The sequence below is a fragment of the Pseudomonas kuykendallii genome (genome assembly GCF_900106975.1).
Classification (GTDB): Bacteria; Pseudomonadota; Gammaproteobacteria; order Pseudomonadales; family Pseudomonadaceae; genus Pseudomonas_O; species Pseudomonas_O kuykendallii.
Genome location: NZ_FNNU01000003.1, coordinates 390468 through 445009, shown reverse-complemented (window position 1 = coordinate 445009; position 54542 = coordinate 390468). Strand labels below are relative to the sequence as shown.

The window sequence follows — 54542 nt, the reverse complement described above, 5'->3', positions numbered from 1 at the left end:
TCGAACTTGACCTGGACGATGGCGAACGCCGACTCGATGGTTTCCAGGATCGTCCGGAAGCGCTCCTCGCTTTCGCGCAGCGCCGCCTCGGCGGTGCGCAGGCGGGTCAGGTCGAGCATCGCGCCGATCATGCGCACGGCCAGGCCTTCTTCGTTGCGGATCACGTGGCCGCGGTCGAGGATCTCGGCATAGCTGCCGTCATGGCGGCGGAAACGGTATTCGGCGCTCCAGCTTGTGGGGCCGCCCTCGATCACGGCGTGGATCGAGCCGTCGATGCGTGCGCGGTCGTCGGGGTGGATCTGCGCTATCCACCAGTCGCCGGTCATGTCCTGCGGCGTCAGGCGGTGGCCGTAGGCGTCTTCCAGCGCATCGTTCCAGAGCACGTGGTTGGCGATCAGGTCCCAGTCCCAGATCGCGTCGTTGGTGGCCTTGGCCACCAGGCGATAGCGCTCCTGGGTTTCTTCCATGGCGAGCCCGGCGAGGTGCTCGCGGGTGCGGTCGCGGAGGATCTTGACGAAGCCCAGGTGAACCTCGCCCGCGCCATAGAGCGGCATCATCTCGCCCGATGCCCAGAAACGCTGGCCATCCTTGCGCAGGTGCCAGCGCTCGTCGGAGGCGCGGCCCTTCACCAGCGCGTGCCGCATCTCGAGTTCTATGCGGCCGCTGGCGCGGTCCTCGGGGGTGAAGAAACGCGCGACATCCGCGCCGCGCATTTCCTCGGCGCTCCAGCCCAGCAGGTGCGTGGCGCCCCGATTCCAGTCGGTGATCACGCCGGCCGGGTCGGACACGATCATCGCGAAGTCGATCGAGCTTTCGAAGATGGCGCGCTGGCGAGCCTCGCTGCCGCAGGGCCCCGGGGAGGCTTCCTGTTCCGCGGCGACGCGGGTCGGCTGGTCTCCCTTCACTTGCTCCAGCTCCGCGCGCAAACGCAGGACCTCGGCTTCGAGCGCTTCGCGGCTCAGGTCTTTCAGGATGTTCCCACTCACGCAACGTCACTCATTATGGCGGGCTTGCATCCGCGACCTGTTATGGCGGCAATCAGACCAGAAACCCCCAGGCTTTGCACCCGCCGACAACCGGTCGTTTCGGGGCGCCGCGGCGGCGTTGCGCGAGGTGGGCTGGCTAGTCCTCGAAGCGACCGCTGCCCTCGCGATCCTTCGCGTAGTGCCGCGTGAGCGGAAACGGCGGCAGCCAGGACTCGCGGCGGACGACCCAGCTTTCGTAGGTGGGCGTGAACTGGTCGGTGGCATCCAGGGAGCCGACGTTCACCTCGATTTCATCGGCGCTGCGCGAGAACACCGACGAGCCGCAGCGCGGGCAGAATACGCGCCCCTGGTAGTCCCGCGTCTCGCCCTCGACGCTCACGGCCGCCTCGGGAAAGATCGCCGACACGTGGAAGAGCGCGCCGTGGTACTTGCGGCAGTCGAGGCAATGGCAAAGGCCGACGCGGTAGGGGCGTCCCGAAGCCACGAGTCTGACGTTGCCGCACAGGCAACCTCCGGTGAATCGATCCATGCTGCGTTTCCTCTCGCTGTGAAGGTTTGAGAGTGGCCGATCGGCCCGCCGGCCTGGATAGGCTGGCGAGCGGATCGGCGGATAGCCGATACGCCATATCGACCACGCGGGCACGGGTTTGCGCGCCCGATTCTCCCATCCCTCATGAAAAGGACTTCACCTGCAAAGGCGCAGCGGGTTACTTCATTGAAACTCCCACCTCACGCCGACCCAGGCAGTGCGGGGCGCGCCGGGGGCGACGAAGGTTTCGCCGACGCTGGCGCTGCGCCGGCCGTTGACCGCGCCACTGCTCGACTGGCCGTCGGTGCGCAGGGTGCCGCCCGCGTCGAAGGGGTTGGCGCCGAGCATGCCGGCGGTGGCGTATTCGCGGTCGAAGAGGTTGTTGACGCGGGCGAACAGCAGCCACTGCGGGTCGATCCGGTAGTCGGTGGTGAGGTTGAACAGGGTGTAGCCGCCGATCTTGCCGCCGCCCTGATAGAGGCCACCGCGCTGGTGGTCGTTGTTCTCGTTGCCGCGCACGTAGCTGCCGGAGAGGGCGATGGCATCGCCGCCGACGTTCAGGCGTTCGCTGAGCGCGTAGCGGGCCGACAGCTTGAAGAGGTGCCGGGGGATCAGCGGAATGCGGTCGCCGGGCTTCACGCTGAGGGTGCCGTCGTCGGCGCTGCTGTTGGCTTCGCCGAGGAAGGTCTCGCTGGAGCGGTAGGTGGCGTCGAGGAAGGTGTAGTTGGCGCCCAGCGTCCAGTCGTTCCAGTCGCCGGCGAAGCCGGCCTCGATGCCGCGACGGCGGGTCTTGCCGAAATTGTCGAAGTAGCCGCTGCCGCTGGTGCTGGAGGAGACGAACATGATGTCGTCGACGTTGATCGAGCTGAACACCCCGGCGTTCCACTGCAGGTGTTCGCCCAGCGTGCCGCGCAGCCCGGCTTCCCAGGTCCTGGTCACCACCTGCTCCAGCGGCGGGTCGCCGGCCATCGAGTTGGGCAGGCGGCAGGGCGCTTCCGGGTTGGCGCAGCCCAGTTCGATGGTGGTCGGCGCGCGGCTGCCTTCGCTGTAGCCGAGGTAGCCGGTCACGCGCGGGGTGAGGGCGTAGGTCAGGCCGATGGCGGGATTGAGGCGGCTGAAACGGTGGGTGCCGCTGAGCGAGGCGTTCTCGTCGATCTCGTCGCCCAGCGCGTCGCCGTCCAGTTCGTAGTGGGTCTGGCGGTCGTGGTTGCGCACCGAGACATGGTTGTAGCGCGCCGAGGCGGTCAGGTTCAGCCCCTCGGTGAGGGTCAGGGTATCGCTGCCGTAGAGGCTCCAGGTGCGGGTGTTGCCGTCGAGGTCGACGCTGCGGTCGTCGAGGTCGCCGTCGAGGTTGAAGGCGTTGCCGGGCTCGGCATACACGCCGCTGCCGAGGATGCCGCGGTCGGCGGTCAGCGCACCGAACTCGGCGGACTGCCGGAAGCGCACCTGGCTGTAGTCGAAGCCGCCGCCCACGGCGAAGGTGTTGGCCCGGTCGAACAGCCGGTTGCGGAACGACGCCTGGGCGAACAGCCCGGCATTGCTTTGCCGGGTGTCGGTGCGGTTGATCACGCCGGTGCATTTCTCGCCGGGTTCGCCGCCCGGTTCCAGTTCCGCGAGGCAGGCGGCGAGGTTGCCGGCGGTGGTGTAGGCGCCGGGCGTTAGCAGGATGTTCTGGCCGGCTTCGCCGACGCCTTCGGGCAGCGCTTCGTCGTTGATGTCGCCGTTGAAGGTGTCGGTGCGGATGTGCCGGTAATAGGCGTTTCCCGACAGGCTCAGGTCGTCGCTTACGTCGTGGTTCCACTGCAGGTTGAGGAAGCTGGCGGTGTTCTGCGTGTTGTCCGGGTGGGTGTAGACGCTGTCGTAGTCGCGGCCCAGGAAGCTCCTGGGGACCATGCCGTTACCGTTGAGGTCGGTATCGGCGAAGCTGTAGGTCAGCTTCAGGTCGGTGGTTTCGCCCTGCCAGCCGAGCTTGCCGAACAGGTTCTGCGCATCCGAGGCGGAGTGGTCGCGCCAGCCGTCCTCCTCGAACCAGGTGCCGGCGACGAACCAGTCCCAGGCGCCCTGGCTGCCGCCGTATTCCCCTTCACCGATCCGCCGCCCGTATGAACCGAGCGTGGCCTGCAGGGCGCCGCCGGGATAGGCGCGGCCGTCCTTGGTCTGCACCGCGAGCGCGCCGCCCAGGGTGTTGAGGCCGAACAGCGGGTTGCTGCCGGGCATCAGCTGCGCGCTGGCGATGGCGTTCTCGGGGATCAGGTCCCAGCTGACCACGTCGCCGAACGGCTGGTTCATGCGCACCCCGTCGAGGTACAGCGACAGGCCCTGCGGCGTGCCGAGCAGCGGCGAGGCGGTGAAGCCGCGGTAATTGATGTCCGGCTGCAGTGGGTTGTTCTGGATCTCGTTGAGGTAGACGCCGGCCACCTGCCGGTCGAGGAAGTCGGCCAGCCCCAGCGATTGGCTGCTGGCGAGGTCCTCGGCATCGAATGTCTGCAGCGGCGCGGCGACGCTGTCCGAGGTGCCGAAGGACGGCAGGGGCAGGGTGCCGATCACTTCCATGGGTTCGAGGGCGAAGGGCGCGGGGGCGTCCGCGGCGATGGCGACCGGCAGCACGCAGGCGTTGCCCATGACCAGGGCGAGGGTGATCGAGGTGCGCATGGCGGCTCCGGTGTTTTTATAGGAATGGCGGATGCGTGCCATTAGAGCGGGCGCCGGATCGGGAAAAAATCCTTCGTTGGTTCCGGCGCGGCTGTACCTAGGTACTGGTGGCGATCGACAGCCGTGCCCGGCGGGGCCGGCAGGGCGCGGGGGTGTACCATGCGCGCTCCGCCCGTTCCGAGTGAGCCTCGATGAGTTGTACCGACCGCAGGATCGACCAGCTGCGCCAGCGCATTCCGCGCTTCGACTGCGTGCCCGGTTGTCACGATTGCTGCGGGCCGGTCACCGCGTCGTCCGAGGAAATGGCGCGCCTGCCGGTGCGCAGCGACGCCGACCACGATGCCGCGCTGGCCGAGTTCAACTGCGTGCACCTTGGCCCACAGGGCTGCCAGGTGTACGATCAGCGGCCGCTGATCTGCCGGCTGTTCGGCACCACCGCGAGCCTGCCGTGCCCGCGCGGGCGTGGCCCGGAAACCCCCACCGAGGCGCATGTCGAGCGCCAGGTGCACCGGCTGATCGCGACCACCCGGCAGGTGCTGGTCTAGCTGCCTCGGCGCGGGCTAGAAACGCGCCGCCAGTTGCGTCAGTGCGTGCAGCACCAGGCCCACCAGTCCGCCCACCAGGGTGCCGTTGATGCGGATGAACTGCAGGTCCTTGCCGACGCTCTGCTCCATTTGCGCCACCAGTTCGCGGCTTTCCCACTGCTCCACGCGGTCGGCGATGTAGTCGCCGATCTGCCCGCGGTGGCGCTCCAGCAGCTCCGGCGCGGCGGCCATGGCCTGCTGGTTGATCCAGGCGCGCATGGCGGCGTCGGCGGCCAGCGATTCGCCGAGGCCCTGGGTCAGGCGGACGATGCGCCGGCCGATGCGCGAGTCGTCGCTGTCCAGGTCGTCCTGCAGCCACTGCACCAGTGCCTGCCAGAGCTGCTGCAGGTAGGCGGTGGTGGCCGGGTGTTCGAGCAACTGGGCGAGGAGGCGCTCCACCTCCAGGCGATACTGCGGGTCGTGCTTGAGGCGCTCGACATACAGCGCGACGTGCTCGTCGAAGCGTTTGCGCAGCAGGTGCTGCGGGTCGTTGGCGACCTCGGCGATCAGCGAGGAGATGCCGTCCACCAGCTTGTTCGCCGACCAGTTGCCGACGCTCTTGCCGAGCCCCAGGTAGCGCAGCGTGCGCACTTCCGAGGTGATGGTGCGGGCGATCAGCGCGCGGGTGTCGTCGTCGCGCAGAAGCCTGTGCAGGCGGACCAGGCCCTCGTCGAGCACGGCCTGGTGGCGACCCTGGGCGGTGAGCAGCTCGAGCAGCCTGCCGCACGCCGGCGCCAGGTCGGCGGCGCGCAGGCGGTCGATCAGCTTGCGCTGGACGAAGTCGCGCACCGGTTCGTCGCGCAGCGCGGTGACGCCGAAGCGCGCCACGCCGATCAGTTGGCGACCGACCATCCCGGCGTTGTCCGGATGACGCAGCCAGTCGGCGAGACGGCCGCCGAGGTCGAGCTGTTGCAGCTTGGCCAGCACCATCGGGGTGGCGAGGAAGTGCGTGGTGATGAAGTCCGACAGCTTGCGGCCGATGCGCGCCTTGCTGCGCGGGATGATCGCGGTGTGCGGAATCGGCAGCCCGAGCGGGCGGCGGAACAGCGCGGTGACCGCGAACCAGTCGGCGATGGCGCCGACCATCGCCGCCTCGGCGAAGGAAGCCAGATAGCCCCAGGCCGGGTGTCGCGCCTGCATCGCGGTGGCCAGCGCATAGAGCGCGGCGGCGAGCAGCAGGAGAAGCCCCGCCAGCAGCTTCATGCGGGCGACCGGGGATTGCCAGGTGTGCAGCAGACGGCTCATGGATGTCCTCGCTCGAAGGAGGGTTAGGGAGAGGGGAGGGTCGCCGCGTGTCGCGGTGTTTCCGGCCCTCTCCCCCAGCCCCTCTCCCATCAATGGGAGAGGGGAGCAGTGCGGACGACCGTGTGGACCGCATTACGGTGGTCGGCAGCTTGCCTGATAAAAGAGTGCCGCGACCTGCCCTGCGTTCGCCGAGCGGTGTGCGCAGGGTAATTTCCTTCAATACCCCGCGGGGGGCGATCCCTAGCCTGCAGCACTGGTTTCCCTGCTGCAGAGATCGCGATGACTCCCTACCTGTCCATGGCCGCCTTCGCGCTGGCCTCTTCCATCACCCCCGGCCCGGTCAATCTGGTGGCCCTGAACTGCGGCGCCCGGCACGGTTTCGCCGCCAGCCTGCGGCACGTGACCGGCGCCACGGTCGGCTTCACCCTGCTGTTGCTGCTGATCGGCCTCGGGCTCTACCAGGTACTGCAGCGCGCGCCGCTGCTGATGGTCGGCATCCAGTGGGGCGGCGTGGCCTTCCTGCTGTACATGGCCTGGCGGCTGGCGCGCGACGATGGCCAGCTCGGCATGGAACGGCCGGCGACGCAGCCGTCGCTGTGGACCGGGGCGCTGATGCAGTGGGTGAATCCCAAGGCTTGGCTGGCGTCGGTGGCGGGCATGGGGCTGTTCGCGGCGGACGGCGAGCTGACGCGGGTCTGGCTGTTCGCCGCGCTGTACTTCGTCATCTGCTATCTCTCGCTCGGCGCCTGGGGCCTGGCCGGCAGCCTGCTGCACCAGCACCTGCAGCATCCGGCGCGGGTGCGCCTGCTCAACCGGACGATGGCGCTGCTGCTGGCGGGCAGCGCCCTGTATCTGCTGGAGGGCTGAGGGCGCTTCGGGGCACCTCAAAAACCACCTGCGTTGTCGTCACGTCGTTCGTGAACGGCGCCTTTCGCCTGTTTTTGCCGGGCGCTGACGGCCTCGCCTGCGTTCTTGGCGATCCCTTTTAGTCGCGGTACTGGCCGGGTGTCGCCGCGAGGTGGCGCTTGAACGAGCGCTGGAAGTGCGCCTGGTCGGCGAAGCCGGCGTCCAGCGCCACCTCGGCCAGGCCGCGGCCCTGGCGCAACCACTGCTGGCTGCGCTGGATACGACGGTTGAGCAGGTAAGCGTGGGGCGTCATGCCGTAGCGGCGCTTGAAGCGGCGGATCAGGTAGGACGGCGACAGCCCGGCCGCCGCGCAGATGGCTTCCAGGGTCAGCGCCTCGGTGCAGTGGGCGTCGATGAACTGCGCGGCGCGCTCCAGTTGCGCGGGTTCCTCGTCCATGGCAGCCGGGCGCGGTGCCAGCGTGCACTGCAACAGTCCGAAGCATTCGACGATCGCGCCCTGCTTGTGCGACGTGTCGGCCTGCTCGTCGAGCAGCGTGGCGTGCAGCGCGGTCAGGGCGGCGAACAGCGCGGGATCGCGGCTGAGGATCGGCGCGAACGGCGCGAAGGCGCCCTCGGCGCTGGCGCCCAGCTCGCCCTGCAACGCGCCGAGCCAGGCGGCGTCCACGTAGAACATCAGGTACGACCAGGGTTGCCCGTCGATGGGGTTGCAGGCGTGCACCGCCTGCGGATTCATCAGCACCACGCAGCCGGCCTCGATGGGCTCGCGGGCGTTGCCGTTGAAATAGGTGCAGCTCCCGGCGGTGACCGCGCCGATGGAGAAAAAGGCGTGCGAGTGCGCCGCGTAGCAGACCTTGCGGCCGTCCTCGACCGAGCGGGCTTCGATGAAGGGCAGTGCATCATCGCGCCAGAAGCGCGGCTGATCGCTAGGAAGGAGGGTGGTCATTGGGGGCACCTGCGCGGCGGTTGCCGGGCAGGCACTTTATCAGTGGCGAGAGCGTCGTGCTCCAGCCGTAGCGTGCGCGGTGCGCACCGATGGATGCCCGTCCGGCCGCTCGCGGTGCGCATGGCGCACCCTACGGATCAGGCGGCGTCGCTGTCGCGAGCGGCGCCGGCGCGGAGGCTTTTACCGAGGCGGTGGCCGGGCAGACGCTTTATCAGTGGCGAGGGGGTTGTGCCCCTGCCGTAGGGTGCGCCGTGCGCACCGACGAATGCCCGTCAGGCCGCTCGCGGTGCGCATGGCGCACCCTACGTTCAGGCGGCGTCGCTGTCGCGAGTGGCGCCGGCGCGGAGGCTTTTACCGAGGCGGTTGCCGGGCAGGCGCTTTATCAGTGGCGAGAGGGTTGTGCTCGTGCCGTAGGGTGCGCCGTGCGCACCGACGGATGCCCGTCAGGCCGCTCGCGGTGCGCATGGTGTATCTTACGTTCAGGCGGCGTCGCTGTCGCGAGTGGCGCCGGCGCGGAGGCTTTTACCGAGGCGGTGGCCGGGCAGGCGCTTTATCAGTGGCGAGAGGGTTGTGCTCGTGCCGTAGGGTGCGCCGTGCGCACCGACGGATGCCCGTCCGGCCGCTCGCGGTGCGCTACGGATCAGGCGGCGTCGCTGTCGCGGGTCGCGAGCGATGCCGGCGCGGAGGATTCGACCGAGGCGGTTGCGAGATAGCGCTCGAGGTTGGCCTTTTCTTCCGGGAAGAAGGCCAGGCCGAGCTTGGTGCGGCGCCAGAGGATGTCGTCCACCTGGGTCGCCCACTCCTCGCGGCGCAGGTAATCCACCTCGCGGGTGAACAGCTCGCGGCCGAGGTCGGTGCCGAGGTCGGTCACGCTGCGCGCATCGCCGAGCATCTTCCACACGCGCTCGCCGTAGGTCTGCGACCAGCGTTGCGCCAGGGCCGGGGAGAGGCCGCTGATCTTGGCCTGCAGCTGCTTGGCCAGCGCTTGCGGGGTGCTCATGTTCTCGCCGCCGGGCAGCGTGGCACTGGCGGTCCAGCTTGGGCCCATGTTCGGGAAGTACGGCTTGAGCTGCGCCATCGCCGATTCGGCCAGCTTGCGGTAGGTGGTCAGCTTGCCGCCGAACACCGACAGCAGTGGCGCCTTGTGCGCCTCGGCAGCCAGCGACAGGGTGTAATCGCGGGTCACGGCGGACGGATTGTCCGACTCGTCGTCGCACAGCGGGCGCACGCCGGCGAAGGTGTGCAGCACGTCGGCCGGGGTCAGCTGCTTGCGGAAGTGCGCGTTGGCGACGCCGAGCACGTAGTCGATTTCCTCGTCGCTGATGCGCACCTTGGCCGGGTCGCCGGTGTATTCGCGGTCGGTGGTGCCGATCATCGTGTAGCGGCCCAGGTAGGGGATGGCGAAGACGATGCGGCGGTCCTCGTTCTGCATTATGAACGCCTGCTCGCCCTCGTAGAGCTTCGGCACGATCACGTGGCTGCCCTGGATCAGGCGGATGCCGTAGGGCGAACGCTGCTTGAGGTTCTCGCCGATGAACCTGGCGACCCACGGACCGGCGGCGTTGACCAGCGCGCGTGCGCAGATCGAGAAGCGGCTGCCGTCCTCGCGCTGCAACTCGACGTCCCACAGACCGTTGCTGCGCTGGGCGCTCAGGCACTGCGTGCGGGTATGGATGTGCGCGCCGTTCTCGCGGGCGGCGATGGCGTTGAGCACCACCAGGCGCGCGTCGTCCACCCAGCAATCGGAGTATTCGAAACCGCGCTTGATCTCCGGCTTCAGCGCGCTGTCCGCATCGAAACGCAGGCCGCGCGAGGCCGGCAGTTTTTCCCGCTTGCCAAGGTTGTCATAGAGGAACAGGCCGGCGCGGATCATCCAGGCCGGACGCAAGTGCGGGCGGTGCGGCAGGACGAAGCGCATCGGCTTGACGATGTGCGGCGCCTTGGCCAGCAGCACTTCGCGCTCGGCCAGGGCTTCGCGCACCAGGCGGAATTCGTAATGTTCGAGGTAGCGCAGCCCTCCGTGGATCAGCTTGCTGCTGGCCGAGGAAGTGTGGCTGGCGAGGTCGTCGCGTTCGCACAGGAAGACCGAGAGCCCACGGCCGGAGGCGTCGGCGGCGATGCCGACCCCATTGATACCGCCGCCGATCACGGCAACGTCATAAACCTCGGCGAGCGGGCGGGTGGAGTCGGTCATGGTCATCTCCTCGAAAACGAACGCGTATATTCGAATACGAACATCGTAGCGAAAAAGAATTCCATCTCATAGGGATGAAATGTTCATTTCGTCGATAAAAGAAAATAATCGAATCGATACGAACTTTTGAGTTGTGATGGGTTTTCGTTTCGAGAGACGCGGCGTGACGTAGGGTGGGTAGAGCGGCGCTCCGTTTTTGCGCCTGGCTCGAGGTTTATCCGCGCAACCCACCAGCGGTGTTCGGCGGCAGCGTGTCCGGTGGGTTACGGCGCGTGGCGGGCGGTGTCAGGCAGCGGCAGCGGTGGGCGCCTAACCCACCCTACGACGAGGTGAGCAGGGTCGCCCGGTGCTCAGGCGATTACTCGGCGATGACGACCTTGACCTTGTTCGCCGCCAGCAGTTGCGCGAACGGCTCTTCGGGGCGGGCTTCGGTGAACAGGCTGTCGATCTGTTCCAGCGAGCCGAGGCGGGTCATGGCGCTGCGGCCGAACTTGCTGGAATCGGCGGCGAGGTAGACCTTGCGCGCGTTGTCGATGATCGCCTGGGAGACGCGCACTTCCTGGAAGTCGAAGTCGAGCAGGGTGCCGTCCTCGTCGATGCCGCTGATGCCGATCAGCGCGTAGTCGACCTTGAACTGTTTCATGAAGTCCGCGGTGGCCTGGCCGACCACGCCACCGTCGCTGCGCACGGTGCCGCCGGCGATGAGCACGTCGAAGTCGTCCTTGGCGCTGAGGATGTTCGCCACGTGCAGGTTGTTGGTGATGATCTTCAGCCCGTGGTGATTGAGCAGGGCATGGGCGATGGCTTCGGTGGTGGTGCCGATGTTGATGAACAGCGACGCCTGGTCCGGCACGTGTGTGGCCATGGCTTCGGCGATGCGGCGTTTTTCGTCGCGCATCTGGCTGGCACGCATGCTGTAGGCGGTGTTCTCGACGCTGGAATCGTGCGCCGCGCCGCCGTGGTAGCGGCGCAGCAGGCCGACTTCGGCGAGCTGGTTGATGTCCCGGCGGATGGTCTGGGGGGTGACGGCGAAGTGTTGAGCCAGCTCCTCGATGCTGACGTAACCGCGCTCTCGTACCAATTCGAGAATGTTCTGCTGGCGGGGGGCCAAGCTCATTGCGACTTCCTTATTCTGGTGTGGCCCGAAGCATGCCGCAGTCCGCCGCGCGATTAAAGATTGTTCGAGGAAAACCGCCCTGGCGCCGATGGGAAGGCGCGCGCCACCGGTATGGACAGCAAATTCTCGACACCCATGAAAAAGCCCGGCGGGAAGGACTTCCGCGCCGGGCTTCTTCGTTGCGTTAGGCGATCATTCTTCGGCCCAGCCGCGGGTGCGATCCACGGCGCGCTTCCAGCCCTTGTAGAGGGCTTCGCGCTTGGCTTCGTCACAGGCCGGCTCGAACACGCGCTCGATGGTCGCCTTGCGCTTGAGCTCGTCCAGACCGCTCCAGAAACCGGTCGCCAGGCCGGCCAGGTAGGCGGCGCCGAGGGCGGTGGTTTCCTTCATTTCCGGGCGTTCCACCGGCGTGCCGAGCAGGTCGGCCTGGAACTGCATGAGGAAGTTGTTGGCCACCGCGCCGCCGTCCACGCGCAGCGAGCGCAGGCGTTCGCCGGCGTCCTGCTGCATCGCGTCGAGCACGTCGCGGGTCTGGTAGGCGATGGATTCCAGGGCCGCGCGGATCAGGTGGTCGACCTTCACGCCGCGGGTCAGGCCGAACAGCGCGCCGCGTGCATACGGGTCCCAGTACGGCGCGCCGAGACCGGTGAACGCCGGCACCAGGTAGACGCCGTTGCTGTCCTGCACCTTGGTGGCGAAGTATTCGGAGTCCAGCGAATCGTTGATCACCTTCAGCTCGTCGCGCAGCCACTGCACGGTGGAGCCACCGTTGAAGATCGCGCCTTCCAGCGCGTAGTTCACCTCGCCGCGCGGGCCGCAGGCTATGGTGGTGAGCAGGCCGTGCTGCGACTGCACGGCTTTCTCGCCGGTGTTCATCAGCAGGAAGCAGCCGGTGCCGTAGGTGTTCTTCGCCTGGCCCGGCTCGACGCACATCTGGCCGAACAGCGCCGCCTGCTGGTCGCCGGCGATCCCGGCGATGGGAATCCCGGTGCTCTGGCCGGAGCCCAGGTAGGCGTGGCCGTAGACCTCGGAAGACGAGCGCACCTCGGGGAGCATTTCGCGCGGGATGTCGAGGGCTTCGAGCATCACCGGGTCCCAGTCGCGCTTGTGGATGTCGAACAGCAGGGTACGCGAGGCGTTGGTGTAGTCGGTGACGTGAGCCTTGCCCTGGGTCATCTTCCAGATCAGCCAGGAATCCACGGTGCCGAACAGCAGTTCGCCACGCCGTGCGCGCTCGCGGCTGCCTTCGACGTGGTCGAGGATCCACTTGATCTTGGTGCCGGAGAAATAGGGGTCGATCACCAGGCCGGTGGTCTTGCGAATGTGATCGAGCATGCCGTCGCGCTTGAGCTGGTCGCAGATCGAGGTGCTCTGGCGGCTCTGCCAGACGATGGCGTTGTAGATCGGCCGGCCGGTGAGCTTGTCCCAGACGATGGTGGTTTCGCGCTGGTTGGTGATGCCGATCGCGGCGACCTGTTCGTTGCTGATGCCGGCCTGGGCCAGGGCTTCGACGAACACACCACTCTGCGTGGCCCAGATTTCCATCGGGTCATGCTCGACCCAGCTCGGCTGAGGATAGATCTGCGCGAACTCGCGCTGGGCAACGGTGATCACGTTGGCATTGCGGTCCAGCACGATGGCGCGCGAGCTGGTGGTGCCCTGGTCGAGGGCAACGATGTACTGCTTGTTCTGATCGCTCATGGCAAGTCTTCCTTAGCGGGCTTCGGATGCCCGGGCATCTTTCTGGTTGTTTTCGCCGGTTTCCCAGGTGGCCTCTTCGACTGTGTTGCAGGCACCCGTACCTACGGGCAGGTGCTTGCAGATCAGCGCCTTGTAGGCGGCGGCGCCCAGGCAGGCGCCGAGTATCGGGGCGAAGATCGGGACCAGGAAGTAGGGGATGTCGCGGTTGCCGGTGAAGGCCACGGAGCCCCAGCCGGCGAAGTAGGTCATCAGCTTGGGTCCGAAATCGCGCGCGGGGTTCATCGCGAAGCCGGTCAGCGGCCCCATCGAGGCACCGATCACGGCGATGAGCAGGCCGATCAGCAGCGGCGCCAGCGGGCCACGGGGCAGGCCGTTGCCGTCATCGGTGAGCGCCATGATCATCGCCAGGAGGATCGCAGTGATCACCATCTCGACGAGGAATGCCTGGCCGACCGACAGCGAGGGGTGCGGGTAGGTGGAGAACACCGAGGCCAGCTGCAAGCTGTCGACGCTGCCGCGAACCATGTTGTGGGCCTGTTCGAAATCGAAAAACAGGCTGCTGTACAGGCCATAGACCAGCGCCGCGCCGCAGAACGCGCCGGCGACCTGGGCGACGATGTACGCCGGCACCTTGTGCCGCTCGAAACCGCCGAACAGCCAGAGCGCGATGGACACCGCCGGGCTCAGGTGCGCGCCGGAAACACCGGCGGTGAGGTACACTGCCATGCTCACGCCGACGCCCCAGATGATGCTGATTTCCCACAGGCCAAGGCTCGCGCCGCCCAGTTTGAGCGCGGCTACGCAGCCGGTGCCGAAGAAGATGAAGAGGGCGGTGCCGAGGAATTCGGCGATGCATTGACCCTTGAGGGTCGGAAGCGGAACGGTTGGAGTACTCATGCGAGGGAGCCTCTGACGATTGTTGTAGTTGTTTTTCCGACCGCAAACAGGGTTCGGAGTTTTTCGTAAATGAAACTTAATTTTAAACCTTTGGCCTGTCAAAGCGAAGAAATCGAACACTCCATAATTGAATACGAACATTGACGCCGCAGGGTTGAACAAGTTTCAACCGCGGTTTTCGCAGGCGGGCTCCAGGTCGGGGTGAGGTGTTCGGATCGGTTTGCGGGCGCCGCGACGCGCAGGTACACCGGTGACCGGGCCGCCGGTCGCTTGAGTGCCGGTCGCCGGATCGCCGGATCGCCGGATCGCCGATCCGACCACCGGTTGGGAAGGGATTCAATCGCGAGGCGCGTCGGCCTCGGGCAGGCGCGAGGGCGGCGCCTCGGTTTCTCGCGGAGTCACTGGCGCTCGGCGATGGCCCGCTGGTTCGAGCTGGGGATGTCGCCGGGCTCCAGGGCCGTGCCGTTTTCCAGCGCTTCCAGCCATTGCGCCGTGCTCGCCACGGCGGCGAAGCTGCTGTGCATCACCACCGTCATCACCCGGTGAATCTCCTCGGCGCTGACGCTGCCGCAGGCGTTGCTGTAGGGCAGCGAGCCGCTGGCGTCATGCAGCAGCTCGACGTTCCAGCCCAGGTGGTGGGCTTCCAGCGTGGTCGCCAGGTCGCAGTTGTGGGTCATGTAGCCGACCACCGTCAGCGTGTCGATCTGCCGGTCGCGCAGCCAGGCGGCGAGGTCGGTGCCGGCCAGGGCGCTGGCCTGGTTCTTTTCCACGTGATGGTCGCGGGGGCGGCGGGCGATGTCCGGATGCAGCTCGGCCATCTCGCCGCCGCGGGCGAACAGCGGCGAGTCCGGCGCTTCGAGATGCTGGATCACCACCACGGGGATGCCGGCGGTCCGGGCGGCGTCCATGGCGCGGGCGATGTTCGGCAGCGACAGCCCGACATCGGGGTATTCGATGCGCAGGTTGCCGGTGATGTATTCGTTCTGGACGTCGATGACGATCAGCGCGCGTTTCGGTGATGCGCTCATGCGGGGCACTCCTCTGTGTGTGAGGGCGCCAGTGTCGTCGGCGCGGAAGGCCTGTCGTGAGTGGCCCGGGCGACGACTTTCGATAGAATCGGGCCAAATTCCCCGCGCAGGGTTCCTGCATGCAGCCGCACCGCATCGTGGTGGTCGCGTTCGACCAGATCAGCCCGTTCCACCTGTCCGTTCCCTGCCTGGTGTTCGGTGAAACGCCTCCGGCGGACGGCGCCTACGAGCTGCTCGTCTGCGCCGCGGAAGGCGGCCGGCTGAGCACCACCGCCGGCTTCGACATCGCTGTCGCCCATGGCCTGGAAGCGCTGGCCGAGGCGCGGACGATCATCGTGCCGAGTTGGCGCGACCCGGACGAGCGGCCGCCGCAGGCGCTGCTGGACGCGTTGATCGCCGCCCACCGGCGTGGCGCGCTGATCGTCGGTCTGTGCCTGGGCGCCTATGTGCTCGCTGCCGCCGGCCTGCTCGACGGGCGTCGCGCTACGACGCACTGGGGGTGGGTCGAGGATTTCGCCGCGCGTTTCCCGGCGGTGAAGGTGGAGGCCGAGAAGCTCTACCTGGAGGACGGCGATCTGCTGACCTCGGCCGGCACCGCCGCAGGTCTCGATTGCTGCCTGCACCTGCTGCGCAAGGACTGGGGCGCGGAGGTGGCCAACCGGGTGGCGCGGCGTCTGGTGGTGGCGCCGCATCGCCAGGGCGGCCAGGCGCAGTTCGTCGAACAGCCGTTGCCGGCCACCTCGCGGGACAACCGCCTGGGCGGCCTGCTCGACGACGTGCGCACCTGCCTGCATCGGCCGCACACGCTGGACAGCCTCGCCGAGCAGGCCGCGATGAGCCGGCGCAGCTTCAGCCGGCATTTCCGCCAGCTCACCGGCAGCACCCTGGGCGACTGGCTGCTGGCCGAACGCCTGGCGCTCAGCCAGCGCCTGCTCGAGGGCACCGAACACTCCGTGGAGGCGATCGCCGGGCTGGCCGGCTTCGGCTCCGCGGTATCCCTGCGCCAGCAGTTCGGCCGCGCGTTCGGCGTATCGCCCAGCGCCTACCGGCAGACCTTCCAGGGCCGCGGCTAGACGACTCAGCCGGCCGCGTGCGCGGCGCCGACTCCGCTGGTGGTCTGCCGGCGGCCTTCGAGACGGCGTTTCACCGCGTGGCGATTCATCTGCAGCTCGCCGCCGTTCTTGGCCGCGGCGCGCGCCCAGTCTTCCAGCAGCTCCATGCAGGCGTGGTCGATGTACGGCAGGTGGCTCAGCGGCACGTGGAGGCGGGTGTCTGGCGCGATGCCTTCGAGCACCTTGGCCAGCTTCGGCACCTTGAGGAAGGTGGCGCTGCCGACCAGGCGCAGCTCGGCGTCGCGTTCGCCGTGGCGGATCAGGCTGATCTTCAGCCGCGAGCTGCGCCAGGCCTGCTTGGCCAGCGTCAGGCCGAAGCCGACCAGCACCCCGGTGAGCAGGTCGGTGAAGACGATGGTCAGCGCCGTGGCGAGGTAGATCAGCACCGGCATGCGGCCGTAACGGCCGAGGCTGCGCACCGCCTTGAGATCGACCAGCTTGAACCCGGTGTAGACCAGCACGCCGGCCAGGCTGGCGATCGGGATGCTCTGCAACACGCCCGGCAGCAGCAGGACGAACGCCAGCAGCCAGGCGCCGTGCAGGATCGCCGAGCGGCGGCTGACGGCGCCGGCCTGCACATTGGCCGAGCTGCGCACGATCACGCCGGTCATCGGCAGCGCGCCGACGATGCCGCAGAGCAGGTTGCCGACGCCCTGCGCCGACAGCTCGCGGTCGAAGTCCGAGCGCGCGCCGTTGTGCATGCGGTCCACCGCGGCGGCCGAGAGCAGCGTCTCGGCGCTGGCGATGAAGGCCAGGGCGAGCGCGGCGACCAGCAGGGTCGGATCGGCCAGCTGCATGAGGCTCTCCGGGGTGATCCAGTCGATCGCGTCGCCGAGGTTGGCCGGCACGTCGACGCGTTTCACCTCGAGCGCGAACCACAGGCTCACCGCCGTCATCAGCGTCACGCCGATCAGCGCGCCCGGCAGGAAGCGCAGCGCCTGCGGGCGCAGTTTCTCCCAGCCGAACATCGCCGCCATGGTGCCGAGGCCGAGCAGCGCGGCGTCCAGGCCGAAGCCGGCGCCGAGCACCGGCAGGGCTTCGCCCAGCGCGCCGGGGAAGGCCGTGAGGTTGTCCAGGCCGGAGGCCTTGGGCGTCGCGTCGAGCATCACATGGACCTGCGACAGGACGATGAGGATGCCGATGCCGGCGAGCATCCCGTAGACCACCGCCGGCGCCGTGACGCGGAACCAGCAGCCCAGGCGCAGGCGCCCGGCGAGCAGCTGGATCGCCCCGGCGAGCACCAGCACCGGGCCGAGCGCGGCCAGGCCGTGGGTGCGTACCAGTTCGAAGACCAGCACGGCGAGACCGGCCGCGGGGCCGCTGACCTGCAACGGCGAACCGGCGAGGAAACCGACCACCAGGCCACCGATGATCCCGGTGATCAGGCCCTTGGCCGGCTCCATGCCGGAGGCGATGGCGATGCCCATGCACAGCGGCAGGGCGACGAGGAACACCACTACCGACGCCAGGGCGTCGCGGGGCAGGGAGGACTTGATTGAGTCGAGCATGCACTTTCTCCACATTCTTCGGAGTTCACCCGCGATCCGTTGTGCGTATGCCCTGCGCAGAGGGAAGTCGCCCAGGCAGGCATGTACGACGGGTACATGCGCTTGTTGGGCGGCTTCCGCCTTGCCTGACGTCGGCTCGCGAGAGCGTGGGCGGACTCCTTGGCGCGAACGGATTCGGATACCGGTTTTCACGGGCATCGGCGGCAATCAGGGGGTGTGGGGACGTGTTGTCCGGCCAGTCGTTACGGCTGCTGGCGTTAGGGTTTCGGCGCCCCGCCGGGGCAGGGCGCCGAAAGGGGAGTGCCCGTCAGGACGGGCGATATCGCGGTTTGGGCGTGGCCATCGGCAGCGGATGGTCGGCATCTATCGGCAGGTAGGCGCCCTGCTCGGCATCGTACGCGCGGATCGCGCTGGTCTCGATGTCGTAGACCCAGCCATGGATGAACAACTGGCCGCTGGCCAGGCGCGAGGCGACGGAAGGGTGGGTGCCCAGGTGCTGCAACTGGGCGACCACGTTTTCCTCGGTGAGCACGCCGAGGGAATCCTGGCCGGCGCAATGCGGGCAGTTGTCCTCGACCACCGTCTTCGCCACTTCGGCGTGGCGCAGCCAGGCCTTTACGGTGGGCATCTTTTCCAGCGATTGCGGGTTGAGCACCGCCTTCATCGCGCCGCAGTCCGAATGCCCGCAGATGATGATGTGCTTCACCCCCAGCGCCAGCACCGCGTACTCGATGGCGGTGGAGACGCCGCCGTTCATCTGCCCGTACGGTGGCACCACGTTGCCGACGTTGCGGGTAACGAAGAGGTCGCCGGGCGAGCTCTGGGTGATCAGCTCGGGAACGATGCGCGAGTCGGCGCAGGTGATGAACATGGCGCGCGGCTGCTGGGCGCCGGCGAGCTTCTTGAACAGCGCTTCCTGTTCGGGGAACACCTCGTTTCGGAAACGCAGGAAGCCATCGACGATGTGCTTGAGCGATTCATCCGCGGTTTCCTGCGGCATCGCAGCCAGGGCTTCTGGGGTGGGGCGGTTACCGGGCATAGGGACCTCGTAGATGTTCTATCGGCCGGGCGGCTGGCACATCTGCAGACGCTCGGCGGTGGTTGGGGTTCCGTAGCAGTCGGACTGCGCGAAAGACGAAAGCGACTCTAAGCGATCAAACTTAAATGAACCTTAAAAGCCGCCTGGCGAAGCGCCAGCACGCCTGCGCGCAGCGCTGACCCGAAGCGTAGACGTCGGCAGGCGGCCGGCGAATCACGTGTCATTTCAGATCGCGCCGGGCAGCGCTTCTGTAGGGTGCGCCGCGCGCGCCGAACGGGCGCATGACGGCTCACTCGCCCTCGGCGAAGGTACGCAGGGTGTCGCCTTCCATGCGGTAGCGAATCCACTCGCCCTGCGCGCTGGCGCCGATGGATTCGTAGAAGCGGATGGCCGGCTCGTTCCAGTCCAGCACGCTCCACTCCAGGCGCCCGCAGTCGTGGGCACAGGCCTCGCGGGCCAGGTGACGCAGCAACTGCTTGCCGGCGCCGCTGCCGCGTTGCTGCGGGGTGACGTAGAGGTCTTCGAGGTAGATGCCGTTGCGCCCGAGCCAGGTCGAGTAGCTGAAGAAGTACACCGCGTAACCGATCGGCTCGCCGTCGCGCAGGCAGATCAGCGCGCGCGCCGGCGCGCCGTCGGCGAACAGGCTGCGCTGGATATCTTCCAGGCTCGCCACCACTTCGTGACGGGCGCGCTCGTACTCGGCCAGTTCGACGATGAAGGCAAGGATCTGCGCGGCATCGGCGGGCTGCGCGGGGCGGATTTCCAGGGTCATGGCGGTCTCGATGAATTGAGGGGCGCCCATGCTAGCGGCTGGGAGGAAGGCCCGGAAGCCTTGCGCGCGCCCTGTTCGGCGCCAGTGGAATGTCCAGTCGTAGGGTGGGCTTCAGCCCACGCGATGCGCTGATGCGTGGGTTGGCTGAGGTGGGCTGAAGCCCACCCTACGGAGCCGGTGCGCGGAGGGGCGTTCAGCCGCGGTGGGGGATGTCCAGGCCGCGTGCCACCGCCGGGCGTTCGAGGAAGGTTTGCAACACGCGGGCGACGTTGGCGAAGTGCTCGAACTCCACCAGCTCGCCAGCGCCGTAGAAGCCGATCAGATTGCGTATCCAGGGGAACGTGGCGATGTCGGCGATGCCGTACGCCTCGCCCATGATCCACTGGCGACCTTCCAGGTGCTTGTCGAGAACGCCGAGCAGGCGCCGGGATTCGGCGACGTAGCGGTCGCGCGGGCGCTTGTCCTCGATGTCCTTGCCGGCGAACTTGGTGAAGAAACCGAGCTGGCCGAACATCGGGCCGATGCCGCCCATCTGGAACATCAGCCACTGGATCGCCTGGTAGCGTTCGGCCGGGTCGGCGGGCAGCAGCTGGCCGGTCTTCTCGGCCAGGTAGATGAGGATGGCGCCGGATTCGAACAGCGCCAGCGGCTTGCCGTCGGGGCCGTCGGGATCGAGGATCGCCGGGATCTTGTTGTTCGGGCTGAGGGAAAGGAACTCCGGCGTCATCTGGTCGTTCTTCTCGAAGCTGACCAGATGTACCTCGTAGGGCAGGCCGATCTCTTCGAGCATGATCGATACCTTGACCCCGTTGGGCGTGGGCAGCGAGTAAAGCTGCAGGCGGTCCGGCCGGGTCGCCGGCCATTTGCGGGTGATCGGGAACGCGGAAAGATCGGGCATGGGAGCCTCCATGGGCAGGGTGTGCGTTCTACCTTAGCAAGGCCCGCCCGCCGCGCGCACCGCCCTGCGGTTTGCCGGCGGCCGAGGCGGGCGGTAGCCTCTGCGGATTCCATCCTGCCAGGAGCACCCCATGAGCCTTTACGGCGACTACGATCCGCAGAACATCTTCGCCAGGATCATTCGAGGCGAGGCGCCCTGCCACAAGGTTTACGAGGACGACGACGTGCTGGCCTTCCTCGACGCCTTCCCGCAGTCGCGCGGGCATACGCTGGTGATTCCCAAACGGGCGACGGCGCGCAACCTGCTGGAGATCGACGCGGACACCTTGAGCAAGCTGATCCTGGTCGCCCAGCGCCTCACCGGCGTGCTGATCGACGAATTGCAGGCCGAGGGCGTGCAGGTCGCCCAGTTCAACGGCGCGCCCGCCGGGCAGACCGTCTACCACCTGCACTTCCACCTGATTCCGCGCTGGTCCGCCAGCAGCCTGGGCGCCCATGCCCAGAACAGGGCCGAGCCGGCGGAGCTCGCCGCACTCGCCGCGCGGCTGGTCGAGCGCCTGCAGGGCTGAACGCGCGCGGCTAATCCGAGCCGATGCGCACGGTGCGGGTCAGCTCCTCGAACAGCGTCTGCACCGAGCGCAGGGCGCGGCAATCCGGGCGGGTGAGCAGCCAGAGTTCGCAGTCGCATCCGCCCAGCGGCTCGCTCAGGCGCACCAGGCCGTCGAAATCCCCGGCGAGAAAATCCGATAGCGCCGCCACGCCCAGTCCTGCCTGGGTGAGTTGCGCCACCGAAAGCATGCTGCTGCAACGGTAGGCGGGCACTACGCCGGGATAGCGCTGGCGACGCCAGACCACGGTGGCGTGGTCCGGCATCGAGTCGTCCGGGGCGATCCAGGGCAACCGCGCCGGATCGCGCGAGGCCGGCTGGCGATACTCCTCGCGGCCGTAGACGGCATAGGACACGGTGCCCAGGCAGCGCCCGACCAGATGCTCCGGTGGCGAATTGGTCAGGCGCAGGGCGATGTCGGCGTCGCGCCGGCTGAGGTTGGCGAATTCGTTGGAGGTCGCCAGCTCCAGCGTCAGCGCCGGATAGTTCGGCATGAAGCGCGCCAGCGCCGGCAGCAGCAGGCTGTGCAGCACGGCATCGGTGCAGGTCAGGCGCACCGTCCCGCTGACCACCTGTTCACCCTGTTCCAGCGCCACCCGCGCGGCGTCCAGCGCCTGCTCGGCACGCTCGGCCTGTTCCGCCAGCGCCTGTGCGGCGCCGGTCGGCAGGTAGCCGCGGCGGCTCTTCTCGAACAGCGCGATGCCCAGGGCCGCCTCCAGGCGCCGCACCGAGCGGAACACCGTGGAGACGTCGACCTGGAGCATCTCCGAGGCCCGCGCCAGGGAGCGTCCGCGGACCAGCGCGAGGACCAGGGAGAGGTCGGAATGATCGAGTCGATATTGCATCGGTGCACACTTCGATTGTCTGGATGCCAATACTTGTTGCGTCAGCGCCATCTTATAGTGGCGCTCGGACGGCACGCCAGAGGACCTGGCCCAGACGAGGAGGCATGCGCATGTACAGCACCAACCACGTGAAGATCGCCCTGATCGGCGAGCGTAGCGACACCATCACCGCGCATCGTGCGATCCCGCTGGCGCTGCAACTGGCCGCCGAGGCGCTGCACATCCGCGTCGACCACGACTGGCTGTCCACCGACGGCATCGGCGATGGTCAGTGCCTGGGTGATTACGACGGCATCTGGTGCGTGCCCGGCAGCCCTTACGCCGATACCGAAGGCGCGCTGCGCGCGATCCGCTTTGCCCGTGAGAACAACGTGCCCTTCCTCGGCACCTGCGGCGGCTTCCAGCATGCGCTGCTGGAGTTCGCGCGCCACTCGCTGGGCTGGAACGCCGAACACGCCGAGCTTTCGCCGCAGGCCGAGCAGCCGCTGATCGCGCCGCTCAGCTGCGCGCTGCTGGACGCCTCGCGCCGGGTGCGGCTGGTGTCCGGCACGCAGATCGCCGAGCTTTACGGCGTGCTGGAGATCACCGAGGAATACCTCTGCCGCTACGGCCTCGACGCCGCCTTCCGCGAGCCGCTGCTGGCGCACAGCCTGCGTGCGTCCGGGCATGACGAAGGGGGCGAAGTGCGCGCCATCGAGCTGCAGGATCATCCGTTCTTCCTCGCCACCCTGTTCCAGCCCGAGCGCGCGGCGCTGGCCGGGCGCCTGCCGCCGGTGGTCGCCGGCCTGGTCGGTGCCTGCGCGGTGCAGGCCGCCCACGAGGCGAAGCTGGCCTCGTGATCGCCGCGACGCCCACGCCGCCGTACTACGCGGTGATCTTCACCTCGCAACGCCGCGACGGCGACCAGGGTTACGCCGAAACGGCCGCGCGGATGCTGGAGCGGGCGCAACGCCAGCCGGGTTTTCTCGGCGTCGAGTCGGCCCGCGAGGATGGCCTGGGGATCACCGTGTCCTATTGGGAAAGCGAGGCGGCGATTCGCGCCTGGCGCGAGGACCTGCAGCACAGCGCCGCCCGCGAGCGGGGCCGGGCCGACTGGTACGGCGCCTTCACCGCGCGCATCGCCAGGGTCGAGCGCGACTACGGTTTCACGCAGGCGGAAACATCCGGATCGGCAAATCCGCTGCGTTGATGGCACCGTCGATCGCAAAATGCTGTCATAACGTCCGTCAGCACTTCGCCCATGCCCGTGGAGGGAACCCATGCGATTGATCTACGCAGCACTGCCCCTGTTGTTTCTCGCCGGTTGTTCGTCCGTTCCCGCCGAAAACCCAACCGAAATCCCCAGCGACCGCGTGATGGCATTCCAGGAGCCGGTGCAGGGCGGCGGCACGCTCTACGTACACCGCGACTTCGGCAAGATCGGTGGCGGCTGCCACGTGGCGCTGTCGGTGGACCGCAAGCCCGCCGCGCGCATCCGCGTGGGCGAGATGGTCAGCTTCCAGCTGCGCCCGGGCCAGCACGTGGTCGGCATCGGCATCGACGAGCAGGACGGCGGCCTGTGCAGCATGGGTCGCCTGCTGCGCGAGGAGCTCGCCACCGTGAAGGCTGGCGAAACCGTCCGCTACCGCATCGTCAGCGAAGCCTCCAGCGGCTTCGATATCAAGCCCGACGACGACCGCTGAACCTTTTCGCCGGACAAGAAGAAGGCCGCTCGTGAGCGGCCTTTTTCGTCATTCGGATTTTTACTTGGCGATGGCCAGGTCGGATTCCTTCACCCCGGCCTTGCCCTGTTCCGCGTCCACCAGATTCAGTTTGCTGCGGGCGGAGAGCACGCCCATCTTCACTTCCTGCCAGACGAAGGTCGGTTTGCCGGCCAGCGTATTCACTTCCAGCGTGGCGGTGTTTTCCGCTTCGGAGGTGATGGTGTGCTTGCCCGGCGCCACTTCCTTGAACAGGTAGGTCTTGGCGGCGGTCTGGCCGACGGCCTGACCATCGATGGCGACGTCCATCTTCACCGCGGCGCCCATGCTTTCGTTGCGATAGACGTAGATGGCGGATTTGTCCGGCGCGACATGGAAGGTCTTCAGCGCGGCATCCTGGGCCGGATCGCCTTTCGGCACGGAGGCGCAGCCGCCGAGGGTCAGGAGGGCGGTGGCAACAACGATCAGCTTGTACATGAGGGTTCCTTGGTTCGGATCGATAACGGTCAGGCGCGCGGTTTCGCAGCCTGGGCTTCCTGCAGCAAAGACGTGGGGCGGGGGAGGTGAGGAAGGCTTCCTGCCTGCGGGCGCGTCACTGCCGGCGGCGACGTTAATCCAGGCCGCAGGGCATTTACAAGTGCTGGCGGGCAGGCATGAAAAAGCCGGCCGCGAGAGGCTCGGGCCGGCTTTTTCAGGTTTCGCGCTCAGCTCTGTTCGCTGGTTTTGCCACCCCATTCGAGGAAGCGGATCTTGTGCACTTCGCCCTTGCTGTCCTGATAGACCATGATCGTCGGGACCACGCCGGTCTTGCCGGTGTTGTCGGTGCGATGCAGGACCTGTTTGACGTCCAGTTGCATGCCGTACTGGTAGTCCACCGGCGGAATGTCTGAGCCGGGCTGCGCGTCGGTGGCGAAAGCGAAGGGGGCGAAGCTGGAGATTACGGTGGAGATGACGCTGGCGATTTTCATGGTTCGATCCTCGAATTAGCTCGACAGTAGTGGGCGGGAGCACTGGCAGCGTATGAGTCGTCAGGTTTCACGACGGGTCGCTGCGGCAGGCGTCCTGTACTGCTCACGGTTGAATAAAAACATTCGGCCCGGAGATTGAGAAATCGATGGTCCTGCTATTGGTCATCAGCGCGATCGATGGATGCGTACTGATCTGCGTCAAGGGTGCTGCGATGAGTGCCCGGCTGATGGACGAGTGGGTTCAGGCTTGTCTGGATCGCCCGGCCTGCAAGGCGCGGCGTCAGCGATAGCGCGCGAGGATGGCTTCGAACTCGCCGTCCACGCTCATCCGTACCAGCGCCCGCAACAGGGCGTGGGTGGGTACGTCCGGCTCGTCGCGGACGATGCAGGCGACGATGTCCGAGCTGAGCACGCCCAGTTTGCGCAGGGGCTGGCCGCCGGCGCGCGTGCGGTTGAACCAGTCGAGGGTCAGCTCGTTGCTGATGGCGTAGCGGTCGCGCGCGGCGGCCAGTTTCGCCAGCACCAGGTCCTGGGTGCGCGCATCGTCGCGTAGCAGCGCACCGCTGGCGAAGGCCGGCTCCAGCGACGGATAGACGAAGCCGAGCACGGTGCCGATCGTTTCGCCCGGCGGCGGCTGGCGAGGCAGGTCCGCCGCGGTGCCCACCAGCACGTCGTGGTGAACCATGAAGGGCACGCTCCAGATGTACTGGTGGGTGGACTCCTTCAGCCAGGCCGGATTGACGTCGCAGCGCGCGTCGATTTCACCGCGCACCAGCATCTGCTGTACGCGCAGCCGCGGCAGCACCATGACCTGCGCGCGGCGCCCGACCTTCTCGGCGAGGCGCATCTGCAGGTCGTAGAGAATGCCTCCGGTGGTCTGTCCGTCCTCGATGCGAACCATAGGCATCGTCGAGCTTTCGGTGATCGAAAAGCGCAGCGCGCGCTCCTCGGCGGCAAGCGGACTGCAGATGACCAGCAGGGCGAGAACGATTGAGCGCATGGTTCCGTCTGGGCCTGGCATGAAAGGCACTCAGCTTAGCGAGAAAGCGCGGCCGCAGTCTTGGTCATATGCTGGCTATCGCCGCCCCCGATGGCCCGGCCGAGAGCCTTGGCGACGCTTGCATGGCCCTGCCGCGCCGGCCTTTTTTTCTGCGCGGCGAGCGCCCTGGCGAGGAACCGCGCGAAGGCGGCGGTTGCCTATAGCTGGACTCCGGCCCCAGGAAGAAAACATGAAGGACGATGACGATACCCCGCCGCGCGACGGGACGACGACGCGCCGTGACAAGTCCGGCCATGTGGTCGAGGAGCGGGGCGAGGCGGGCAAGGAGCTTTCCGCCGAGGAAGAGCGCGAGGTCGAGAAGAACCAGCTGCCGCGCGCGCAGGTGCTGCACGAGGTGATTCGTACGCAGGGCGATCACGAACTTGGCCGCAGCCTGGCGGCGCTCTGGTGGTCGGCGCTGGCGGCGGGCCTGACCATAGGCCTTTCGCTGATGGTGATGGGCCTGCTGCGGGCCAACGTCGGCGAGCATCCATTGGCGACGCTGATCACCAGCCTCGGCTACCCGGTGGGCTTTCTCGCGGTGATACTCGCGCGCCAGCAGCTGTTCACCGAGAACACCCTGACCGCCGTGCTGCCGGTGATGAGCGATCCGACCCGCACGCATTTCATGCAGTTGCTACGGCTGTGGTCGGTGGTGCTTTTCGGCAACCTCTGCGGCACCCTGCTGTTCGCCTTCTCGATCCTCCATCTGCCGATCTTCAACGGGGCGGCGGACAAGGCGTTTCTCGAAATCGGCAGGGAGGTGATGGAAAACGACACCTACCCGATGTTCGCCAAGGCCATCGTTTCCGGCTGGATGATCGCCACCATGGTCTGGCTGATTCCGGCGGCGGAAGGGGCGAAGATCTGGGTCATCGGCATCGTCACCTATGCCATGGCGCTGGGCAGTTTCAGCCACATCGTGGTCGGCTCGGCGGAGGTCGGCTACCTGATGTTCAACGGCGAGATCGGCGGGTCCGAGTTCATCTTCCACTTCGCCCTGCCGACCCTGGCCGGCAACATCGTCGGCGGCAGCTTCATCTTCGCCCTGATCGCCCACGCGCAGATTCGCAGCGAGTGACGGCGCGGCTCCAGCGCCTCAGGCGCGCGCGTCGAAGCTGTCGCTGCGCGCCATCGTCCACATGCGCTGGTAGAACTCGCTCTCGATCGGCCCGTCGAGCAACTCGCCGGGCTTGAGGAACACGTGCTGCTGCGAGAACAGCTTGATCTCGGTGGCGGACACACGCCGCACCAGGTGCCGGGCGTCCAGTTGCGCGGGATGCTCCAGGCCTGCGGCGGCGAGCATTTCGGCCAGCGCGCGCAGCGTGTTGCGGTGGAAGTTGTAGACCCGCGAGGCCTTGTCCTCGACCACCAGCGCGCGCTGGCGCAGCGGGTCCTGGGTGGCGACGCCGGTGGGGCATTTGTTGGTGTGGCAGCTCTGCGACTGGATGCAGCCGATGGCGAACATGAAGCCACGCGCCGAGTTGGCCCAGTCCGCGCCGATGGCCAGCACGCTGGCGATGTCGAACGCACTGACGATCTTGCCGCTGGCGCCGAGCCTGATCTTGTCGCGCAGGTTGATTCCGACCAGGGTGTTGTGGACGAACAGCAGGCCCTCGCGCATCGGCACGCCGATATGGTCGGTGAACTCCAGCGGCGCGGCGCCGGTGCCGCCTTCCTTGCCGTCGACGACGATGAAGTCGGGCAGGATGCCGGTCTCCAGCATGGCCTTGGCGATGCCCATGAATTCCCACGGGTGGCCCAGGCAGAGCTTGAAGCCGACCGGTTTGCCGCCGGACAGCTCGCGCAGCCGGGCGACGAAGTGCAACAGGCCGGTCGGCGTGTCGAAGGCGCTGTGGCGCGACGGCGACACGCAGTCCTCGCCCATCGGTACGCCGCGGGTCTCGGAGATTTCTAGGGTCACCTTGTGCTTGGGCAGGATGCCGCCGTGGCCGGGCTTGGCGCCCTGCGACAGCTTGATTTCGATCATCCGCACCTGCGGACTGGCGGCCTGTTCGGCGAAGCGTTCCGGGTCGAAATGGCCGTCGCTGGTGCGGCAGCCAAAGTAGCCGCTGCCCAGTTCCCAGGTCAGGTCACCGCCGTGTTCGCGGTGGTACGGGCTGATGCTGCCCTCGCCGGTGTCATGGGCGAAGTTACCCAGCTTGGCGCCCTTGTTCAGCGCGCGGATGGCGTTGGCGCTGAGCGAGCCGAAGCTCATCGCGGAGATGTTGAACAGCGAGGCAGAGTAGGGCTGGCGGCACTGCGGACCGCCGATCAGCACGCGAAAATCGTCCGGATTGCCCAGCGGCGCCGGGCGCATCGAGTGGCCGATGAACTCGAAGCCGTCCTGGTAGACGTCGAGCAGCGTGCCGAACGGCTTGTCGCCGGCCTCGTTCTTCGCCCGCGCATAGACCAGCGAACGCTGGGCCCGGGAGAACGGCAACTGCTCGCCGTCGCCTTCGAGCAGGTACTGGCGGATTTCCGGGCGAATCGCCTCGAACAGGTAGCGGATGTTGCCGATCACCGGATAGTTGCGGCGCACTGCGCGGTGCGGCTGTGCCAGGTCGAGGAGGCCGACCAGGGCGAGCGCGGCGCTGATCAGGGTGAATGGCCAGAGCCACTCGTGGCCCAGGAAGAAGGCGCTGATGACGGTGAACAGCACACAGAAGGCGAACACGGCGTAACGGCTGAGCAGCGACAGGGTCATGCGGGCTCCGGAAATCACGGGGGCCGGGCGGCGAGCGGCCGGCACGTTTCGTTGGGAAGCGCAACGCGCAGGGTCGGGTGGTCCCGATTCTGCAGATGCAGACTACGTGGCTGGCGCCGGGATGGCACCCCGGCCTTTCACACAAGGGCCTGGTCCTATCGGATATAGTGGCGGCAGTCCTTTCGCAAGACCTCGACGTGCACGATCCCATCACTTCCGATAAAGCCGGCCTTTCCTTCGTCCGTCGCGCGTTTCTGCCGCGCGCCATCGGGCTGGGCACGGGTTTCCTGTGCGTGGCGGTGGTGCTTTGGGAACGCCAGTCGCCGATCTGGCTATGGGCGCTGCTGGTGGCGTTTTCCTACGGCTGGCCGCTGCTGGCCTACTGGATGGCGTTGCGCTCGCGCTCGCCCTACGTGATCGAGCGGCGCCAGGTGCTGTTCGACTCTCTGATGGGCGGCTTCTGGATCGCCAGCATCGGCTTCAACGTGCTGCCGACGGTGATGATGCTGTCGATGCTGGCGATGAACAACACCGCCGCGGGCGGCGTGCGCTTCGTGCTGCGGGGCATGGCGATGCAGGCGCTGGGGATGGTCGTCTCGGTGCTGCTGCTGGGTTTCAGCTTCACCCCGCAGATCAGCCAGCAGATTCTCTACGCCTGCCTGCCGATGCTGGTCATTCATCCGCTGACCATCGGCCTGGTGCTCTATCGGCTGGCGATCCAGCTCGGCCAGCACAAGCGCACGCTGAGCGAGCTGAGCCGCACCGACAGCCTTACCGGGCTGTTCAATCGACGTTACTGGAGCGAGCAGGCGAGCCTGGTGTTCGATGACTGCCGCGCGCGTGGTCAGGCCGCGAGCCTGGCGCTGATCGATGTCGATCACTTCAAGTCGAGCAACGACCGCTACGGCCATATCGCTGGCGACGAGGTGCTGCGCGAGGTCGGCCGCTGCATCCAGCGCAACCTCAGGCTGACGGATATCGCCGGGCGCTACGGCGGCGACGAATTCTGCGTGCTGCTGCCGGATACCGAATCGGGCGAGGCCCTCGCGGTGCTCGAACGCCTGCGCGAAGAAATCACCAGCCTGGCGTTCAGCCAGGCGGAAGGGCTGAGCGTCAGCCTGAGCATCGGCATCGCCGGTTTCCATACCGGGCTGGAGGATGCCCAGGCCTGGCTGAAGAGGGCGGACGAGGCGCTGTACCGCGCCAAGGAGCTTGGGCGCAATCGCGTGGTGGCGGCGGCGGGCTAGTCGGTTGGACGGTCTCGCCCGAGCAGGGCACGTTCGAGCAGCGCGGGCGTGTCCTGCGCGCCCATCGCCTGCGCCGCGGCCATCGCAGTGACGCCGTTGGCGTCGCGCGCCGCCGGGTCGGCTCCCTGGCTCAGCAGCAACTCGACGATATCGGTGCGGTTGAACATCGCCGCCATCATCAGCGCGGTCTTGCCGTCCGGCGAGGCACCTTCCACATCGGCGCCGTGCTCCAGCAGCAGCGTCGCCATCGCCAGGTCGCCCTTGAAACCGGTGCCGGCCAGCGGCGTCTGCCCGCGGTCGTTGGCGAGATTGGCGTCGGCGCCGTGTTGCAGCAGCACGCGCGCGGCGTCCTGATGGCCATGGTAGCTGGCGAGCATCAGCAAGGTATCGCCCTTGTGATTGCGCAGGTTGGCCGGCAACCCGCTGTCCAGCAGCCGGGCGAGCATCGTGGCATCGCCGTTGCGGGCGACATCGAAGACCTGGTTGGCGAATTCCTGTTCTTCCTCGGGTGTCATCGGTGCGGCGGCAGGGCGCGCGTTCGGGTTCGACATGCGGGTCTCCGTTGTTGGTATCGGTGGGGCGGCGCGATCGGCGCCCACTGTTATCGACAGCGCGCGCGTGCGCTGGTGCTGTGTCGCACAGCCTGACATCGGCACCGCCAGGGCGCTCATTGCAAAAGGCTATGGTTCCGGTAGAGGCGTCGGGTCATCGTCGAAACCGCGCCTGCCGCGCCCGAGAGGGAATTTTCGCGGTTTTCGGGCACAATGGCGGCTAGTCTAAAGCCAGGGTCCGTTGCCGTTTCATGCCGAACCGCGTGGCTGCGATGAAACGGCAACAGCCCTTTGGAACACCCCAGAATTAAAAGAGGAACGACCGTGCATAACGTCGTGATCAGCGGTACCGGCCTGTATACCCCTGCCCAGAGCATTTCCAACGAAGAGCTGGTGGCGTCCTTCAATGCCTACGTGGCGCAGTTCAACGCCGACAACGCCGACGCCATCGCGCGTGGCGAGGTCGAGGCGCTCGGCGAATCCAGCGTCGCCTTCATCGAGAAAGCCTCGGGGATCAAGAGCCGCTTCGTCATCGACAAGGCCGGCATCCTCGACCCGCAGCGCATGGTGCCGAGCATTCCCGAGCGCTCCAACGAGGAGTGGGGCATTCTCTGCGAAATGTCCGTGGCCGCCGCGAAGGAAGCCCTGCAGCGCGCCGGCAAGACCGCCGCCGACATCGACGGGGTGATCGTCGCCTGTTCCAACCTGCAGCGCGCCTACCCGGCGGTGGCCATCGAGGTGCAGGCCGCGCTGGGCATTCAGGGCTGGGGCTACGACATGAACGTCGCCTGTTCCTCGGCGACCTTCGGCATCCAGGCCGCCTGCAACGCCATCCAGGTCGGCCAGGCCAAGGCGATCCTGCTGGTCGATCCGGAAATCTGCACCGGCCATCTCAACTTCCGCGACCGCGACAGCCACTTCATCTTCGGCGATGCCGCCACCGCGGTGATTCTCGAGCGCGCCGACCTGGCGACTTCGGAGCACCAGTGGGACGTGATCAGCAGCAAGCTGCTGACCCACTTCTCCAACAACATCCGCAACAACTTCGGCTTCCTCAACCGCGCGGCCGGGGAAGAGTCGGCGAGCAACCCGGACAAGCTGTTCGTCCAGGAGGGCCGCAAGGTGTTCAAGGAAGTCTGCCCGATGGTGGCCGAGCTGATCGGCGCGCACCTGGCCGAGAACGACCTGCCGGTCGGCGACGTGCAGCGCTACTGGCTGCACCAGGCGAACCTGAACATGAACCTGCTGATCATCCGCCGCCTGCTTGGCCGCGATGCGGAGCCGCACGAGGCGCCGGTGATCCTCGACACCTACGCCAATACCAGCTCGGCCGGTTCGGTGATCGCCTTCCACAAGTACCAGGACGACATGCCCAAGGGCAGCCTCGGCGTGCTCAGTTCGTTCGGCGCCGGCTACTCGATCGGCAGCGTGATCCTGCGCCGTCGCTAAGCTTTTCGCAGGCACAAAAAAGCGGGGAATGCCGGTGTTCGGCATTCCCCGCTTTGCATTGCGTGTCGCGGTCAGAACTTGGCTTCGAGGTCGAGTTGCATGGTGTCGACATCGCCCTCGCCAGCCGCGGCGCCCAGCCAGGCGTCCTTGGCTTTCAGGTAGCTGGCCGCCACGGCGAAGTTCTTGTCGATGTCGTAGCTGACCTTGACCTTGTGGCCCTTGCCGCCGGTGTTGCCGTTGCCGAAGTCGGAATCGGTGAAGGCGCCGACCACCGAGTTGCGTTCCACGTCGCGGTAGTTGTAGTCCAGGCCGAAGGCGAAGATCTTGGTTTTCACACCGAACAGGTAGGCGGTGTCTTCCTTGCCCACGGTGGCGGTGGTCTCGGCATCGGCGTTCTTGACGTACTGGCCGTAGAACGACAGCGGCAGCGCCAGGCCGGTCAGGTCGACCTGACCGAACCCTTCGTAGAGCTGGAACTCGTTGCTGCCGGCGGCGTTGCCGTTGATCGCCAGGGTGTTGGTGTCGTCGTCGTTGTCGAAGGCGTAGAGGCTGCCGCCCAGGGTCACTTTCAGGTTGTCGGCCGGCGCGAAGCGGATGCCAGCCTGGCCGGTGTACATGCGCAGGTCGTGCTCGAACTGATAGCCCTCGCCGTCGACGTTGTCCTGCAGGATGTAGTAGCCGGTGCTGCCGAACAGCTCGGTCTTGCCGGCCAGCGGCATCTTGTAGGTGACGGCGAGGCCTTCGGGGTTGAGGTCGCCGTCCCAGATCACGTCGCCCATGCTGACCCACTGTTGCGGCATCTTGCCGCCGACCAGGTGCAGGTCCTTGATGTCGGTGGGGTGGTAGTCGAGGTAGGCCTGGTCCAGCCAGAACGATTTCTGGCTCATCCCGGCCAGGCTCTGGTTGGTGGAACGGCCGTCGCCGCTGGTGCCGCTGCCGGTGGCCAGGCGGATGCCGGCGTCGACCTGCGGGTTGATTTCGCTGTACACGCCGAGACGGGCGCGAACGCGTTGACGGTCTTGGTCGCCGGCGATGTTGGTGGCGCCCTCGGCGTCCACGGTTTCGTGACGCAGGCGGATATCGCCCTTGATGGTGGTCCGCGCCGCCCACGCCAGTTTCTGATCGTATGCGCTCTGCTTCTTGGCCTGGGTTTCGGCCGCGGCCTGCTGAGCTTCCTTGTCGGCAGCCAGTTCGACCGACAGGTCGGTGTACTGCTCGGCGGTGATCGCGCCGTTGGCACGCAGCATTTCCAGCAGTTTGGCGTCGACCGCGGCACTGGCCGGGTTACTGACGGCCATCAGGATGCTGGTGCACAGGCCGGCCCCGGTGAGTGTGGAAACTAAACGCATGAACTTCTCCCTATCGAAATTAAGGTCGGCAATTGGCCAATCCCAAGATGACGCGCTTGCGGAGGGCGCCTGGCAGTCAGCGCGGGGTCTCCGAAAACCTGCGCAAGTATTCCGAGGGCTCATGACACATTGATGTCCAACTGATGGCTCGCGTGTGACAGCACCGCTCTGCAACCCGCGAAACAGAGCCTTCACGATCGAGAAGGAGGTGGCAGCCCTTGTATTCAGAGGCTTTGGCGAATTTCGGGAGAGGTGAAAAATTCGTGAAATTTCTTTCCCCGGGGCAGTTCGTCACACCTGTGCGAGGCCGTTGACGAAGCTTTTGGCCACCTGACCTGCCGCCTACGCGATACTGGCGTTCACTTCGTGTCTTCCTGGGGGCCTGCATGGCGTTGCATGTCGTTTCGAGCCTTGCCGAATTGCCGGCCGAGCAATGGGATGCCCTGTTGCCGGAGCCGCAGCCGTTCCTGCGCCACGCGTTTCTTTCCGCGCTGGAGCTCAGTGGCAGTCTGGGGGAAGGCTCCGGCTGGGCCGCCGAGCACCTCGTGTATATCGACGGCGGAAGGCTGCTGGCGGCGATGCCGGCCTATCGCAAGCATCATTCCTATGGCGAGTACGTGTTCGATCACGGCTGGGCCGACGCCTGCCATCGGGCGGGGATCGCCTACTACCCCAAGCTGCTCTGCGCCGTGCCGTTCAGCCCGGTCTGCGGCCCTCGCCTATTGATGGCGGAGCCGGTGGCCGGCCTCGAGTTGCTGCGGGCGATTCCCGGCTATCTGGAGGTCGAGGGGCTTTCCAGCGCGCACGTCAACTTCACGCAGCCGGGCCTCGACGCCCTGATCGGCGCCGAAGCCGACTGGCTGGAGCGCATCGGCTGCCAGTTCCACTGGCACAACCGTAGCTATCGGGATTTCCAGGACTTCCTCGACGCGCTGGCCTCGCGCAAGCGCAAGCAGATGCGCAAGGAGCGCGAGCAGGTGGCGGGGCAGGGCATCGACTTCGACTGGCGTGAAGGCCACCAGCTGAGCGAGGCGGAATGGGATTTCGTCTACGCCTGCTACGCCAACACCTACCACGTGCGCGGGCAGAGGCCGTACCTCACCCGCGCCTTCTTCAGCCTGCTGGCCGAGCGCATGCCGCAGGCGATCCGCGTGGTGCTGGCGCGCCAGGCCGGGCGGCCGGTGGCGATGGCGTTCTCGCTGCTGGACGGCGATTCGCTCTACGGGCGCTACTGGGGTTGCCTGGCGGAGTTCGACCGCCTGCACTTCGAGACCTGCTTCTATCAGGGCATCGAGCAGGCCATTGCCGCCGGGCTGAAACGCTTCGATGCCGGCGCGCAGGGCGAGCACAAGCTGGTGCGCGGCTTCGATCCGGTGATCACCCATTCCTGGCACTACCTCGCGCATCCCGGCCTGCGCGCCGCGGTGGCGGAGTTTCTGCAGCAGGAACACGCCGGCGTGCTGGCCTACGCCGAGGATGCGCGTGCGGCGCTGCCTTACCGCCAACCGTAGGGTGCGCCGCGCGCACCGTGGGAATGCGCTGTGGTCGCGGTGCGCATGGCGCACCCTACGTCGAAGCCTTCAGTCGTAGGGTGCGCCGCGCGCACCGTGGGAATGCGCCGTGGTTGCGGTGCGCATGGCGCACCCTACGTCGAGGCCTCCAGGCGTAGGGTGCGCCGCGCGCACCTTGGGAATGCGCCGTTGGTTACGGTGCTGGGATGTTGGGGGGCGATTCCTCAGTCGATCCCGACGAAGCCACCCGTCTGGTGCGCCCACAGGCGCGCATAGAGGCCTCCCGCGGCGACCAGCTCGGCGTGGTTGCCGGTCTCGACGATCCTGCCCTTGTCCAGCACCACCAGCCGATCCAGGCGGGCGATGGTGGACAGGCGGTGGGCGATGGCGATCACCGTCTTGCCCTTCATCAGGGTTTCCAGGCTTTCCTGGATCGCCGCCTCGACCTCCGAGTCCAGCGCCGAAGTGGCCTCGTCCATGATCAGGATCGGCGCGTCCTTGAGCAGCACGCGGGCAATGGCGATGCGCTGGCGCTGGCCGCCGGAGAGCTTCACGCCACGCTCGCCGACGTGGGCGTCGAGCCCGGTGCGACCCTCGGCATCCGAAAGCTGGGGGATGAACTCGTCGGCGCGGGCCTTGCGAATCGCTTCCCAGAGTTCCTCGTCGCTGGCGCCGGGGCGGCCGTAGAGCAGGTTGTCGCGGATCGAACGGTGCAGCAGCGAGGTGTCCTGGGTGACCACGCCGATGTTGGCGCGCAGGCTTTCCTGGCTCAGCGTGGCGATGTCCTGTCCGTCGATGAGGATGCGCCCGCTCTGCAGGTCGTACAGGCGCAGGAGCAGGTTGACCAAGGTCGACTTGCCCGCGCCAGACGGCCCGACCAGGCCGATCTTCTCGCCGGCGCGGACTTCCAGGTCGAGCCCGGCGATGATTCCGCTGCGCTTTCCGTAGTGGAAGTGGATGTCCTCGAAGCGCACCTGGCCGTGTTCCACGGTCAGCGCGCGCGCATCGTCGCGGTCGACCACGGCGATCGGCTGCACCACGGTGTGCATGCCGTCCTGGACGATGCCGATGTTCTCGAAGATGCCGTTGACCACCCACATGATCCAGCCGGCCATGTTGTTGATGCGGATGACCAGCGCCGTGGCCAGGGCGATGGCACCGACGCTGATCTGGCCGTTGCTCCACAGCCACAGGGCGAGTCCGGTGGTGCCGACGATCAGCACGCCGTTCATGCTGATGATGCAGATGTCCATGGCGCTGACCCTGCGCGACTGCTGGCGGAAACGCTCGATCACCTCGCCCATCGCGGTGCGCGCGTAGCGCTCCTCGTCCTGGGTGTGGGCGAACAACTTGAGGGTGGCGATGTTGGTGTAGCCGTCGACCACCCGGCCCATCAGCTTCGAGCGTGCCGCCGAGGCCGCGGTGGCGCTGCGCTTGATGCGCGGTACGAAGTAACGCAGCGCCGCGATGTAGCAGACGATCCACAGGGCCAGCGGGATGACCAGCCGCCAGTCCGCCTCGGCGAACAGGAACAGCGCGCTGCCGGCGTAGATCACCACATGCCAGAGCGCGTCCACCACCTGCACCGCCGAGTCGCGCAGGGCCGGGCCGGTCTGCATGATGCGCTGGGCGATGCGCCCGGAGAAATCGCTCTGGAAGAAGTTCAGGCTCTGGCGCAGCACGTGACGGTGGTTCTGCCAGCGGATCATGTTGGTCATGCTCGGCGCCAGCGTCTGGTGCACCAGCAGGTCGTGCAGGGCGTTGAACAGCGGCCGCAGGATCACCGCCACCACGGCCATCCACAGCAGCTCGGGACCGTGCTGGCGGAAGAAGTCGGAGCTGGGCGTCGCCTGCGCCAGATCAACCAGGCGGCCGAGGAAGCTGAACAGCGCGACGTCGATCAGGGCGACGACCAGGCCGACCACGATCAACACGGCGAAGACCGGCCAGACCTGGCGAATGTAATAGAAGTAGAAGCGCAGGATGCCGTCGGGCGGTGGGTTTTTCGGAGCGTCCTGGAAGGCGTCGATCAGGTTTTCAAAGCGGCGGAACAGCATGGGGCGTCCTTATCTGGCGGGCCGTGGCGCGCGCACCACGACCCTGAAGCACGACCGGACGCGTCCGGCCGCAGCCTTACCCGCGGGCGCGGGTAGGCCGTGGCCGCGTCACAGGCGCTTGGCGGAGAGGATGACGATCGGCTTGGCAGGCACGTCGTCGAACATGCCGCGGCTGGTGGTCGGTGCCTGGACGATCGCGTCGACGACTTCCATGCCGCGCACCACGCGACCGAACACTGCATAGCCGAAATCGCGCGCGCCATGGTCGAGCATCGCATTGTCCTTCTGGTTGATGAAGAACTGGCTGGTGGCGGAATCGACCGCCTGGGTACGCGCCATGGCCAGGGTGCCACGGACATTGCGCAGGCCGTTGTCGGCCTCGTTCTTGATCGGGTCGCGGGTGGGCTTTTCGTTCATCTTCGCGTCGAAGCCGCCGCCCTGGATCATGAAACCGGGGATCACGCGGTGGAAGATGGTATCGGTGTAGAAGCCGCTGTCGACGTAGTCGAGGAAGTTCTTCACGCTGATTGGCGCATCGTCCGGCTGCAGCTCGATGACGATTTCACCAGCGCTGGTGAGCAACTGCACGCGCGGATTTTCCGCGGCCAGGAGGCTGTGGGCGAAGAGCAGGGCACAGGCGGCCAGGGCGAGTTTTTTCAGCATTTGCGAGGTCCTTGTTGGGCGGGGCGTGGCGGTTGCGCCGGTAGGCGTCGGGCCGCTGGCACGCATCGTACAACGTCGAGGGCCCCGCTGACGTGCTCGAACCTTCGGACCGGCGTCCTCCAGGGTCGTTCCACGCCGCGCGTTCAGTTGGTCGATTGCGGCGCGGCGAAGGCGGCATCCAGCGGCGCGGCGTCGAAGGTCTTGATCAGCTCGATGAGGATCTGCGTCGCCGGGCCCAGCGGTTTGTCCTTGTTCGAGTAGAGATAGAACAGCGGGCTGCGGCTGCCGCCCTGGTCCAGCGGCAGCGCCTTGAGCTGGCCCTCGCGCAGTTCGCGCTCGATCATGTGGCGCGGCAGCCAGGCGAAGCCCAGGCCGTTGCTGACGAAGGTGGCGGCGGTGGCCAGGCTGCCGACGGTCCAGCGCTGCTCGGCGCCGAGCCAGCCGACGTCGCGTGGCTGTTGTCGGCCGGAGTCGCGGGTGACCACCTGCATCTGCGCTTCCAGGTCCTGGAAGTTCACCTGCCGATGCAGCTTGTGCAGCGCGTGGTCCGGGCTGGCGACGGCGACGAATTCCACCGTGCTCAGCTCGGCGCCGAGGAAACCGGGAATGATCAGCCCGCTGATGGCCAGGTCGGCGACGCCTTCGAGCAGCACTTCCTCGACCCCCGAGAGCACCTCCTCGCGCAGCCGCACGCGGCAGCCGCGGCTCTGCGGCATGAACGCCGTGAGCGCACGCACCAGGCGCGCCGTGGGGTAGGCGGCATCCACCACCAGGCGGACTTCGGCTTCCCAGCCCTGTTCCATGTGATGAGCCAGGTCTTCGAGCTGGCTGGCCTGTTTGACCAGTTGCCGCGAGCGGCGCAGGAGCACGCCCCCGGCCTCGGTGAGTACCGCGCGGCGGCCGTCGATGCGCAACAGCGGCACGCCCAGTTGCTCCTGCATGCGGGCGACGGTGTAGCTCACCGACGACTGCGAGCGGTGCAGGATCTCGGCCGCCTGGGCGAAGCCGCCGTGGTCGACCACCGCCTGCAGGGTTCGCCATTGATCCAGTGTGACGCGGGGCGCTTTCATCCTCGGCTCCTCTTACCCTAAGCTGGCGGCCCCCGATGGAGACCAACAATGAAAACAATGCTCTTCGCGCTGGCGGCGCTGATGCCGCTTTCCTGCCTGGCTGCCTATCCGATCGAAGTCGAAAAGCAGCTCAACGGCGCGGAAATCACCTACAGCACTCAGGACATCGACTACAACATGGGCGCCATCAGCCTGACCAACAGGGGCGCCACCGAGGCCACCTGCACGCTGGTGTTCCGCAATGGCCCCGAAGCTCCCCGCACCCGCAAGGCCAGCATCGAACCGGGCAAGACGGTGAACCTCACGGCGAAGTTCGCCCGCAGCATCATCCGCCTGCGCATCCAGATGACCTGCGGCCTCTGACGGCGACGCGCCGTCGTTGCCAACGGTGATGACTCAAGTTAAATCGATTTAGTAGATAATTTGAAGTGATTTTTTTCGCTTTTTAATCAAGATATAGATACTTAATCTCGCTCCATCGAACACACATTCCCGATGGAGAAAAGCTCATGTCACGTGTACTGGTCATCGAAAGCAGCGCCCGCCAGGAAGGCTCGGTTTCCCGTCAGCTCACCCAGGCGTTCATCGCCCAGTGGAAAGCGGCGCATCCGTCCGACGAAATCAGCGTTCGCGACCTTGCCGTCGAGCAGGTGCCGCACCTGGACGCCAACCTGCTGGGTGGCTGGATGAAACCGGCCGACCAGCACAGCGACCAGGAGAAGAACGCCCTCGCGCGCTCCAACCTGCTCACCGAGGAACTGCTCGCCGCCGACGTGCTGGTGCTCGCCGCGCCGATGTACAACTTCGCCATCCCGAGCACCCTGAAGTCCTGGCTGGACCACGTGCTGCGTGCCGGCGTCACCTTCAAGTACACCGAAACCGGCCCGCAAGGCCTGCTCACCGGCAAGCGCGCCTTCGTCCTGACCGCCCGGGGCGGCATCTACGCCGGCGGCACCCTGGATCACCAGGAACCCTACCTGCGCCAGGTGCTGGGTTTCATCGGCATCCATGACGTCGAGTTCATCCACGCTGAAGGTCTCAACCTGGGCGCCGAATCGCTGGAAAAAGCCGTGACCCAGGCCAAGGCGAAGTTGGCCCTGGTCGCCTGATCGCTGTCGCTCCCCCGCTCCTTGCCCTGGTTGGCTCCCGGGCAACTTGACCGGCCATTCCCCTGGCCGGTTTTTTTATGCTCAAAACAAAAGCCGGATTTTTCGCGGGCGAAAAAAAACCGCGCGCTGTGGCCAGCGGGCGGCTTCGTTGCCAGGCGCGGTTTACAGGTCGAAATCGTAGTCCGACAGCTGCCGCTGCAGGCGACGCTCTTCCAGGTAGTTGTCGATGATGCGGCGCTTGGTCAGGTTGGTCTTGGCGACCTCCACCGGGGTCGCGGTATCGTCGTCGCCGTCGGCGTCTTCCACCGCGAGATCATCTTCGAGTTCGATTTCGGCTTTGTCGGTCATACCTGTCGCTCCAGGCTGAGGGTGCTATTGGCGCACCTTATAGCGGCAAAGACTGGGCGGGTAAAAAAGATTTTTTCAATCGACATGCGAGGTTTTGCCTAAACGCCTCAATCGTCCGAGGTCTTGTGCTTGTACTCGCAGAGGTCTTCGATCCGGCAACTGCCGCACCGCGGTTTGCGCGCCTTGCACACGTAGCGGCCGTGCAGGATCAGCCAGTGGTGGGCGTCCAGCAGGTAGTCCCGGGGCACGAACTTGACCAGCTTGCGTTCCACCTCCAGGACGTTCTTGCCCGGCGCGATGTGGGTGCGGTTGGCGACACGGAAGATGTGCGTGTCCACCGCCATGGTCGGCTGGCGAAACGCGGTGTTGAGCACCACGTTGGCGGTCTTGCGGCCGACGCCGGGCAACGCTTCCAGGTCCTCGCGGTTCTCCGGCACCTGGCCGCCGTGTTTCTCTATCAGCAGGCGGCAGGTCTCGATGACGTTCTTCGCCTTGGCGTTGTACAGGCCGATGGTCTTGATGTACTCGGACAGCCCGGCGACGCCCAGCGCGTAGATCGCTTGCGGCGTATTGGCCACCGGAAAGAGCCTGGCGGTGGCCTTGTTCACCCCGACGTCGGTGGCCTGCGCGGAAAGGATCACCGCGATGAGCAGCTCGAACGGCGAGCTGTAGGCCAGCTCGGTGACGGGGTTGGGGTTGTCCTCGTGCAGGCGACGGAAGATTTCCAGGCGTTTGGCGGCGTTCATGTTCTTTCGCGGTATGGCGGACGAAGCCGGCGGCGCAGCGCCAGCAGGAGGCCGAGCAGGATAAGGCCACCGGGCGCCAGCGCAAAGAGCGTCGCCGGCCTGGACGTGACGTGCAGCACCCACTCGGCCGCGAGCGGGCCGAACAGCCAGTCGGCGTCCGCCAGCAAAGTGCCGGAGCCGAGGATCTCGCGCAGCCCTCCGAGCGCCAGCGCCGTGGCGGTGAAGGCGAGGACCCCGAGCAGGCCGTCGCCGGCGGCGTCCTCGGTCTGCGCGGCGAGCAGCAGGCAGGGCACGGCGAGCAGCGCGGTCCAGGGTTGCAGGGCGTTCTGCAGGTCATGGAAGAACGCCCCGCCAAGCAGTTCCGCGATGCTGCACAGGCCGGCCGCCATCAGCAGCGCGGCCAGCCAGTAGGCGGAGCCCTGCGCGTGGCGGCGCAGCAGCGGCAGCAGCAGGACGAATGCGCCGATCGCCAGCAGGCCCTGCGCGGCGATGCCAGCGCCTTTCGCCAGCGAATCCGCTGCACCCACCAGCGGCAGCAAGGCGAACAGCACCCGCCTCATGGCGCCTTCTCCAGCAGACGCTCGCGGTTCGCGGCGAACACTTGCAGCGCCTGCTGCACGCCGAGCAATACCGCGCGCGAGCTGAGGGTGGCGCCGCTCATCTGGTCGAAGTCGCCGCCGTCGCGCCGCCACTGCCAGCGCTGCGCCAGCGTTTTCCCCGCGAACTGCGCCAGCCACTCCGGCCGCGCCACCGCGTCGCCAAGACCGGGGGTTTCCCGCTGCGCCAGCACCTTGCTGCCGATCAGCCGACCGTGCGGGTCGATCGCCACCAGCAGGCGGATGGGGCCTTCGTAGCCCTGGGTGTCGAGCGTGAGCAGCACGGCGGTCACGCGCCCGACGAGGGTCGCGCGGTAGGCGGGCGCGGCCTGGCCGGGCAGGGTCAGCGGCTGCCGCAGTGGCGCGTTGTCATGGCTGCGCGCAGGCAGCAGGTCGAGCAGCTGGCGCTCTTCGGACGCCTGCCGTTCGGCCTCTGTGCGGGCCGCCAGCGTGCCGTGCAGCACGCTGGTGAGCGTCACGCCAAGCAGCGCGACGGCCAGCGCCGGCAACCAGCGACGGGCGCTCATGGCGGCGTGCTCCGGCCGGGTAGGCGATCCAGCATCGGCACCGCCAGGTTCATCGCCAGTACGGCGAAGGCCATGCCGTCCGGGGAGTTGCCCCAGGTGCGCAGGGCGTAGGTCAGCAGGCCGACGCCGATGCCGAACGCCCATTGGCCGCGCGGGCTGCGCGCACCCGAGACCGGCTCGGTGGCGATGAAGAAGGCGCCGAGCATGCTCGCCCCGCTGAACAGGTGCAGCAGCGGCGAGCCGTTGGAATCCGAGCCGGTACCGTTCCAGCACAGCAGGGCACTGACGAACAGCGCGCCGAGCACACCGGCCGGCACCCGCCAGGCGATCACCCGGCGCTGCACGAGCAGCAGCCCGCCGAGCAGGAACGCCAGGTTCGGCACTTCCGCGCCTCGTCCGCCAATGCCGCCGAATGCGGGATGCGTGGCGAAAAGCTCGGCCTGGGTCAGGCGGTCGTTGTGCTTGAGGGTGTCGAGCAGGGTGGCGCCGCTCCAGCCGTCCGCCGGCGTGGCGCCGAACACCTGCAGCAGCGACAGCCCGTTCCAGTCGCCCGGCTGCGGCCACTGGCTCATCGGTGCCGGGAAGGCCACGAGGGCGAAGGCGTAGCCGAGCATCGCCGGGTTCAGCGGGTTGTGGCCGAAGCCACCCCACAGCGATTTGCCTAAGAGGATGGCGAAGGCGCTGGCGCTTGCCGTCAGCCACCAGGGCGCCGACGCCGGCAGCGCGAGGCCGAGCAGCACCGCCGTGACCAGCGCGCCGCCTTCGGCCAGCGGGGCGATGCCGAACAGCGCCTCCTCGGCGCGCGGCGGAGGCTGGTGGCGCAGGCGGCGGACCAGCGCTTCGCAGGCCAGCGCGCTGGCTGTGGCGATCGACAGCTGCAGCAACACTCCCCAGCCGAAGAGCCAGAGCAGCGTCAGCGCGCCGGGCAGGCAGGCCAGCAACACCAGGCGCATGCTGCGCGCCACGCCGAAGGCGGCCGGCCCCCGCAGCGTCGCGCCGAGCGGATCAGTCACGGGCATGCGCATCGACCTGGCGCTGGGCCTCCGCCAGGCGCGTCCGCGCCCGCTCCAGCGCCGCCTCGTCCAGTGGCACGCGACGCTGCAGTTTGCTGACCTCGGCGCGGGCATAGGCCAGCTCGGTCTTCAACGCGCGCAACGCCGGATCGATCGGGCGTTTCTCCGTGCGCAGCAGTTCCGGCGCCGGCTTTCCGCAGGCGGCTTCGGCGGCGTGGAGTGCCTGCTCGGCGGCGCTCAGGGAGGCCAGCAACGCCTGGCGAAGGGACTCCGCTGCGCCCTTGTCATCGGCCTCACGCACGGCGTCGCGGGCGCTGCGGTAGGCGATTTTCGCCTGCTTGAGCGCCTGTTCGCCGGGCGTGAGGGGCGCCTCGATCGTCCCCTGGCAGGCGTCCAGATGCGCCTGCGCCTGGCAGGCGGCAGCCTGCAGCTCGGCCAGTTGCGCCTGTTGCCCGGCGGTCGGCGCCTCGCCGAAGGCCTTCTGCGCCTTGCTCAGCTGGGCGCGGCTCATCGCGGCGGCGATCTTGGCCTTCTTCAGCAGGGCTTCGCGGTCGTCGCCGACGCCGGCCGCCGAGGCGCCGGGCGGCGCTTCGGCAGCCACCAGCGCGGCCTGGGCCGCTTCAGCCGCCGAGCGCAATTCGGCGACCTGTGCCTGCAATTCCGGCGTGCCGCGCGCGGCGAGCTGCTTCTCGGCCTTGCTCAGGGCGACGCGGGCCATGCTTGCCTCGATCTTCAGGCGCTTCTGATAGTCGTTCGCCGGCGCTGCCGCTGCCTGTTGCGCGCGAACCCGTTCGATGGCCGATTGCACCGGCGCGTGGTCGGAAGCGGCGGCGGACGGCCGTGCCCGCGCCTGGCGCTCGGCCTGGCGGCGGGCGTCGTCGCGGGCCAAGCGTGCGTTGCGTGCCTCGAAGCGTCGGCGGAACTGGTCGGCGCGGGCGCGCTGGGCCTGCGCGGCGGTATCGGCCAGCGGCAGGATGTCGATGCAGTCCACCGGGCAGGGCGCGACGCAGAGGTCGCAGCCGCTGCATTCGGCGGCGATGACCGTGTGCATCAGCTTGGCCGCGCCGCTGATGGCGTCCACCGGGCAGGCCTGGATGCACTTGGTGCAGCCGATGCATTCGGCTTCGCGGATGAAGGCGATCTGCGCCGGCACCGGGCTTTCCGCCAGCGGCAGGGTCGGGCGCTGCAGCAGCTCGGCCAGCGCCTCGACGGTGGCCTGGCCGCCCGGCGGGCATTTGTTGATCGCCTCGCCGGCGGCGATGCCTTCGGCGTAGGGCTTGCAGCCGGGATGGCCGCACTTGCCGCACTGGGTCTGTGGCAGCAGGGCGTCGATCGCCTTTATGCGCAGCGCGTTGCTCATCGCCCGACCACTCCGAGCAGCACCAGGCCCATCAACCCGGCGCCGATCAGCGCCAGCGGCGCGCCCCGCAGCGGCGCCGGTACAGCGGCGTTTTCCGCCCGCGCCAGCAGGTCGCCGAGCAGGCGCAGGATCAGCCAGAAGCCCAGGCCGGCGAGCACGCCGAGGCCCAGGCTCGGCAGCCATTCGCGCTGCGCCGAGTCGAACATCAGCACGCTGGCGATGGCCGCGCCATTGGCCAGCAGCACGGGCAGGAGGCCCGGCGCCGTTGGGTAGCGCCTGGCGATGAGCTTCAGCGCGAGCAGGGCGAGTGGCAGCAGCGAGGCCAGCAACGCCATCAGGCGCAGGTGCTGCAGGCTTCCCGGCAGATGCGCCAGCGCCCAGCCGAGTGGCGTGGCGAGGACCACCAGCAACGCCGTCGCCGGGCCGAGCGCCGGCGCCCGTTCGCGGCGCAGCAGCAGGTCGACCAGGGCGGTGCAGAGCAGGGTGGGGAGGAGCGCGAGCATAGGCATCGGTTTTTTCGGGCGGTGGAGCGGTGGGTTACGGCGCGCCCCACCGAGATCGTGAATTCTCGGCTGCGCGTATTTGCGCGCCTAACCCACCCTACGGAAGTACCGGGAATCGTAGGGTGGATCACGCTTCACCGATCCACCAGGCGGTGTCGATGAAGGCATCGTCATCCCCCCCGAAGCGTCGACCGGACTCAGGCGGCTTCGCGCGTCACTTCACCCGTTGCCCGGGCTTGGCGCCGCTGTCCGGGCTGAGCAGGTAGATTTCCTCGCCGCCGGGGCCGGCCGCCAGGACCATGCCTTCGGAGACGCCGAACTTCATCTTGCGCGCGGCCAGGTTGGCGACGTACAGGGTGAGCCGACCTTCCAGCTTGCTCGGGTCCGGGTAGGCGCTCTTGATCCCGGAGAACACGTTGCGCTTGGCGTCGCCGATGTCCAGGGTCAGGCGCAGCAGCTTGTCGGCGCCTTCGACGAACTCGCATTTCTCGATCAGCGCGATGCGCAGGTCGACGGCGGCGAAGGCGTCGAAGGCGATCTCGGCGGCCAGCGGGTCTTTTACCAGTTCACCGTTGCCCGTCGTCGCGGCAGGCGCTTCGGCGGTGGCCAGGTCTTCCTTCGAGGAGGCGATCATGGCTTCGATCTTCGCCGGCTCGATGCGCGTCAGCAGCGGGGTGAAGGCGTTCAACTGGTGGTTGGCCAGGAGGTTGCGGTGGTCGTCCCAGCGCAGCGGCGCGACGTTGAGGAACTGCTCGGCGGCAGCGGCCAAGGACGGCAACACCGGCTTGAGGAAGATCACCAACTGGCGGAACAGGTTGACGCCCAACGCGCAGATTTCCTGCACCTCGGCCTGCTTGCCGTCCTGCTTGGCCAGCGCCCAGGGCGCCTTGTCGGCGATCCAGGCGTTGGCGCGGTCGGCCAGCGCCATGATTTCGCGCATGGCGCGGGCGAAATCGCGGGTTTCATAGGCTTCGGCGATGCTCGGCGCGGCGGCGCGGAAGGCCTCGGTCAGTTCCGGCGCGGCATCGCTGTGCACCAGCAGGCCGGCGTTGCCCTTGTGGATGAAGCCGGCGCAGCGGCTGGCGATGTTGACCACCTTGCCGACTAGGTCCGAGTTGACCTTCTGCACGAAGTCCTCGAGGTTCAGGTCGAGGTCGTCCACGCCGCGGCTGAGTTTGCTGGCGAAGTAGTAGCGCAGGTATTCCGGGTTCAGGTGGTCGAGGTAGGTGCGCGCCTTGATGAAGGTGCCGCGCGACTTCGACATCTTCTGCCCGTCGACGGTGAGGAAGCCGTGCACGTTGAGCGCGGTCGGCTTGCGGTAGCCGGCGCCTTCGAGCATCGCCGGCCAGAACAGCGCGTGGAAGTTGACGATGTCCTTGCCGATGAAGTGGTACACCTCGGCGCTCGAATCCTTGTTCCAGAAGGCGTCGAAGTCCAGCCCCGGGGTGCGCTCGCAGAGGTTCTTGAAGCTGGCCATGTAGCCGATCGGCGCATCCAGCCAGACGTAGAAGAACTTGCCCGGCTCGTCGGGAATCTCGAAGCCGAAGTAGGGCGCGTCGCGCGAGATGTCCCATTCCTGCAGGCCGGCGTCCAGCCATTCGGCGATCTTGTTGGCCACCGACTCCTGCAGCGCGCCGCTGCGGGTCCAGCCCTTGAGCATCGCGTCGAAGTCCGGCAGCTTGAAGAAGAAGTGCTTGGAGTCCCTGAGCACCGGCACCGCGCCGGAAATCGCCGAGCGCGGGTCCTTGAGTTCGGTGGGCGCGTAGGTGGCGCCGCATTTTTCGCAGTTGTCGCCGTACTGGTCGGGGCTGGCGCATTTCGGGCAGGTGCCCTTGATGAAGCGGTCGGCCAGGAACATGCCTTTTTCCGGGTCGAAATACTGGGTCACCGAGCGCGTGGCGATGTGCCCGGCGTCGCGCAGCTTCAGGTAGATCGACTCGGAGAGCACGCGGTTCTCTTCCGAATGGGTCGAGTGGAAGTTGTCGAAGGCCACGCCGAAGTCGGCGAAGTCGGTGCTGTGTTCCCGGCGCACGTTCTCGATCAGTTGCTCGGGGCTGATGCCCTCCTTGTCCGCACGCAGCATGATCGCCGAGCCGTGGGCATCCGAGGCACAGACGTAGATGCACTGGTTGCCGCTCATCTTCTGGAAGCGCACCCAGATGTCGGTCTGGATGTACTCCACCATGTGGCCAAGATGGATCGAGCCGTTGGCGTAGGGCAGGGCGCTGGTGACGAGGATCTGGCGGGCTTCGGACATGTTGATCGGCTGCACGGGGTAATCGAGGGAAGTCGGCAACTATATAGGCGCGGCGGTTTTTTTTCATCCGCACGGGCCGGACTGCATCCCCGGCGCCCGCGGTCGCTTCGGGCTGCTACGATAGCCGCCTGTTTCGCTCAGCCTTTTCCCGGAGTTCGTCATGACCGTTACCCGCGCCCAGGTGGAATCCACGCTGCGCCAGTTCACCGATCCCCATCTCGACCAGGACCCGGTCAGCGCCGGCTGCCTGCGCGAGGTCGACATCCAGGGCGGCAAGGTCCGCGTGCGCCTGCAACTGGGCTACGCCGCCGGCCTGTTCAGGAGCGGCTGGGCGCAGACCCTGCAGATGGCCCTGGAGAACCTCGAGGGCGTGGACAGCGCGCAGGTCCAGGTGGATTGCGTGATCGAATCGCACAAGGCGCAGGAGCAGGTTCCGGCGCTGGCCAACGTGAAGAACATCATCGCCGTGGCCTCCGGCAAGGGCGGCGTCGGCAAGTCGACCACCGCCGCCAACCTGGCGCTGGCGCTGGCCCGCGAAGGTGCGCGGGTGGGCATTCTCGACGCGGATATCTACGGCCCCAGCCAGGGCATTATGTTCGGCATCGCCGAAGGCACGCGGCCGAAGATCCGCGAGCAGAAGTTCTTCGTGCCCATCGAGGCGCACGGCGTGCAGGTGATGTCGATGGCCTTCCTCACCGACGACGACACGCCGGTGGTGTGGCGCGGGCCGATGGTGTCCGGCGCGCTGATCCAGCTGATCACCCAGAGCGCCTGGGACAACCTCGACTACCTGGTGATCGACATGCCGCCGGGTACCGGCGACATCCACCTGACCCTGGCGCAGAAGGTGCCGGTGGCCGGCGCGGTGATCGTCACCACGCCGCAGGACCTGGCCCTGCTGGATGCGCGCAAGGGCGTGGAGATGTTCCGCAAGGTCAACATCCCGGTGCTCGGTGTGGTGGAGAACATGGCCGTGCACATCTGCTCCAACTGCGGGCATGCCGAGCACCTGTTCGGCGAAGGTGGCGGCGAGAAACTCGCCGCGCAGTACGACGTCGAACTGCTCGCCTCGATGCCGCTGTCCATGGCGATCCGCCTGCAATCCGATGGCGGCAAGCCGACCACCGTGGCCGACCCGGAAAGCCAGATCGCCATGCTCTACCAGCACGTCGCCCGCTGCGTCGGCGCGCGCATCGCGCTGACCGGGCAGACGGCGATGCCCAACATCGTCATCAGCGACGATTGATCCGCGCCAGCTAGTCTCAAACGGGCCGCCCGATGCGGGCGGCTTACTCCCGACCCGCAGAGGAAGCCCCATGTCCCAGACCAGCCCGTTCGTGATCGGCGCCGATACCGATGGCCAGCCCCTGGCCCAGTCGCTGCGCCTGACCAACCGTCACGGCCTGGTCGCCGGCGCCACCGGGACCGGCAAGACCGTGACCCTGCAGCACCTCGCCGAGCTGTTCAGCGATGCCGGCGTGGCGGTGTTCGCCACCGATGTGAAAGGCGATCTCTGCGGCCTCGGCGCCGCTGGCGATCCGCAGGGCAAGGTGGCCGAGCGCATCGCCGCCATGCCCTGGCTGAATCACCGCCCGCAGGCTTATCCGCTGGTGCTCTGGGACGTGCACGGCGCCAGCGGCCACCCGCTGCGCACCACGCTCAGCGAGATGGGCCCCCTGCTGATCGGTAACCTGCTGGAACTCACCGACAGCCAGCAGGCCGCGCTCTACGCGGCGTTCAAGGTCGCCGACCGCGAAGGCCTGCTGCTGCTCGACCTGAAGGACCTGAAAGCGCTGCTCAATCACCTGCGCGAGAACCCCGAGCTGCTCGGCGAGGACCGTGCGCTGTTCGCCGGCGCCTCCGCCCAGGCGCTGCAACGGCGCCTGGCGAGCCTGGAACAGCAGGGCGGCGACTCGCTGTTCGGCGAGCCGGCGTTGCAGCTGGGCGACCTGCTGCAGCCGGGTGCCGACGGTCGCGGGCGCATCCACCTGATGGACGCCAGCCGCCTGGTGCACGAGTCGCCGAAGGTCTACGCGACCTTCCTGCTCTGGCTGCTCGCCGAGCTGTTCGAGCAGTTGCCCGAGCGCGGCGATGCCGACAAACCGATCCTCGCGCTGTTCTTCGACGAGGCGCACCTGCTCTTCGCCGACACCCCGAAGGCGCTGCAGGAGCGCCTGGAACAGGTGGTGCGGCTGATTCGCTCGAAGGGCGTCGGGGTGTACTTCGTCACCCAGTCGCCGTCCGACCTGCCCGACGGCGTGCTCGCCCAGCTCGGCCTGCGCATCCAGCACGGGCTGCGCGCCTTCACCGCCAAGGAGCAGAAATCCCTGCGCGCCGTGGCCGACGGTTTCCGCCCGAACCCGGCGTTCGACACCCTAGACACGCTGACCCAGCTGGGCATCGGCGAGGCGCTGGTCGGCGTGCTCGAGGAGAAGGGCACGCCGGCGATGGTCCAGCGCGTCGCCATCGCGCCGCCGCAGTCGCGGATCGGCCCGCTGAGCGACGCCGAGCGCGCCGCGCTGCTGCGCAGCTCGCCGTTGCTGGGGCGCTACGACAAGCCGATCGATCGCGAATCCGCCTACGAAATCCTCAGCGCCCGCGCCGCGCAGAAGCCCGAGGTCGCCGCGGAGAAACCGGCTAATGCCAGCTTCGGCGGCAAGGCCGGTGACATGCTCGGCGACATCGCCAGCAGCGCCCTGAAGAGCGCCGTGCGCCAGGCTGCCAACCAGCTCGGCCGGCAACTGGTGCGCGGGCTGCTGGGTTCGCTGCTGGGCGGCAAGAAGCGCTGACGTCGCAGGGTGACGGATCGACCCGGTGGGCCGCCGGGTCGATGGGCTGAAGCCCATCCTACGGTCCTGCCCCGGCTCAGAACCCCGTAGGGTGGGCTTCAGCCCACGCGATATGCCAAAGGCACGGTTGGGTGGCCTGAAACGAATCGCCACCCGCCAGGTCGGGTGAAACCCGGCGAGACGGCAGGAGAACCATCGGTGCCGCCACCCTGTCGCTCCCGCTGCCGCGCGGGCCCATCGGACGGGCCACTTTCATCGGCGGGCCGCTGACCGGTAAGATGTGCGCCCCGTTCCAGCCAGCCAGGACCCCCGCCATGAGCATCAAATCGGACAAGTGGATTCGCCGCATGGCCCAGGAGCACGGCATGATCGAGCCTTTCGTCGAGCGCCAGGTGCGCACCGAGGGCGCCGAGCGGCTGATCTCCTACGGCGTCTCCAGCTACGGCTACGACGTGCGCTGCGCCGACGAATTCAAGGTGTTCACCAACATCCATTCGGCGGTCGTCGACCCGAAGAACTTCGACGAGAAGAGCTTCGTCGACATCAAGAGCGACGTCTGCATCATCCCGCCGAACTCCTTCGCCCTGGCGCGCACCGTCGAGTACTTCCGCATCCCGCGCGATGTGCTGACCATCTGCCTGGGCAAGAGCACCTACGCGCGCTGCGGGATCATCGTCAACGTCACTCCGCTGGAACCCGAGTGGGAAGGCCACGTGACCCTGGAGTTCTCCAACACCACCACCCTGCCGGCCAAGATCTACGCCAACGAGGGCGTTGCGCAGATGCTCTTCCTGCAGTCCGACGAGGCGTGCGAAGTCTCCTACCGCGACCGTGGCGGCAAGTACCAGGGCCAGACCGGCGTCACCCTGCCGAAGACCTGATCGCGGCCCAGCCGATGCGCGGCGCCCGCCGCGCGTTCCGCGAACGGCGGCTTGACGTAGACTGGCGTCAGGCCCCTTTCGCGAATCCCTGCGCATGTCCTTCCTGCTCAACAGCCTCATCGTCCTGATCACCGTCGTGCTGATGGAGGGAGTCTCCTGGGTGTCGCACAAGTACGTGATGCACGGCTGGGGCTGGGGCTGGCACCGCTCGCACCACGAGCCCCGGCAGGGCTGGTTCGAGAAGAACGACCTCTATGCGCTGGTCTTCGCGTCCCTGGCGATCGTGCTGATCGCCCTCGGCACCGCCGGCCGCTGGCCGTTGCAGTGGATCGGCGCCGGGATGACCCTCTACGGGTTTCTCTACTTTCTCGCCCACGACGGCCTGGTGCACCGGCGCTGGCCGTTACGCTACGTGCCGCGCCGCGGCTATCTCAAGCGCCTCTACCAGGCGCATCGCATGCACCACGCAGTGGAAGGGCGCGAGGGCTGCGTGTCGTTCGGCTTCCTCTACGCACCTTCGGTAAAGACCCTCAAGGCCGAGCTGCAACGCCTGCACGGTGGCCGCCTGGACCGCGCGGACGAGCGCTCCGGCGATTAGGCCGAGCGACGTGGCGTGGGCGCAGAACGCGAAGCGGACGCACCGGTAGCACGCGATCTGGTGCGCATGGCGCACCCTACGGCCGCCGACGATGCCGGTTCATCGGGCGGGCGCGGTTTCGTAGGGTGCGCCGTGCGCACCGATCAGTTCGCAGGTGAGTTAGGCGCGTCCCCACTTCCGCAAACCCGCACGTAGCCTCGCGCGCCGTAACCCACCGGGCGGGTTTTCGCGAGGCACATGAGATGCGGGTTCTGGTCGCGGTGGGCTGAAGCCCACCCTACGGTTGGATCGGCTGTCAGCGGGGGCGGGTCCACAGGTCGGAGGGGCGCGGTTGCGGGGTGATCGCCCGCGAGCCCAGCGCCTGCAGGCCGCCGAGGCCGACCAGGCGCAGCTTGTCCAGGCGGCTGGTGGATACGCGTCGGTCCCATGCATGGGCGCCGCGCGCCTGCACCTTCACGCCGATCTGCCGGTACACGCCGCGTGCGGTGGCGATCGCCCAGGCCGAGCGCAGCGGCAGGGCGGCGAGGCCCTGGGCCGCCGAGGCGTAGTAGGGTTCCGCGGCCATCACCAGACGCTGGGCGAGCTGGGCGATGGCCGCGCGGTACCGTGGGGCGGCGAGCTGGTCCGGCGCCACGCCGAGTTCCGCCAGCCACTGCTCCGGCAGATACACGCGCCCGGCACCGGCATCCTCGACGATGTCGCGGGCGATGTTGGTCAGCTGGAAGGCCATGCCCAGGTCGCAGGCGTGGTCCAGTACCTGCTCATCGCGCACGCCCATCAGCATCGCCATCATCACGCCGACCACTCCCGCGACGTGGTAGCAGTACTCCAGGGTGTCCTCGAACCGCTGATAGCGGCGCTGCTCCACGTCCATGCGAAAGCCCGCCAGGTGCTCCAGCGGATAGCGCTGCGGAATGCCGTGCTGGGCGACCACCTGGCCCAGCGCGGCGAACGCCGGCTCGCTCGGCGCGGCGCCGGCGTACAGCGCCTGGGTGGCGGCGAGCAGCTGTTCGAGGCGCGCCCGGCTGGCGGGTGTGTCGCTGGGCTGCTGGCCGAAACCCAGTTGCTGGCCGTCGATCACGTCGTCGCAATGCCGGCACCAGGCGTAGAGCATCACCGCGCTGCGCCGGGTATCGGCGTCGAACAGCCGGCTGGCGGCGGCGAAGCTCTTCGAGCCGACGGCGATGCTGCGCTCGGCGTGGTCGAGCAGCGCGTCGGTCATCGGCCGGCGTCCCCGATCATCAGTCCGGCAGTGGCCTTGGCCGAGCCGACCACGCCCGGCACGCCGGCGCCGGGGTGGGTGCCGGCGCCGACGATGTAGAGGTTGTCGATACGGTCGTCGCGGTTGTGCGGGCGGAACCAGGCGCTCTGGGTGAGGATCGGCTCCAGCGAGAACGCCGAGCCAAGGTGCGCGTTGAGTTCGTCGCGGAAATCCAGCGGGGTGAAGATGCGACTGGTAACCAGGTCCTCGCGCAGGCCGGGGATGTAATGGCGCTCGAGGTATTCGAAGATCCGCTCGCGGTACAGCGGCCCCTGCACCGTCCAGTCGATGTCGGCGTTGCCCAGGTGTGGCACCGGCGCCAGCACGTAGTGGGCGGCGCAGCCTTCGGGCGCCAGCGAAGGGTCGGTGACGCAGGGCGCGTGCAGGTACAGGGAGAAATCCTCGGCCAGCTCGGCGCCCGCGAAGATTTCCGCGATCAGCTCGCGGTAGCGCGGGCCGAAGCACACGGTGTGGTGCTGCAGCCCCGGATGCTGGCGCCGCAGGCCGAAGTAGATGACGAACAGCGACATGCTGAAGCGCTTCTTCTGCAGGCGCCGGCCTTCGTCGATACCGCGTGGATGGTGCCCGAGCAGCGCCTTGTAGGTGTGTACCACGTCGGCGTTGGAGGCCACGGCGTCGGCCTCGAAGCGGCGGCCGTCGGCGCAGATTGCCGCGGTGATGCGCTCGCCGGAGGTCTCCAGGCGTTGCACCGGCGCGTTCAGTTCCAGCGTCCCGCCCAGATCCTGGAACAACCGCACCATGCCGTCCACCAGGGCGCCGGTGCCGCCGCGCGGAAACCACACGCCCCACTCGCGCTCCAGCGCGTGGATCAGCGCATAGATCGACGAGGTGGCGAACGGGTTGCCGCCCACCAGCAGCGAGTGGAAGGAGAACGCCTGGCGCAACTGCTCGTCCTCGATGAAGCGCGCGACCATGCTGTACACGCTCTTCCACGCCTGCAGCCGCGCGAGCTGCGGGCCGGCCTGGATCATGCTGCGAAAGGACAGGAACGGCACTGTGCCGAGCTTCAGGTAACCCTCCTCGAACACCGCCCTGGAATACGCCAGGAAGCGCCGGTAGCCCTCGACATCGGCGGGGTTGCGCGCGTGGATCTGGCGGTCCAGATCGGCCTGGTCGTTGGCGTAGTCGAAGGCGAAGCCGTCCTCCCAGCAGAGCCGGTAGAAGGGCGCCACCGGCAGCAGCTCGACGTAATCGGCCAGGCGCTTGCCGGCGATGCTGAACAGCTCCTCCAGCGCCGAAGGGTCGGTGATCACCGTAGGGCCGGCGTCGAAGACGAAGCCCTGGTCTTCGTAGACGTAGGCGCGGCCGCCCGGCCTGTCGCGTTTCTCCAGCAGCGTCGTGTGGATGCCGGCGGCCTGCAGGCGGATGGCCAGCGCCAGGCCACCGAAACCGGCGCCGATCACCACGGCGCGTTTTCCCTGAATCATGAGTGCTTCCTGTGTCTGTGCAGATCGTCGGCACGCGCGGCGTGCAGCGCCTCGCCGAGGGGGACGGGCGGTTTGCCGCTGAGGATGCGCAGCTTGTCCGCCAGGCGCGGGTGCCCGGCGTAGAAGCGCTGGATCAGTCCTTCGGAGAGGCCATAGAAACGCTGCATGACCTTCCACCGATTGGCCGGTTCGCCGGCCAGGAAGAGCATGCGGTTGAGCAGGCGGAAGAAGCCCTGGCGCCGCCATTGCTGGCGGGCGAACGCCTCGATCGAAGTGGACAGCGCGCTCGCCTCGAGGTTTTGCAGGCGGGCGATGTGGTCGGCCAGGCGCACCGCATAGGCCAGCGAGTAACCGGTGGTGGGGTGGAACAATCCGGCGGCGAGGCCGCTGCGCGGTTGCCCGCTGGCGCTGAGCCAGAACGCGTCGATATCGCCGCACAGGACGATGGGTAGCACGCCGCGCTCCTCGCGCAGTCGCTCGGCGATGCGCCAGCCGCGGCTCGCGGCGTAGTCGGCGATCTGCCCGCGCAGCGCGGCGTCGTCGAGGTCGTCGCCATCGGCGTAGCGGGTGTCCTCGATGAGCAGGCGGTCTGCACCGAACGGCAGTACGTAGACGAACCGATAGCCGTCGTGCTGGGCGACGCTGGCGTCCATCACGATGGGCGCATCCAGGCCGTGCGGCTCGCTCAGGCGGACTTCCTGACCGAGGAATTTCTGGTAGCCCAGCGCCAGGTGCGGGCTGTCCGCCGGGCCGCGGCCGTCGATCACCGCGTGGGCGCGCAGGGTTTCGCCGCTGCTCAGCTGCACGTCGCTGGGAGTCAGCGAAGCTACCTTGGCGCTGAGCTGCAGGGAGGCGCCGAGGCGCGCCCGCAGGCATTCGTCGAAGCGTTGCGAGGTGATCGAGGCATAGCCGCTGTGCAGGCGCCGCCGGCGTGCCGGGAAGATCACCTCGTAGGCGTCCCAGCGATGCGCGACGAGCGGCGCCAGCCATTGCCGCTGCGTGCCGTCCAGGTCGCCCTCGTGGAACGACCAGGTGTGGTTGCCGCCCAGGCTCTCGCCCTGTTCCAGCAGAAGTACGCGCAGCTCCGGGCGGGCGTCGGCCAGGCGCCAGGCGATCAGGCCGTTGGCCAGGCCGCCGCCGACCAGGATCAGGTCGTAGTCAGGTGGCATCGGCGCGCTCCACCGGTTGGCCGCTGCGCACCACCGCCTCGACGATATCCGCGGCGCGCTCGACGCCACCGGCCTGCGCCAGGCTGGCGCCGACCCGCGCGGC

The 54542-nt window shown here is 67.6% G+C and carries 53 protein-coding genes (2 of these 53 cut by a window edge); 17 read left to right on the top strand and 36 right to left on the bottom strand.

The genetic code is table 11. From position 1 onward, the window contains the following. From BLV15_RS12090 to BLV15_RS12080, 3 genes are all read right to left on the bottom strand, one after another. Nucleotides 1–932, bottom strand: partial view of a PAS domain-containing hybrid sensor histidine kinase/response regulator gene (locus BLV15_RS12090; protein ID WP_407072460.1) — the 5' portion only. It extends 1954 nt beyond the left edge of the window; the window shows 932 of its 2886 coding nt (coding positions 1–932); its start codon is at nucleotides 930–932; its stop codon lies off the left edge, out of view. Nucleotides 933–1122: 190 nt separating this feature from the next. Further along, the gene (locus BLV15_RS12085) at nucleotides 1123–1515 is read right to left on the bottom strand and encodes a GFA family protein (RefSeq protein WP_090228425.1); all 393 of its coding nucleotides are present in this window, start codon (nucleotides 1513–1515) and stop codon (nucleotides 1123–1125) included. Nucleotides 1516–1698: 183 nt separating this feature from the next. Beyond that, a complete protein-coding gene (locus BLV15_RS12080) occupies nucleotides 1699–4167 on the bottom strand; it encodes a TonB-dependent receptor (protein ID WP_090228423.1) in 2469 nt (822 codons plus the stop codon). A 191-nt stretch (nucleotides 4168–4358) separates the two neighbouring features. Between BLV15_RS12080 and BLV15_RS12075 the strand changes: the two genes are divergently transcribed. Further along, entirely contained in the window at nucleotides 4359–4712 is a 354-nt protein-coding gene (locus BLV15_RS12075) for a YkgJ family cysteine cluster protein (protein WP_090228420.1), read from the top strand. A gap of 15 nt (nucleotides 4713–4727) precedes the next feature. Here the strand turns inward: BLV15_RS12075 and BLV15_RS12070 are convergent, their stop codons facing one another. Beyond that, nucleotides 4728–5996 (bottom strand): DUF445 domain-containing protein, encoded by a 1269-nt coding sequence (locus tag BLV15_RS12070; protein WP_090228418.1) that lies wholly within the window; start codon nucleotides 5994–5996, stop codon nucleotides 4728–4730. 279 nt (nucleotides 5997–6275) lie between these two features. Between BLV15_RS12070 and BLV15_RS12065 the strand changes: the two genes are divergently transcribed. Further along, complete coding sequence (locus BLV15_RS12065) at nucleotides 6276–6863, top strand: LysE family translocator (protein WP_090228416.1); 588 nt, start codon at nucleotides 6276–6278, stop codon at nucleotides 6861–6863. 118 nt (nucleotides 6864–6981) lie between these two features. Here BLV15_RS12065 and BLV15_RS12060 read toward each other — a convergent pair whose 3' ends face one another. From BLV15_RS12060 to BLV15_RS12035, 6 genes are all read right to left on the bottom strand, one after another. Beyond that, complete coding sequence (locus BLV15_RS12060; RefSeq protein WP_090228413.1) at nucleotides 6982–7806, bottom strand: AraC family transcriptional regulator; 825 nt, start codon at nucleotides 7804–7806, stop codon at nucleotides 6982–6984. A 640-nt stretch (nucleotides 7807–8446) separates the two neighbouring features. Further along, nucleotides 8447–10000 (bottom strand): glycerol-3-phosphate dehydrogenase, encoded by a 1554-nt coding sequence (gene glpD, locus BLV15_RS12055; RefSeq protein ID WP_090228410.1) that lies wholly within the window; start codon nucleotides 9998–10000, stop codon nucleotides 8447–8449. 358 nt (nucleotides 10001–10358) lie between these two features. Further along, nucleotides 10359–11117 carry a DeoR/GlpR family DNA-binding transcription regulator gene (locus BLV15_RS12050; protein ID WP_090228408.1) on the bottom strand — a complete coding sequence of 253 codons (759 nt, stop codon included), beginning with the start codon at nucleotides 11115–11117 and terminating at the stop codon, nucleotides 10359–10361. Between the two features lie 192 nt (nucleotides 11118–11309). Continuing rightward, complete coding sequence (gene glpK / locus BLV15_RS12045; RefSeq protein ID WP_090228405.1) at nucleotides 11310–12818, bottom strand: glycerol kinase GlpK; 1509 nt, start codon at nucleotides 12816–12818, stop codon at nucleotides 11310–11312. Between the two features lie 12 nt (nucleotides 12819–12830). Beyond that, the gene (locus BLV15_RS12040; protein ID WP_090228402.1) at nucleotides 12831–13715 is read right to left on the bottom strand and encodes an MIP/aquaporin family protein; all 885 of its coding nucleotides are present in this window, start codon (nucleotides 13713–13715) and stop codon (nucleotides 12831–12833) included. Nucleotides 13716–14113: 398 nt separating this feature from the next. After that, nucleotides 14114–14743 (bottom strand): cysteine hydrolase family protein, encoded by a 630-nt coding sequence (locus tag BLV15_RS12035; protein WP_090228399.1) that lies wholly within the window; start codon nucleotides 14741–14743, stop codon nucleotides 14114–14116. 119 nt (nucleotides 14744–14862) lie between these two features. Between BLV15_RS12035 and BLV15_RS12030 the strand changes: the two genes are divergently transcribed. Beyond that, nucleotides 14863–15816, top strand: coding sequence for a helix-turn-helix domain-containing protein (locus BLV15_RS12030; protein WP_090228398.1), 954 nt, complete (start codon nucleotides 14863–14865; stop codon nucleotides 15814–15816). A 5-nt stretch (nucleotides 15817–15821) separates the two neighbouring features. Here the strand turns inward: BLV15_RS12030 and BLV15_RS12025 are convergent, their stop codons facing one another. The 4 genes from BLV15_RS12025 to BLV15_RS12010 all read right to left on the bottom strand — a co-directional run bounded on the left by BLV15_RS12025 (nucleotide 15822) and on the right by BLV15_RS12010 (nucleotide 20072). Beyond that, nucleotides 15822–17363, bottom strand: a complete 1542-nt coding sequence (locus BLV15_RS12025; protein ID WP_090228395.1) for a SulP family inorganic anion transporter — start codon at nucleotides 17361–17363, stop codon at nucleotides 15822–15824. 307 nt (nucleotides 17364–17670) lie between these two features. Then, a complete protein-coding gene (locus BLV15_RS12020) occupies nucleotides 17671–18402 on the bottom strand; it encodes a carbonic anhydrase (protein ID WP_090228392.1) in 732 nt (243 codons plus the stop codon). 289 nt (nucleotides 18403–18691) lie between these two features. Then, on the bottom strand, nucleotides 18692–19174 hold the full coding sequence (locus BLV15_RS12015) for a GNAT family N-acetyltransferase (RefSeq protein ID WP_090228390.1): 483 nt from the start codon (nucleotides 19172–19174) through the stop codon (nucleotides 18692–18694). Between the two features lie 193 nt (nucleotides 19175–19367). After that, on the bottom strand, nucleotides 19368–20072 hold the full coding sequence (locus BLV15_RS12010; RefSeq protein ID WP_090228387.1) for a glutathione S-transferase N-terminal domain-containing protein: 705 nt from the start codon (nucleotides 20070–20072) through the stop codon (nucleotides 19368–19370). A gap of 130 nt (nucleotides 20073–20202) precedes the next feature. On the opposite strand from BLV15_RS12010, the gene BLV15_RS12005 reads away from it, so the two are divergent. Continuing rightward, nucleotides 20203–20640 (top strand): HIT family protein, encoded by a 438-nt coding sequence (locus tag BLV15_RS12005; protein WP_090228385.1) that lies wholly within the window; start codon nucleotides 20203–20205, stop codon nucleotides 20638–20640. A gap of 10 nt (nucleotides 20641–20650) precedes the next feature. Here the strand turns inward: BLV15_RS12005 and BLV15_RS12000 are convergent, their stop codons facing one another. Continuing rightward, nucleotides 20651–21523, bottom strand: coding sequence for a LysR family transcriptional regulator (locus BLV15_RS12000; protein ID WP_090228383.1), 873 nt, complete (start codon nucleotides 21521–21523; stop codon nucleotides 20651–20653). A gap of 110 nt (nucleotides 21524–21633) precedes the next feature. On the opposite strand from BLV15_RS12000, the gene BLV15_RS11995 reads away from it, so the two are divergent. The 3 genes from BLV15_RS11995 to BLV15_RS11985 all read left to right on the top strand — a co-directional run bounded on the left by BLV15_RS11995 (nucleotide 21634) and on the right by BLV15_RS11985 (nucleotide 23205). Beyond that, nucleotides 21634–22362, top strand: coding sequence for a CTP synthase C-terminal region-related (seleno)protein (locus BLV15_RS11995; RefSeq protein ID WP_090228379.1), 729 nt, complete (start codon nucleotides 21634–21636; stop codon nucleotides 22360–22362). Further along, entirely contained in the window at nucleotides 22359–22712 is a 354-nt protein-coding gene (locus tag BLV15_RS11990; protein ID WP_090228376.1) for an antibiotic biosynthesis monooxygenase family protein, read from the top strand. Before BLV15_RS11995 ends, BLV15_RS11990 begins: the two co-directional genes overlap by 4 nt. Before the next feature lie 70 nt (nucleotides 22713–22782). After that, nucleotides 22783–23205 carry a 3-isopropylmalate dehydratase gene (locus tag BLV15_RS11985; protein WP_090228373.1) on the top strand — a complete coding sequence of 141 codons (423 nt, stop codon included), beginning with the start codon at nucleotides 22783–22785 and terminating at the stop codon, nucleotides 23203–23205. Nucleotides 23206–23265: 60 nt separating this feature from the next. On the opposite strand, the gene BLV15_RS11980 is transcribed toward BLV15_RS11985, so the two are convergent. From BLV15_RS11980 to BLV15_RS11970, 3 genes are all read right to left on the bottom strand, one after another. After that, a complete protein-coding gene (locus tag BLV15_RS11980) occupies nucleotides 23266–23700 on the bottom strand; it encodes a DUF2846 domain-containing protein (RefSeq protein ID WP_090228371.1) in 435 nt (144 codons plus the stop codon). Between the two features lie 227 nt (nucleotides 23701–23927). Beyond that, nucleotides 23928–24191, bottom strand: coding sequence for a DUF2790 domain-containing protein (locus BLV15_RS11975; protein ID WP_090228368.1), 264 nt, complete (start codon nucleotides 24189–24191; stop codon nucleotides 23928–23930). Nucleotides 24192–24471: 280 nt separating this feature from the next. Continuing rightward, complete coding sequence (locus BLV15_RS11970) at nucleotides 24472–25191, bottom strand: type 2 periplasmic-binding domain-containing protein (RefSeq protein ID WP_090228365.1); 720 nt, start codon at nucleotides 25189–25191, stop codon at nucleotides 24472–24474. A 229-nt stretch (nucleotides 25192–25420) separates the two neighbouring features. Here BLV15_RS11970 and BLV15_RS11965 point away from each other — a divergent pair, with 229 nt between their 5' ends. Continuing rightward, nucleotides 25421–26311 carry a formate/nitrite transporter family protein gene (locus BLV15_RS11965; protein WP_090228362.1) on the top strand — a complete coding sequence of 297 codons (891 nt, stop codon included), beginning with the start codon at nucleotides 25421–25423 and terminating at the stop codon, nucleotides 26309–26311. 18 nt (nucleotides 26312–26329) lie between these two features. On the opposite strand, the gene BLV15_RS11960 is transcribed toward BLV15_RS11965, so the two are convergent. Continuing rightward, a complete protein-coding gene (locus BLV15_RS11960; RefSeq protein ID WP_090228360.1) occupies nucleotides 26330–27937 on the bottom strand; it encodes an FMN-binding glutamate synthase family protein in 1608 nt (535 codons plus the stop codon). Nucleotides 27938–28134: 197 nt separating this feature from the next. On the opposite strand from BLV15_RS11960, the gene BLV15_RS11955 reads away from it, so the two are divergent. After that, on the top strand, nucleotides 28135–29184 hold the full coding sequence (locus tag BLV15_RS11955) for a diguanylate cyclase (RefSeq protein ID WP_245728177.1): 1050 nt from the start codon (nucleotides 28135–28137) through the stop codon (nucleotides 29182–29184). On the opposite strand, the gene BLV15_RS11950 is transcribed toward BLV15_RS11955, so the two are convergent. Continuing rightward, a complete protein-coding gene (locus BLV15_RS11950; RefSeq protein WP_245728176.1) occupies nucleotides 29181–29735 on the bottom strand; it encodes an ankyrin repeat domain-containing protein in 555 nt (184 codons plus the stop codon). The two genes, BLV15_RS11955 and BLV15_RS11950, sit on opposite strands and share 4 nt — an antisense overlap. A gap of 324 nt (nucleotides 29736–30059) precedes the next feature. Here BLV15_RS11950 and BLV15_RS11945 point away from each other — a divergent pair, with 324 nt between their 5' ends. Then, nucleotides 30060–31184, top strand: coding sequence for a beta-ketoacyl-ACP synthase III (locus BLV15_RS11945; protein WP_090228355.1), 1125 nt, complete (start codon nucleotides 30060–30062; stop codon nucleotides 31182–31184). 71 nt (nucleotides 31185–31255) lie between these two features. Here BLV15_RS11945 and BLV15_RS11940 read toward each other — a convergent pair whose 3' ends face one another. Further along, nucleotides 31256–32533: a putative porin gene (locus tag BLV15_RS11940; protein ID WP_090228352.1), complete on the bottom strand. Its 1278-nt coding sequence runs from the start codon at nucleotides 32531–32533 to the stop codon at nucleotides 31256–31258. Nucleotides 32534–32919: 386 nt separating this feature from the next. Here BLV15_RS11940 and BLV15_RS11935 point away from each other — a divergent pair, with 386 nt between their 5' ends. Continuing rightward, complete coding sequence (locus tag BLV15_RS11935) at nucleotides 32920–34044, top strand: GNAT family N-acetyltransferase (protein WP_090228350.1); 1125 nt, start codon at nucleotides 32920–32922, stop codon at nucleotides 34042–34044. A 224-nt stretch (nucleotides 34045–34268) separates the two neighbouring features. On the opposite strand, the gene BLV15_RS11930 is transcribed toward BLV15_RS11935, so the two are convergent. The 3 genes from BLV15_RS11930 to BLV15_RS11920 all read right to left on the bottom strand — a co-directional run bounded on the left by BLV15_RS11930 (nucleotide 34269) and on the right by BLV15_RS11920 (nucleotide 37834). After that, on the bottom strand, nucleotides 34269–36101 hold the full coding sequence (locus BLV15_RS11930; RefSeq protein WP_090228347.1) for an ABC transporter ATP-binding protein: 1833 nt from the start codon (nucleotides 36099–36101) through the stop codon (nucleotides 34269–34271). A 108-nt stretch (nucleotides 36102–36209) separates the two neighbouring features. Then, on the bottom strand, nucleotides 36210–36764 hold the full coding sequence (locus BLV15_RS11925; protein WP_090228345.1) for a peptidylprolyl isomerase: 555 nt from the start codon (nucleotides 36762–36764) through the stop codon (nucleotides 36210–36212). Between the two features lie 143 nt (nucleotides 36765–36907). After that, on the bottom strand, nucleotides 36908–37834 hold the full coding sequence (locus BLV15_RS11920) for a PA3225 family LysR-type transcriptional regulator (RefSeq protein ID WP_090228342.1): 927 nt from the start codon (nucleotides 37832–37834) through the stop codon (nucleotides 36908–36910). A 48-nt stretch (nucleotides 37835–37882) separates the two neighbouring features. Here BLV15_RS11920 and BLV15_RS11915 point away from each other — a divergent pair, with 48 nt between their 5' ends. Continuing rightward, nucleotides 37883–38197, top strand: coding sequence for a 3-phosphoglycerate kinase (locus BLV15_RS11915; RefSeq protein ID WP_090228340.1), 315 nt, complete (start codon nucleotides 37883–37885; stop codon nucleotides 38195–38197). Nucleotides 38198–38343: 146 nt separating this feature from the next. Next, nucleotides 38344–38943 carry an FMN-dependent NADH-azoreductase gene (locus tag BLV15_RS11910; protein WP_090228337.1) on the top strand — a complete coding sequence of 200 codons (600 nt, stop codon included), beginning with the start codon at nucleotides 38344–38346 and terminating at the stop codon, nucleotides 38941–38943. 162 nt (nucleotides 38944–39105) lie between these two features. Here BLV15_RS11910 and BLV15_RS11905 read toward each other — a convergent pair whose 3' ends face one another. From BLV15_RS11905 to metG, 8 genes are all read right to left on the bottom strand, one after another. After that, nucleotides 39106–39291, bottom strand: a complete 186-nt coding sequence (locus tag BLV15_RS11905) for a PA3496 family putative envelope integrity protein (RefSeq protein ID WP_090228334.1) — start codon at nucleotides 39289–39291, stop codon at nucleotides 39106–39108. Between the two features lie 107 nt (nucleotides 39292–39398). Continuing rightward, nucleotides 39399–40037 carry an endonuclease III gene (nth, locus tag BLV15_RS11900; RefSeq protein ID WP_090228332.1) on the bottom strand — a complete coding sequence of 213 codons (639 nt, stop codon included), beginning with the start codon at nucleotides 40035–40037 and terminating at the stop codon, nucleotides 39399–39401. Continuing rightward, complete coding sequence (locus tag BLV15_RS11895) at nucleotides 40034–40597, bottom strand: Rnf-Nqr domain containing protein (protein ID WP_090228329.1); 564 nt, start codon at nucleotides 40595–40597, stop codon at nucleotides 40034–40036. The genes nth and BLV15_RS11895 overlap by 4 nt, the downstream gene beginning before the upstream one ends. After that, entirely contained in the window at nucleotides 40594–41160 is a 567-nt protein-coding gene (locus tag BLV15_RS11890) for an RnfABCDGE type electron transport complex subunit G (RefSeq protein ID WP_090228327.1), read from the bottom strand. Before BLV15_RS11890 ends, BLV15_RS11895 begins: the two co-directional genes overlap by 4 nt. Continuing rightward, a complete protein-coding gene (locus BLV15_RS11885) occupies nucleotides 41157–42179 on the bottom strand; it encodes an RnfABCDGE type electron transport complex subunit D (RefSeq protein ID WP_090229079.1) in 1023 nt (340 codons plus the stop codon). Before BLV15_RS11885 ends, BLV15_RS11890 begins: the two co-directional genes overlap by 4 nt. Continuing rightward, nucleotides 42166–43533, bottom strand: coding sequence for an RnfABCDGE type electron transport complex subunit B (locus tag BLV15_RS11880; protein ID WP_090228324.1), 1368 nt, complete (start codon nucleotides 43531–43533; stop codon nucleotides 42166–42168). Before BLV15_RS11880 ends, BLV15_RS11885 begins: the two co-directional genes overlap by 14 nt. Further along, nucleotides 43530–44042: an Rnf-Nqr domain containing protein gene (locus BLV15_RS11875; protein WP_090228322.1), complete on the bottom strand. Its 513-nt coding sequence runs from the start codon at nucleotides 44040–44042 to the stop codon at nucleotides 43530–43532. Before BLV15_RS11875 ends, BLV15_RS11880 begins: the two co-directional genes overlap by 4 nt. A gap of 208 nt (nucleotides 44043–44250) precedes the next feature. Then, the gene (gene metG / locus BLV15_RS11870; RefSeq protein WP_090229077.1) at nucleotides 44251–46293 is read right to left on the bottom strand and encodes a methionine--tRNA ligase; all 2043 of its coding nucleotides are present in this window, start codon (nucleotides 46291–46293) and stop codon (nucleotides 44251–44253) included. Nucleotides 46294–46453: 160 nt separating this feature from the next. On the opposite strand from metG, the gene apbC reads away from it, so the two are divergent. The 4 genes from apbC (at nucleotide 46454) to BLV15_RS11850 (ending at nucleotide 50561) form a co-directional block, all read left to right on the top strand. Further along, nucleotides 46454–47539, top strand: a complete 1086-nt coding sequence (gene apbC / locus BLV15_RS11865; protein ID WP_090228319.1) for an iron-sulfur cluster carrier protein ApbC — start codon at nucleotides 46454–46456, stop codon at nucleotides 47537–47539. A gap of 70 nt (nucleotides 47540–47609) precedes the next feature. After that, entirely contained in the window at nucleotides 47610–49082 is a 1473-nt protein-coding gene (locus tag BLV15_RS11860) for a helicase HerA-like domain-containing protein (protein ID WP_090228316.1), read from the top strand. A gap of 314 nt (nucleotides 49083–49396) precedes the next feature. Then, nucleotides 49397–49963, top strand: coding sequence for a dCTP deaminase (dcd, locus tag BLV15_RS11855; protein WP_090228314.1), 567 nt, complete (start codon nucleotides 49397–49399; stop codon nucleotides 49961–49963). Nucleotides 49964–50057: 94 nt separating this feature from the next. Continuing rightward, complete coding sequence (locus tag BLV15_RS11850; protein WP_090228311.1) at nucleotides 50058–50561, top strand: sterol desaturase family protein; 504 nt, start codon at nucleotides 50058–50060, stop codon at nucleotides 50559–50561. 295 nt (nucleotides 50562–50856) lie between these two features. On the opposite strand, the gene BLV15_RS11845 is transcribed toward BLV15_RS11850, so the two are convergent. The 4 genes in view from BLV15_RS11845 to BLV15_RS11830 are tightly spaced (each overlapping or abutting the next) and all read right to left on the bottom strand, a layout consistent with a single transcriptional unit that may run on beyond the window. After that, the gene (locus BLV15_RS11845) at nucleotides 50857–51783 is read right to left on the bottom strand and encodes a phytoene/squalene synthase family protein (protein WP_090228308.1); all 927 of its coding nucleotides are present in this window, start codon (nucleotides 51781–51783) and stop codon (nucleotides 50857–50859) included. Continuing rightward, the gene (locus BLV15_RS11840) at nucleotides 51780–53270 is read right to left on the bottom strand and encodes a phytoene desaturase (RefSeq protein ID WP_090228305.1); all 1491 of its coding nucleotides are present in this window, start codon (nucleotides 53268–53270) and stop codon (nucleotides 51780–51782) included. Before BLV15_RS11840 ends, BLV15_RS11845 begins: the two co-directional genes overlap by 4 nt. Further along, the gene (gene crtY / locus BLV15_RS11835; protein ID WP_090228303.1) at nucleotides 53267–54439 is read right to left on the bottom strand and encodes a lycopene beta-cyclase CrtY; all 1173 of its coding nucleotides are present in this window, start codon (nucleotides 54437–54439) and stop codon (nucleotides 53267–53269) included. The genes BLV15_RS11840 and crtY overlap by 4 nt, the downstream gene beginning before the upstream one ends. Beyond that, nucleotides 54429–54542: the 3' end of a glycosyltransferase gene (locus tag BLV15_RS11830; RefSeq protein ID WP_090228300.1), read on the bottom strand. It continues 1170 nt past the right edge of the window; 114 of the gene's 1284 nt are visible here — the last part of the coding sequence; the start codon falls outside the window, past its right edge; the stop codon is at nucleotides 54429–54431. The genes crtY and BLV15_RS11830 overlap by 11 nt, the downstream gene beginning before the upstream one ends.

Excerpts from the sequence above, each read along its gene's own strand:
- BLV15_RS12040 (WP_090228402.1), bottom strand. The coding sequence starts at position 13,715 with ATGAGTACTCCAACCGTTCCGCTTCCGACCCTCAAGGGTCAATGCATC.
- BLV15_RS11895 (WP_090228329.1), bottom strand. The coding sequence starts at position 40,597 with ATGAGGCGGGTGCTGTTCGCCTTGCTGCCGCTGGTGGGTGCAGCGGAT.
- BLV15_RS11975 (WP_090228368.1), bottom strand. The coding sequence starts at position 24,191 with ATGAAAATCGCCAGCGTCATCTCCACCGTAATCTCCAGCTTCGCCCCC.
- BLV15_RS12080 (WP_090228423.1), bottom strand. The coding sequence starts at position 4,167 with ATGCGCACCTCGATCACCCTCGCCCTGGTCATGGGCAACGCCTGCGTG.
- metG (WP_090229077.1), bottom strand. The coding sequence starts at position 46,293 with ATGTCCGAAGCCCGCCAGATCCTCGTCACCAGCGCCCTGCCCTACGCC.
- BLV15_RS11845 (WP_090228308.1), bottom strand. The coding sequence starts at position 51,783 with ATGACCGACGCGCTGCTCGACCACGCCGAGCGCAGCATCGCCGTCGGC.
- BLV15_RS12060 (WP_090228413.1), bottom strand. The coding sequence starts at position 7,806 with ATGACCACCCTCCTTCCTAGCGATCAGCCGCGCTTCTGGCGCGATGAT.
- BLV15_RS12020 (WP_090228392.1), bottom strand. The coding sequence starts at position 18,402 with ATGCCCGGTAACCGCCCCACCCCAGAAGCCCTGGCTGCGATGCCGCAG.
- BLV15_RS12015 (WP_090228390.1), bottom strand. The coding sequence starts at position 19,174 with ATGACCCTGGAAATCCGCCCCGCGCAGCCCGCCGATGCCGCGCAGATC.
- crtY (WP_090228303.1), bottom strand. The coding sequence starts at position 54,439 with ATGCCACCTGACTACGACCTGATCCTGGTCGGCGGCGGCCTGGCCAAC.
- BLV15_RS12070 (WP_090228418.1), bottom strand. The coding sequence starts at position 5,996 with ATGAGCCGTCTGCTGCACACCTGGCAATCCCCGGTCGCCCGCATGAAG.
- BLV15_RS12085 (WP_090228425.1), bottom strand. The coding sequence starts at position 1,515 with ATGGATCGATTCACCGGAGGTTGCCTGTGCGGCAACGTCAGACTCGTG.
- dcd (WP_090228314.1), top strand. The coding sequence starts at position 49,397 with ATGAGCATCAAATCGGACAAGTGGATTCGCCGCATGGCCCAGGAGCAC.
- BLV15_RS12000 (WP_090228383.1), bottom strand. The coding sequence starts at position 21,523 with ATGCAATATCGACTCGATCATTCCGACCTCTCCCTGGTCCTCGCGCTG.
- BLV15_RS11965 (WP_090228362.1), top strand. The coding sequence starts at position 25,421 with ATGAAGGACGATGACGATACCCCGCCGCGCGACGGGACGACGACGCGC.
- BLV15_RS11930 (WP_090228347.1), bottom strand. The coding sequence starts at position 36,101 with ATGCTGTTCCGCCGCTTTGAAAACCTGATCGACGCCTTCCAGGACGCT.
- BLV15_RS12075 (WP_090228420.1), top strand. The coding sequence starts at position 4,359 with ATGAGTTGTACCGACCGCAGGATCGACCAGCTGCGCCAGCGCATTCCG.
- BLV15_RS12005 (WP_090228385.1), top strand. The coding sequence starts at position 20,203 with ATGAGCCTTTACGGCGACTACGATCCGCAGAACATCTTCGCCAGGATC.
- BLV15_RS12030 (WP_090228398.1), top strand. The coding sequence starts at position 14,863 with ATGCAGCCGCACCGCATCGTGGTGGTCGCGTTCGACCAGATCAGCCCG.
- BLV15_RS11940 (WP_090228352.1), bottom strand. The coding sequence starts at position 32,533 with ATGCGTTTAGTTTCCACACTCACCGGGGCCGGCCTGTGCACCAGCATC.
- BLV15_RS11985 (WP_090228373.1), top strand. The coding sequence starts at position 22,783 with ATGCGATTGATCTACGCAGCACTGCCCCTGTTGTTTCTCGCCGGTTGT.
- BLV15_RS12065 (WP_090228416.1), top strand. The coding sequence starts at position 6,276 with ATGACTCCCTACCTGTCCATGGCCGCCTTCGCGCTGGCCTCTTCCATC.
- BLV15_RS11890 (WP_090228327.1), bottom strand. The coding sequence starts at position 41,160 with ATGAGCGCCCGTCGCTGGTTGCCGGCGCTGGCCGTCGCGCTGCTTGGC.
- BLV15_RS12035 (WP_090228399.1), bottom strand. The coding sequence starts at position 14,743 with ATGAGCGCATCACCGAAACGCGCGCTGATCGTCATCGACGTCCAGAAC.
- BLV15_RS12050 (WP_090228408.1), bottom strand. The coding sequence starts at position 11,117 with ATGAGCTTGGCCCCCCGCCAGCAGAACATTCTCGAATTGGTACGAGAG.
- BLV15_RS11970 (WP_090228365.1), bottom strand. The coding sequence starts at position 25,191 with ATGCGCTCAATCGTTCTCGCCCTGCTGGTCATCTGCAGTCCGCTTGCC.
- BLV15_RS11905 (WP_090228334.1), bottom strand. The coding sequence starts at position 39,291 with ATGACCGACAAAGCCGAAATCGAACTCGAAGATGATCTCGCGGTGGAA.
- nth (WP_090228332.1), bottom strand. The coding sequence starts at position 40,037 with ATGAACGCCGCCAAACGCCTGGAAATCTTCCGTCGCCTGCACGAGGAC.
- BLV15_RS12025 (WP_090228395.1), bottom strand. The coding sequence starts at position 17,363 with ATGCTCGACTCAATCAAGTCCTCCCTGCCCCGCGACGCCCTGGCGTCG.
- BLV15_RS12010 (WP_090228387.1), bottom strand. The coding sequence starts at position 20,072 with ATGCCCGATCTTTCCGCGTTCCCGATCACCCGCAAATGGCCGGCGACC.
- BLV15_RS11980 (WP_090228371.1), bottom strand. The coding sequence starts at position 23,700 with ATGTACAAGCTGATCGTTGTTGCCACCGCCCTCCTGACCCTCGGCGGC.
- BLV15_RS11935 (WP_090228350.1), top strand. The coding sequence starts at position 32,920 with ATGGCGTTGCATGTCGTTTCGAGCCTTGCCGAATTGCCGGCCGAGCAA.
- BLV15_RS11950 (WP_245728176.1), bottom strand. The coding sequence starts at position 29,735 with ATGTCGAACCCGAACGCGCGCCCTGCCGCCGCACCGATGACACCCGAG.
- BLV15_RS11840 (WP_090228305.1), bottom strand. The coding sequence starts at position 53,270 with ATGATTCAGGGAAAACGCGCCGTGGTGATCGGCGCCGGTTTCGGTGGC.
- glpK (WP_090228405.1), bottom strand. The coding sequence starts at position 12,818 with ATGAGCGATCAGAACAAGCAGTACATCGTTGCCCTCGACCAGGGCACC.
- BLV15_RS11995 (WP_090228379.1), top strand. The coding sequence starts at position 21,634 with ATGTACAGCACCAACCACGTGAAGATCGCCCTGATCGGCGAGCGTAGC.
- BLV15_RS11910 (WP_090228337.1), top strand. The coding sequence starts at position 38,344 with ATGTCACGTGTACTGGTCATCGAAAGCAGCGCCCGCCAGGAAGGCTCG.
- BLV15_RS11850 (WP_090228311.1), top strand. The coding sequence starts at position 50,058 with ATGTCCTTCCTGCTCAACAGCCTCATCGTCCTGATCACCGTCGTGCTG.
- BLV15_RS11960 (WP_090228360.1), bottom strand. The coding sequence starts at position 27,937 with ATGACCCTGTCGCTGCTCAGCCGTTACGCCGTGTTCGCCTTCTGTGTG.
- BLV15_RS11915 (WP_090228340.1), top strand. The coding sequence starts at position 37,883 with ATGAAAACAATGCTCTTCGCGCTGGCGGCGCTGATGCCGCTTTCCTGC.
- BLV15_RS11875 (WP_090228322.1), bottom strand. The coding sequence starts at position 44,042 with ATGCCTATGCTCGCGCTCCTCCCCACCCTGCTCTGCACCGCCCTGGTC.
- glpD (WP_090228410.1), bottom strand. The coding sequence starts at position 10,000 with ATGACCGACTCCACCCGCCCGCTCGCCGAGGTTTATGACGTTGCCGTG.
- apbC (WP_090228319.1), top strand. The coding sequence starts at position 46,454 with ATGACCGTTACCCGCGCCCAGGTGGAATCCACGCTGCGCCAGTTCACC.
- BLV15_RS11920 (WP_090228342.1), bottom strand. The coding sequence starts at position 37,834 with ATGAAAGCGCCCCGCGTCACACTGGATCAATGGCGAACCCTGCAGGCG.
- BLV15_RS11885 (WP_090229079.1), bottom strand. The coding sequence starts at position 42,179 with ATGCCCGTGACTGATCCGCTCGGCGCGACGCTGCGGGGGCCGGCCGCC.
- BLV15_RS11860 (WP_090228316.1), top strand. The coding sequence starts at position 47,610 with ATGTCCCAGACCAGCCCGTTCGTGATCGGCGCCGATACCGATGGCCAG.
- BLV15_RS11925 (WP_090228345.1), bottom strand. The coding sequence starts at position 36,764 with ATGCTGAAAAAACTCGCCCTGGCCGCCTGTGCCCTGCTCTTCGCCCAC.
- BLV15_RS11880 (WP_090228324.1), bottom strand. The coding sequence starts at position 43,533 with ATGAGCAACGCGCTGCGCATAAAGGCGATCGACGCCCTGCTGCCACAG.